The organism is Streptomyces sp. NPDC007346, from assembly GCF_040703535.1.
Classification (GTDB): Bacteria; Actinomycetota; Actinomycetes; order Streptomycetales; family Streptomycetaceae; genus Streptomyces.
Genome location: NZ_JBEYKR010000057.1, coordinates 1 through 41,713, shown reverse-complemented (window position 1 = coordinate 41,713; position 41,713 = coordinate 1). Strand labels below are relative to the sequence as shown.

Below are 41,713 nucleotides of genomic sequence, written 5' to 3'. Positions count from 1 at the left end.
CCGTCCGCGCACATGGACTGGTACGGCGGCCCCACCGTCCTGGAGCACCTGGAAACGGTGCCGGTCAGCCACGACCTCACCGCCTGCCACGCCCGGTTCCCCGTGCAGTACGTGATCCGCCCGCAGACCGCCGAGCACCCCGACTACCGGGGGTACGCCGGTCAGATCGCCGCCGGGGTCTTCCGGGTCGGCGAGGCCGTCTCCGTACTGCCCTCGGGCCGCACCTCCACCATCGTGGGCATCGACGCGCTCGGCGAGAGCGTCGACATCGCCTGGGCGCCGCAGTCGGTGACGCTCCGGCTGGCCGACGACATCGACATCTCGCGCGGCGACCTGATCGCCCCCGCCGACGACGCCCCGCCGGCCACCCAGGACGTCGAGGCGACCGTCTGCCATGTGGCGGACCAGCCGCTCTCGGTGGGCCAGCGGGTGCTGCTCAAGCACACCACCCGTACGGTCAAGGCGATCGTCAAGGACATCCCGTCCCGGCTCACCCTGGACGACCTCTCCCAGCACCCGGCCCCCGGACAGCTCGTCGCCAACGACATCGGCCGGGTCGTCGTCCGCACCGCCGAGCCGCTCGCGCTGGACGCGTACGCCGACTCCCGGCGCACCGGCTCGTTCCTCCTGATCGACCCGGCGGACGGTACGACGCTGAGCGCCGGCATGGCGGGCGCCGCGTTCGCCGCGGCCCCGGAACCGGTCGTGGCCGACGACGACGCCGAATGGGACTTCTGACCGTGACCGACTTCTTCTCCACCTTCGCGAAGGAGGGCGGCCGGGTGGGCAGCGGCGTCCTCGGCAGCGGCCAGGGCGGGGTCGGGCGATGTGCGTGATGACGTACGCGCACCGCTTGCGCGCCCACCTGCACCACCCGCACCGTCCGAACCGCCGAAGACCTGCCGATCTCCCGGCCGCGCCCCCCTGACCACCAGCGGGACGCGAGCACCGGGCCAACGAGAGGAAAGCCTCCCGTGCCTGCCCCCCGTTCCGCCCTTCGCCGCTCCCTGGCCGCTGTCGCCGCGCTGCCGCTGCTGGCCCTGGCCGCCACCGCCTGCGGTTACGGCTCCGACGCCCAGGAGGACGACGCGAAGAAGGCGAACGTCTCCAGCGGGGAGAAGAAGCTCTCCGCCGACACCGTGAAGATCGGCTACTTCCCGAACCTCACGCACGCCACCGCCCTGGTCGGTATCCAGGAAGGCACCATCCAGAAGGAGCTGGGCGGCACCAAGGTCGAGTCCACGACCTTCAACGCCGGCCCCTCCGAGATCGAGGCGCTGAACGCCGGCTCGATCGACATCGGCTTCATCGGCCCCTCCCCCGCCATCAACGCCTACGTCAAGTCCCAGGGCAAGGGCCTGCGGATCGTGGCGGGTTCGGCCTCCGGCGGGGTGAAGCTGGTCGTCAACCCGGAGAAGATCAAGACTCTGGACGACCTCAAGGGCAAGCGGATCGCGACCCCGCAGATCGGCAACACGCAGGACGTGGCCTTCCTCAACTGGATCTCCGAGAAGGGCTGGAAGGTCGACCCGCAGAGCGGCAAGGGCGACGTCTCCGTGGTCCGCTCGGACAACAAGGTGACGCCCGACGCCTACAAGTCCGGTTCGCTGGACGGGGCGTGGGTTCCTGAGCCGACCGCTTCCAAGCTGGTCTCCGACGGCGCGAAGGTGCTCCTGGACGAGACGGACCTGTGGCCGGACAAGAAGTTCGTGATCACGCACATCATCGTGTCGCAGAAGTTCCTCGACAAGCACCCCGATGTCGTCGAGGCCGTGATCAAGGGCTCGGTCTCCACCAACAAGTGGATCAACGAGAACCCGGAAGAGGCCAAGGCGTCCGCCAACAAGGCGCTGGAGAAGCTGAGCGGCAAGCCGCTGCCGCAGGAGATCCTCGACCCGGCGTGGGAGTCCATCGAGATCACCGACGACCCGCTGGCCACCACGCTCAAGACGCAGTCGGAGTTCTCGGTGAAGGCCGGCCTGCTGGAGAACCCGCAGCTCGACGGGATCTACGACCTGGGCCCGCTCAACAAGATCCTGAAGGCCGACGGTCAGCCTGAGGTCGACGACGCCGGTCTCGGCGTCAAGTAGCCCGCTCATCCGCACCGGGATCCATCGGATTCCCAGGATTCCCAGGAGGTGACGACCATGGCGACCACCACCCTCACCAAGGCCGAGGACCGTACGACGGTCGAGCACGCCGCCCGTCTCGCGCACGTCTCGAAGTCCTTCGCCGGACCCACGGGGCAGCAGCTCGTCCTGGACGACATCACCCTCGATGTCGCTCCGGGTGAGTTCGTCACCCTCCTGGGAGCCTCCGGGTGCGGTAAGTCGACGCTGCTCAATCTGGTGGCCGGACTCGACCGCCCCTCCGCGGGGTCCATCGAGACCCCCGGCGGGCGGCCGGCCCTGATGTTCCAGGAGCACGCCCTCTTCCCGTGGCTGACCGCGGGCAAGAACATCGAACTGGCCCTGCGGCTGCGCGGGGTCCCCAAGTCGCAGCGCCGCGACGAGGCCGAGCGGCTGCTCGAACTCGTCCGTCTCGGCGGCGCGTACGGCAAGCGGGTGCACGAGCTGTCCGGTGGTATGCGCCAGCGGGTCGCGATGGCCCGCGCCCTGGCCCAGGACAGCCAACTGCTGCTGATGGACGAGCCGTTCGCGGCTCTGGACGCCATCACCCGCGATGTGCTGCACGACGAGCTGACCCGGATCTGGCGCGAGACGAACGCCTCGGTCCTCTTCGTCACGCACAACGTGCGCGAGGCCGTACGGCTCGCGCAGCGCGTCATCCTGCTCTCGTCCCGGCCGGGCCGGATCGCCCGGGAGTGGACGGTCGACATCGAGCAGCCGCGCCGCATCGAGGACACCGCCGTGGCGGAGCTGTCCGTCGAGATCACCGAAGAACTGCGTGGGGAGATCCGCCGACATGGCCAGCACTGACATCACGTCCGACCGGAAGCGGCCGGACGGACCGGCCGGTCCCGTCGACGCGAAGCCCGACGATCTGGCCGGCCTGGAGGCCGGGCTCGACGCCCTGGACGCGGTCCAGATCCGCCGCACCCCGGTCCGTGAGGTCCTGCAGAGCAAGGTGCTGCCGCCCGTCGTGGCGGTGGCGCTGGTGCTGATCGTCTGGGAGCTGCTGGTCCGCGCCGAGGTCACCGAGGTCTACAAGCTGCCGCCGCCGTCCGCGGTGTGGGACAGCGCCAAGGACATGTGGCTCAAGGGCACTCTGCTGGAGGTCGTCTGGACCAGCGTCTCGCGCGGTCTGCTCGGCTTCCTCCTGGCGGTGGCCATCGGTACGCCGCTGGGGCTGCTGGTCGCCCGGGTGAAGCTGGTCCGGGCCGCGATCGGGCCGATCCTGTCCGGGCTCCAGTCGCTGCCGTCGGTCGCGTGGGTGGCCCCGGCGGTCATCTGGCTCGGGCTGAACGACAGCATGATGTTCGCGGTGATCCTGCTGGGCGCGGTGCCCTCGATCGCCAACGGGCTGGTCTCGGGCGTGGACCAGGTGCCGCCGCTGTTCCTGCGGGCGGGCCGCACGCTGGGCGCGACCGGCGTCCGGGGGACCTGGCACATCGTGCTCCCGGCCGCGCTGCCCGGCTATCTGGCGGGGCTCAAGCAGGGCTGGGCGTTCTCCTGGCGCTCGCTGATGGCCGCCGAGATCATCGCCTCCTCCCCCGAACTGGGTCTGGGGCTCGGGCAGTTGCTGGAGAACGGCCGCAGCAACTTCGACATGCCCGGGGTCTTCCTCTCGATCCTGCTCATCCTGTTCGTCGGCATCGCGATCGACCTGCTGATCTTCAGTCCGCTGGAGCGGTGGGTACTGCGCAGCCGCGGCCTCCTCGTCAAGAACTGAGTCACGCCATGTCCCGTCCCGTCCTCCTCGTCATCGCCCACGGCAGCCGCGACCCACGGCACGCCGCGACCGTGCACGCCCTCACCGAACGGGTGCGGGCGCAGCGGCCGGGGCTGCGCGTGGAGACCGGGTTCCTGGAGTTCAACGCCCCTTCCGTGCCCCGGGTGCTGGAGCGCCTGGCCACGGAGGGGGCGGACGAGGTCATCGCCCTGCCGCTCCTGCTCACCCGGGCGTTCCACGCCAAGACCGACATCCCCTCGGTCCTGCGCGAGGCCCGCGCCCGGCTGCCACGGCTGCACATCCGCCAGGCCGACGTGCTCGGCCCGTCCCCGCTGCTCAACGCCACACTGGGGCGGCGGCTGCGGGAGGCCGGGGTCCGCTCCGGCGACCTCCCCCGGACCGGGCTCGTCCTGGCCTCGGCGGGATCCACAGACCCGGAGGCGATCGCAGTGATCGCTGAAATCGCGCGGGAGCTGCGGCACACCGGTTGGTGCGCCGTGCGGCCTGCGTTCGCCTCCGCTGCCCTTCCCCGCACCGAGGACGCGGTACGGGCCCTGCGCGCCGACGGGGTGCGCCGGGTGGCGGTCGCGCCGTACGTCATCGCCCCCGGCCGGCTCCCCGACCGCATCGCGGCGGGCGCCGAGGCCGCCGGGGCCGACGTACTGGCCGATGTCCTGGGCCCGGCCCCGGAGTTGGCCCGGCTGCTGCTGGACCGGTACGACGAGGCGCGGGCGCCGGTGGGGGCCTCGCTTTCGGCGTGAGGGCCCGGCAATCCGGACGGTCCGGGCAGCCCCGGCCGACCGGCCCTCAGTCGTAGGACAGGCCGCCCGTGCGGGCGCGCTTCAGTTCGAAGAAGCCCTGGTGGTTGGCGAGCACCCGGAAGCTGTCGAAGAGTTCGGCGGCCTCCTCGCCGCGCGGGATCGCGTTGAGAACCGGGCCGAACCAGACCGTGCCGTCGACGTGGATCGTCGGCGTGCCCACGTACGCGTCCTGCTCCGGGTCCTTGCCCGCGTCGTGGCCGCGGGTCACCTCGTCGTCGTACGCCGTGGAGTGCGCGGCCTCCGCCAGCTCGGCGGGCAGGCCCACTTCGGCCAGGGAGGCGGCGATCACGGCGTCGAAGTCCTCCTCCTTGCGCTGGTGGATGCGGGTGCCCAGCGCGGTGTAGAGGTCCCGCAGGACCCCGTCGCCGTGGGCGGCGGCCGCGGCGACGGCGACCCGGACCGGGCCGATCGACTTGTCGACCAACTCGCGGTACCAGGGGGCCAGTTCATTGCCCTGGTTGTGCAGGTACAGGCTCATGGGGCGGAAGCGCAGCTCGATGTCGCGCCGCTGCTCCACCTCCAGTATCCAGCGGGAGGCTATCCAGGCGAACGGGCAGGCCGGGTCGAAGAAGAAGTCGACGGCGGTGCGGGCGGGGACGGTGGTGGGGTGCTGCGTGGTCATGGATCTCACCCTAGGCAGCGATTGGCGTGTGCTCCTGGGCCAATCACGCACCGGTGCGGTGGGCCACTCGCCGCCGGCCGCCGGGCTCCCGGCCCCTTCAGGGGCGGGGTGCGGCGGCGCGGCTGCCGGACCAGGCGCGCCAGAGCGCCGCGTACGGGCCGTCGGCGGTGCGCAGTTCGTCGTGGGTGCCGCTCTCGACGACCCGGCCGGCCTCCAGCACCACGATCCGGTCGGCGGCGACGGCCTGGGTGAGCCGGTGGGCGACGATCAGGGCGGTGCGGCCGAAGAGGGCGGCCTCGGCGGAGCGTTCCAGGGTCCGGGCGCCCGCGCTGCCCGCCTCGGCGGTCGCCTCGTCGAGGACGGCGACCGGGGGGTCGGCCAGGACGAGCCGGGCGAGGGCGAGTTGCTGCGCGCGGGCGGGGTCGAGGCGGTGCCCGCCCTCCCCGACGACGGTGGCGAGCCCCTCGGGCAGTCCCTGGGCCCACTCCAGGGCGTGCACGGCGGCCAGGGCCGTGCGCAGGTCGGCGTCGGTGGCGTCGGGGCGGGCGAGGCGGAGGTCCTCGGCGAGGGTCCCGGTGAAGACGTGGACCTCCTGGGTGACCAGGACGACCGGGGGGCCTGCCGCGCTCGCCGCGACGGAGACCGTGCCGCCGGTGGGCTGCTGGACTCCGGCGACGAGCCGGGCGAGGGTGGACTTCCCGGCCCCGCTGGTCCCGACGAGGGCCACGTGTTCGCCCGCGCGGAGGGTGAGGGAGACCTCGTGGAGGACGGTGCGGCCGGGCCCGTAGGCGTGGCTGACCGCGTCGACGGTGACGGCCGCCTCGGGGCCGGTCCTCTGGTGCGGCAGGTCTACGACGCTCGCCTTGTGGCCTTCAACCGCCCCTGGGCCCGCGCTCCCCTCGGTGTCGGTCACCCCGACCAGCCGCGCCAGTCCGGCCGCCGCGGACTGGGCCTCGTCGAGCAGGACGAGGGCGGCGTTGACGGGTCCGAAGAGGCTGTGGAAGTAGAGGGCCGCGGCCGTCGCCGTACCGATCGAGACGGCCCCGTCGCCGACCAGGAGGAACCCGGTGATCAGTACGGCGGCCAGGCCGATGTACTCGGCGATGTGCAGCCGCGCGTAGAAGCCGAGCACCAGGTGGACGCTGCGCATGGTCAGCTCGACGGCCCTGTGCGAGCGCCGCGCGCTCTTCACGGTGTGCTGCTCCTCCAGCCGGTGGCCGCGTACGGTCGCCGCTCCGCCGATGGTCTCCAGGAGCTGTTGCTGCTGGGCCCCGTTGGCGACCCGCTGGTCGGCGTAGACCGTGACGGCCCGGCGTACGTACCAGCGGGCGGTGAGCGCCTGGACGGGTACGGCGAGCAGCGCGGCGAGGAGGAACCGTACGTCCAGCAGGGCCAGCGCGCCGAGGGTCAGCACGATCGCGAGGATGGAGCGGGCCATCTCGGGCAGGGCGGAGCGGACGGCCTCCGCGACCCGGGCGACGTCTCCGGTGACCCGGGCGGTGAGGTCGCCGGCCCCGGCGCGCTCCAGGCGGTCGGCGGGCAGGTGCAGGGCGCGTTCGACGAACTGTTCGCGCAGCCGGGCCAGTACGGTCTCGCCGAGCCGGGCGACCTGGGTCAGGCCGAGCGTGGTGGTGAGGCCCTGGACGACGGCGACCACCAGCAGGAGGACGACGGGCAGGGTGAGGGCGTCGGCGGGGCGGCCGTCGGCGACGATGTCGACGACGCGGCCGAGCAGCGGCTGCACGAGGAGCCCTACGGCGGTCGCGCAGACGAGGACGCCGAGGCCCAGGATCGCGCGGCCCCGGTCGGGGCGGATCAGGGTGCGCAGGGCGGCCCGGGTGCGGGCGCCGGTGGCGATGGGCAGCAGTTCGGCGCTGTCGTCCGCCGGGCCGGTGGGGGTGGTCATGTGAGTACCGCCGTGCGGTAGACGGGATGGTCGCGTACGAGGTCCTCGTGCGGGCCCTGGGCGGTGACGGTCCCGCCGTCGATGAGGACGACGCGGTCGGTGGCGGCGAGCAGGGCGGGGCTGCTGGTGACCAGGACCGTGGTGCGGCCGGTGCGGGCGCGGCGGATACCGGCGGCGATGCGGGCCTCGGTGGCGGCGTCGACGGCGGTGGTCGGGTCGTGCACGACGAGGACGGCGCGGTCGGCGGCGAGCGCGCGGGCCAGGGCGACGCGCTGGCGCTGGCCGCCGGAGAGGGAACTGCCGCGCTCGCCGATCCGCCCGGCGGTGCCGCCCGGCAGGGTGGCGGCGACCTCGTCGACGGCGGCGGCGTCCATGGCCGGGCGCGGGTCGGCTCCGGCGGGGGCGGCGGCCGTGACGTTGTCGAGGAGGGTGCCGTCGAAGAGCTGGGCGTCGTGCTCGGCCACCAGGAGCGCGGAGCGCAGGGCGGCGGGGGCCAGCTCGGTGACGGGGGTGCCGTCGAGTTCGACGCGTCCCCGGTCCGGGTCGCAGCGGCGGGCCAGGCAGTGCAGCAGGGTGGCCGCGTCGGCGGTGTCGGTGACGACGATGCCGAGGTGTTCGCCGGGCCGCACGGTGAGGTCGATCCCGTCGAGCCCGGCGTGGCCGAGGCCGCGCAGGCGCAGTTCGCCGGGGGTGGGGGCGGCGGGTTCCGCGGTGCCGCCGGTGGTCTCGCCGGGGGCGGCCAGTACGTCGGCGATGCGGGCGGCGGAGGCGCGGGCCCTGGCGAGTTCGACGCCGACCCAGGCCAGTACGGCGATCGGGCCGGGGAGGAAGAGGGCGAGGCCGACGGCGGAGACGAGGGCGCCGAGGCCGATGGAGCCGCTGAGCACCAGGCGCCCGCCGACGAGGGCGACCAGGGCGATGAAGGCGCCGGTGAGGGTGAGCATCAGGCCGGTCTGGAGGGCGGCGGCGCGGGCGGCGCGCACGTTGGCCTCGCGGGAGGCCTGGCTGGTGGCCCGGTAGCGGGTGACGGCGGCGCGCTCGGCCCGCAGGCCCTTGAGCACGCGGACCCCGGCGACCAGGTCGGCGGCGACCCCGGAGGCGTGGGCGGCGCGCTCCTGCTCGGCCCCGCTGCGGTGTTCCAGGGGGCGGGCGAGGAAGTGGCCGAGCGCCATCAGGAGCGGGGCGCCGATCAGGACGAGGAGGCCCAGGGGGACGGAGGCGCGGAGCAGGAGGACCGCGCCCGCGACGACGCCGACGACGGCGGCGATGCCGAGGGTGAGGGCCATATTGAAGGCGCCGACGCGCCGGGCGTCCTCGGTGGCCACGTTGACCAGGGCCCCGGGGGGCCGCCCGGCCTCGGCGCCGCCGTGCGGGGCGAGGACCCGGCCTACGACGTCGAGCCGCAGCCGGTGCGCGGCCTGCTCGGCGGCTCGCTCACCGGCCCGCGCGCCGAAGCGGAAGCCGTAGGAGAGCATGGCGTAGACGGCGGCGAGGACGACCAGCCAGGCGGCGAGCGCTCCCCCGTCGGGGCGGACCACGGCCCGGTCGACGATCAGGCCGATGAGTACGGGGACGAGCGCCTCGCCGGTCTGGTGGGCGGCGCCCAGCAGCGAACCGACGACGACGTCCCGGCGCTGCCCTGTGACGGCGCGGCGGATGACACCGCGCCCGGACGTGTCAGCCCCCACTCACCTGCTCCTCAGCGTGTACCGGACCGGAGCGGTGCGGCGACTTCCGGCCACCCGTCTCCAGCCAAACGGAGGCAAGGCTAGCCTGCGCTCCTCGCGGCCGACCCTCCGGCCCCCCACACGCTCCCCGGCCCCCGCACGTCGACCCGCCGCCCGCCGGAACGCCCCCGCCGCCCGCCCGCCGGAACGGATCAGGCCTCCCCGGCCGGGTCGTCGGTGAACGGGGTCGCCTGGTGGAAGTAGAGCCGCCATCCCTCCCCGGTCAGCCGCCACAGGGAGCTGCGGTGCGAGCGCAGCCCCCTGGACTCCGTGTCGAAGGTGAGGTGCACCAGGTCCGGGCAGAGCTCCGCGCCCCGCATCCGGGACGCGGTCAGGGGGCCGGGGCTGGGGGCGCCGTCGGCGGTGAGCGCCTCGATGACCGACTCCCGGTCCCGGAGCCGTCCGCCGGTGCCGATCTCCCGGAACTCGGGGTGCAGCAGGGAAGCGAGGAGATCCGCGGAGGCGCGTACCACCGGGTCCAGCAGGCGCAGTTCGCCTTCGATGGCCGCGGCCACGGCAGGCGACGGCTCAGACACGGGTCATCTCCACGAGTTTCGCCACGGTGTTCCAGTTGCGGGTGGTGGCGGTGAGGCCCGTGGTCAGCCGGGGGCGCGCCAGCGCTTCGGCCAGCTTGGAGCGGCCGAGTCCCTCGGGGGCGTACAGATAGAGGCAGCGGTCACCGAGCTCGTAGGCCTCGGGCAGGTAGGCCTGCGCGTCGAGCGCGGCGAAGCGTCCGCTCTCCACGGGCCGGTCGAAGTAGGTGACGTGGAGCTGCTTGCCCTCCAACTCGGCGGCGGGGTAGGGGCAGGCGTCGGCGACGGCCGCGAGGTAGGCCCCGCTGCGGACCACGCAGCTGACGGAGAACCCGAACCGCTCGTGGAGCGCCTTCTCCAGGGCGGCGGCGAGCGCCCCCTCGTCCTCGTCGGCGCTGCGGAAGACGGCGTTGCCGCTCTGCAGGTGGGTGGCGATGTCGGTGTGCCCCAGTTCCCCCAGCACGGTGCGCAGTTCCGGCATCGGAACCCTCTTGTGGCCACTCACGTTGATCCCGCGCAACAGCGCCGCGTACGTCGTCGTCATGGCCCCCCACACTAGAGCGATCCTTCCTCCCGCGCGCAGCCGCCGCGCCCCGTGGGGGAGGGCGCGGCGGCGGCTGTGCGCGAGGTGTTCCGGGCGGTGGCGGAGGTGGGGCGCCACCGCCCGGGACCGGGGTGCTACTCGACGATCTTGAGGAGCTTGTTCGGCGTGCCCGGCGTCGCATTGGAGATGGCGTCCGGGGTGGCTCCCTCGGTCAGCGCCGTGGCGACGTCCTCCGGGGTGGCGTCCTGGTTGCCCGCCAGGTAGACGGCGGCCGCGCCGACGACGTGCGGGGTGGCCATGGACGTACCGGAGATGGTGTTGGTGCCGGTGTCACTGTCGTTCCAGGTGGACGTGATGTCCGAGCCCGGGGCGTAGATGTCCACGAGGGAACCGTAGTTGGAGAACGAGGACTGCTGGTCGTCCACCGTGGACGAGGCCACGGTGATCGCCTCGGGGACACGGGCGGGCGAGCCCTGGCCGGCGTCCCGGGACTCGTTGCCGGCGGCCACACCGAAGGTGATACCGGCGGCGATGGCCTTCTGGACGGCCGCGTCGAGGGCCGGGTCGGCTCCGCCGCCGAGGCTCATGTTGGCGACGGACGGGCCGGAGGCGTTGGCGGCGACCCAGTCGATGCCGGCGATGACCTGCTCGGTGGTGCCCGAACCGCTGTCGTCCAGGACGCGGACGGCGACGATCTTGGCCTTCTTGGCGACTCCGTGCGAGGCGCCGGCGATGGTGCCCGCCACGTGGGTGCCGTGCCCGTTGCCGTCGTCGGCGTCGTCGTCGTTGTCCACGGCGTCGAAGCCCGAGGTGGCGCGGCCCTCGAAGTCCTCGTGGGTGACGCGGACCCCGGTGTCGATGACGTACGCCGTGACGCCCTCACCGGCGGTGTCGGGGTAGATGTACGCGTTGTCGCCCGCGGTCTCGCTCTGGTCGACGCGGTCCAGACCCCACGACGGGGGGTTGTCCTGGGTGGCGTCGATGCTGAACTTCTTGTTCTGCACCACCTTGGCGACGGACGGGTCGGCGGCCAGGCGCTTGGCCTCCGTCTCCGAAAGGCCGCTGGCGGAGAAGCCGTTGATGCTGGAGGAATAGTTGCGCTGGAGCTTGCCGCCGTACTGCTCGGCGAGCTTGGACTTGTCCGCCTTCTCGCCCAGCATGACGATGTAGCTGCCGGCGACGGCGGTCTCGGCGTCCGCGCCGTAGACCGTGCCCATGGGAGCCGGCGAGGCTCCGGCGAACGAGGTTCCGAAGAGGGTTACTCCGGCTGCGGCTGCCACGGCGGTGATCGCGGCAGTCAGCTTGGTCCGGCGGGTGGTGCGCTGGTGCTTGGTCATGAAGAGGGGTCTCCTCGTCAATCTCTGTGGGGGGATTGACCTCCGGCCGGAAGTGCTCCGGGGGTTGGCTCGAAACCCTGACCGATTGACGGGCACAGATCAAGACCCCCTTGCAGCTGTGACTTACTCAACAAGGTTTCGTAACAAGGAATCAGCCATGGCGCCTCACGGCGGGCGACCGGCGTCGACGCGCGGAGACAGCCCCGGACCGGCGGGCCCGGCGGAAGATACGCGTACGGCAAAACACCAGCTCACAGGCGTTGTTGGGCTTCTCGCGCCACCGCACACAGCCCCCGCGCGCACCCGGTGTCGACGCCGTAGGCCACACGCGCGTAGGCGTGAAGACATGTGAACGGGCGTGAAGAAGTGCGCAAGATGGGTGAAGTCCCCTGCCGGAGGCGTGGAGTCACCCAGGGGTGCGTGCAGATGCAACGACCACCGGCACCGCACGGACGGGCGCCCCGCCCCGCACGACCGCGCTGTACGGAGGTGCGGGACGGAGCGCAGAACGTCCGGATACCAGTCCGGCCGATCCGCTCAGAGCGACAGTTCGGCCTCGATGAGATCGGCCGCCCGGGGCGTGCCGCCCTCCCTCGCCATCTGTTCCCGCAGCCGGGCGGACCGCTCGGCCACCTCCGGGTCGTCGACCAGGGCGAGCACGGCTTCGCGCAGCGTCGCGGCGTCGGCCTCCTCCATCGGGACGTGCCGGGCCACGCCGAGCCCCTGGAGCATGTCGGCGTTGCCGAACTGGTCGACGGCCTGCGGCACGGCCACCATCGGCGTCCCCGTGGCGAGCCCCTCCTGACTGCCGCCCGCCCCGGCGTGGGTGATGAACGCGTCGGCCTGCTTCAGCACCGACAACTGCGGGACCCACGCGTGCACTTCCACGTTCGCCGGTACGTCACCGAGCTCGGCCGGATCGACATGCGCGCCGATCTGGAGCACCACGTGCCAGCCGGGAAGCCCTCCGAAGGCCGCGACGCACTCCCGGTAGAAGGCGGGCTGCTTGGTGTACGAGGAGCCGAGCGAGACCAGGAGCACCTTCTCGGCCCCGGCCGGGCGCTGCCACTCCCCCTGGTCGGCGCGGTCCCCGTGGCAGGCGCCGACGAAGGTGTACATCCCGTGGTCGACCCGGTCCGCGTTGGGCTGGAGCGCCTGCGGGATCAGGACGAGGCCGCGGCGCGGGCGCGCCACGAAGTCGTCGCTGGGGACATGGCCGAGGCCGTTGTCGGCGAGCCAGCTCGCGAAGCGGGCGTAGTACGCCTTGCCGCGCTCGGTCTGCTTCAGCTCGGCGGTCGCCGGCTCGCCGACCTCCTCCTCGTACCCCTCCCAGGGCACCAGGTTGGGCCAGAGGGAGACGGCGGGGACGCCCCAGCGGTGGGCGAGGACACGGGCGGGATAGGAGGTGATGTCGTGCAGGACGAGGTCGGGCTCGTCGCCCTCGAAGGCGGCGGCGAGCTGCGGGAGCGCCTGGATGGCGTCGTCGAGGAAGGGTTCGATGTTGTCGATCAGCTCGGTGCCCCAGGCCTCGGGGTCGTCGTCCGTCGGCAGGGTCGAGGTGTAGAGCACCGGCTCGGCGCCGGTGGCCGCGACCTTGTCGGCGAGCGGGGCGGGGATGGCGTAGCTGACACGGTGCCCACGGTTGACGAGCTCCCGGATGACCTCCAGGCTCGGGTTCACATGTCCGTGGGCGGCGATGGAGAACATGGCGATGTGGGCACGCGGTGATTCCGTCATGACCCCCACCGTAGGCGAGACGATACGTATCGTCGACCTATTTACCGGCCTCCGGCGCCTGACGTTTCGCACTCCCCTCAGCGCTGGTAGCGGGCCAGCACCCGGTTGCCGTCGTCGACCAGCCGTCTGCGCAGCTCATCGGTGCCGATCGCGCCGCGGTAGTGCTCCTGGAGCGCGGGGGTCGCGACCTTGTCCTTCCACTCCGGATAGCCGCGCACGGTCTGCGCGGGCGCCGGGCGCAGATGCCCGGCGAGCGCGGTCCCGGTGGCCCAGCCGTGCTCGGCGGTGTGGAGGGAGGGGTGGGCGAGGGCGGTGGTGCCGGTGGGGAGCATCCAGTCGCCCCGGGCCAGGCGGACCATGTTCGGCGGCCGCAGCAGGAAGTCGATGAAGGCGACGGCCTCCCTCTTGTGCGGGCTGTCCTCGGCGACGGAGAGGGTCTGCGGGCTCACCCCCTGAGCCAGCCCTCCGCTGCCCGCCGGAGCGGGCAGGACCGTCCACTCGAACCCTTCGGGGGCCTGCTCGACGACCTGCTGGCGGTAGGCGAAGCCGAGCGGAAGCATGGCGTACCGGCCGCCGAAGAAGCCGGGCAGGGCGTCCGAGCCGCCCATCCCGAGCGCCGTACGGGGAGCGCTGCGATCGGTGTTGACCTGGTCGTGGATGGTGCCGGTCACCACCGTGTCGCCCTCCTCGAAGCGCAGCTCCGCCTTGCCGTCCGCATCGCGGTGGAAGAGCCGGCCGCCCCCGGAGAGGCCCAGGTTGAGGGTGACGGAGACGGGTTCCTTGAGCGGCCAGGCGACCCCGTAACGGCCCTCGCCGGTGAGCTTCTTCGTCACCTGCCGGAACTCCGTCCAGCTCCAGGGGCGCTCCGGCGTCGGGATCCGCACGCCCGACGCCTCCAGGATCTCGGCGTTGGCGATCAGGACCCGGGGTTCCTGGAGGAAGGGGACTCCGTGGATGCCGCCGTCGAAGGTGGTGGTGCGCCAGGACCGCTCGGGGATGTCGGCCTTCAGCCGGCCGGGAAGGAAGGGGCGCAGGTCGGCGAGGTAGCCGCCGTACGCGAAGTCGGCGAGGTCGTCGGAGGCGTCGTGGATGATGTCGGGCGCCTCGCCGCCCTCGAAGGAGGTGAGCAGCTGGTCGTGGACGTTGTCCCAGCTGCCCTGGACGTACTCCACCTGTACGCCGGGGTGGGCGGCGTTCCACTCCTTCACCAGCTGCTTGTTGACGTCGACGGACTCCTTCTGCCAGGCCAGCGACTGGAACCGGAGCCGGATGGTGCCGTCGGCGTCCCGCCCACCGCCGCCACCACCGGAGCAGCCGGTGAGCAGCAGGGCCAGGACGGTGGCGGCGGCCGCGGCCCGCCGGGCCAGGGTGCGCATCAGCCCCTCACCGCCCCGGCCGTCATGGAACCGGTGATGCGGCGCTGGATGAAGGCGAAGAGGACGAGGGAGGGCAGTGTGGCGAGGAACGCGGCGGCGGCCAGCGGCCCGAGGTCGGCCACGCCCTCCGCGCCGAGGAAGTGGGTGAGGACGACCGGCAGGGTCTGCTTCTCCGGGGTATTGAGCAGGACGAGCGCGAAGAAGAACTCGTTCCACGCGGTGATGAACGCGAAGAGCGCGGTGGCGACGATCCCAGGGGCGAGCAGTGGGGCGACGACCGAGACGAGGGTCCGTACGCGGCCCGCGCCGTCGACGGCGGCGGCCTCCTCCAGCTCGGTGGGCACGGCCCGGACGTACCCGGCGAGCATCCACAGCGCGAAGGGCAGCGACCAGACGACGTACACCAGGATCAGCCCCCACAGCGTGTTGATCAGATGCAGGTTCTTCAGCACCAGGAAGAGCGGAATGATCACCAGGACGAACGGGAACGCCTGGCTGACCACGACCCAGCCGGTCGCGGCGGTGGCGAGCCGGCCCCGGTGGCGGGCCATCACATAGGCCATCGGGGTCGCGACGACGACGGCGATCAGGGCGGCGGAGACGGCGGCGGTCAGCGAGTTGGCCGCCGCCTGGAACAGCGGCTGCTCGTCGAAGGCCTGGCGGAAGTTGTCCAGGGTGGGCTGCTCGGGGATCCAGGTGGGGTGCAGCGAGCCCAGTTCGCGGGCGGGCTTGAAGGCGGTGGAGAGCAGCCAGAGGAACGGAAAGGCCAGAAAGACGAGGTACGCCAGGAGCGCGAGGTACTGGCCGGCCCGCGCGGCCCTGCCGGTGGGCAGGCTCATCGCTCGCCGCCTCCCCTGATCCGGCCGACGAGGTAGCAGGCGAGGATCACGGAGATCACCGCGACCATCACGCACCCCATCGCGGCGGCGTAGCCGAACTGTCCGTAGCGGAACGCCTCCTCGTACGCGAAGAGCATCGGCAGCCGGGTCCGGCCGCCGGGTCCGCCGCTGGTCAGGACGTAGACCAGGGCGAAGGAGTTGAAGTTCCAGATCAGATTGAGGGCGCTGATGGCGAGCGCGATGGGCTTGATCGCGGGCCAGGTGACGGTACGGAACCGGCGCCAGGCGCCCGCCCCGTCCAGGGCCGCCGCCTCGTGGAGTTCGTGCGGGGTGTTCTGGAGTCCGGCGAGCAGGGCGACGGTGGTCTGGGGCATGCCCGCCCAGATGCCGACCAGGATCACGGCCGGGAGCGCGGTGGCGAGGCCGGTGAGCCAGTCCCGGCCGTCGCCGAGGCCGAGGTCGCGGACGGTCTCGTTGAGGATGCCCGCGTCGGGGTTGTAGACCAGGCGCCACATGATGCCGACGACGACCTCGGGCATCGCCCAGGGGATGATCGCCAGCGCGCGGGCCAGCCAGCGCATCCGCAGCCGCTGATCGAGCAGCAGGGCGAGGCCGAGGGCCAGGAGGAACTGCGGGACGGTGACACCGAAGGCCCAGAGCAGGCCGATCCGGAACGAGTCCCAGAACAGGGTGTCGTGCAGGAGGTCCTGGAAGTTGAGGGTGCCGATCCACTGGGTGGAGCGGGTGCGGCCGGACTGGGCGTCGGTGAAGGCGAGCGCGATGCCGTAGAGGAGCGGTCCGACACTGAGGACCAGGATCGGGAGGAGGGCGGGCAGGACGAGGAACCAGGCCGCCCGGCCCTGGGCCGCCGCGCCGGGGCCGCCGCCCCGCCCGTCGCGTGCACCGCCCGGCCCGTTACGTGCACCCCGCTGCCCGTCAGGTGTGCCGCCCGGACCGGACCGCTTCCTCGCGGTCGCTGATGTCACGAATGTGCCCCCTGCACTCTCTTGGGGTGCTTCATCCCGTTCTGGCCGTTCCGAAGGCCTACGCCATCGTGCTGACGGGCCGTCGGTTCGTCAAGGCGGCCTGCGCGGATGCAAAATCGCACCCATGGACGAGATGCGTGCGCGCGAGGTGCTGACGACCGCCGGTTTCCCCGGCTCACCGGAGCTGCTGGCACTGGGCGAGAACGCGGTCTTCGCGGCCGACGGGCTGGTGGTGAAGGTCGGCCGGGACGCCACCGGCCACCCGGAGCTGGTGGCTCGGGCGGAGCGGGAGGTGGCCGTCGCCGACTGGCTCGCCGCGTCGGGCGTCCCGGCCGTCCGGGCCGCCGAGCACGAGGTACGCCTGGTCGGGGGCCACCCGGTGACGGTGTGGCACCGGCTGCCCGACCCCGTACGCCCCGCCGAACCGCGCGACCTGGCGCCCCTGCTCTCCCGGGTGCACGCCCTGCCGGCCCCGGCGGACTTCGCCCTCCCGCGCCGCGAGCTGCTCGGCGGGGTGGAGCGCTGGCTGACCCTGGCGGGCGACACGATCGACCCGGCCGACGCCGACTACCTGCGCGAACGCCGCGACGGCTTCGCGGCCGCGGCCGCCGCCCTGGTCCCCCATCTGCCCCCGGGCCCGATCCACGGCGACGCGCTCCCCCGCAACGTGCACATCGGCCCCGACGGTCCGGTCCTGGTCGACCTGGAGACCTTCTCCACGGACCTGCGGGAACACGACCTGGTCGTCCTCGCCCTCTCCCGCGACCGCTACGGGCTGCCCGCCGCGGCCTACGACGCCTTCACCTCCGCGTACGGCTGGGACGTACGGGAGTGGGACGGCTGCGCGGTCCTGCGCGGGGCCCGCGAAACGGCCAGCTGCGCCTGGGTCGCCCAGCACGCCCCCGCCAACCCGAAGGCGCTCGCCGAATTCCGCCGCAGGGTGGCCTCGCTGCGCGAGGGGGACGCGGAGGTGCGGTGGTATCCGTTCTGAACCCTCCGCCGGACTCGGGGACAGGGGGCAGAGCGGCCTCGCGTATGCTTCCGGCGACTTCACCACCCGATCGACCGAGATGGAGCCCGACCATGACCAAAGCCCGCCCGTCCGTGGCGATCTGGAGCCTTTCGGCCGTAGCCGCCGGGGTGTTGCTCGTGGGCTGCTCGGGCTCGGTCACCCTGGGCAACTCCGCACCGAAGCTGTCCTCGGACCAGCTGGCCACCACGGTCGCCGAGAAGCTCGCCGAGACGACGGGTCAGCCGACGCCCGACATCACCTGCCCCGAGGACCTCGTCGGGAAGGTCGACACCACCACCCGCTGCACGCTCACGGCGAAGGACGGCAGCACCCTGGGTGTGACGGTCACCGTCACCTCGGTGGAGGACGAGAAGATCAACTTCGACATCAAGGCCGACGACACGCCTTCCCCCGCCGCGAGCTGACCCGAGGGCTTCCCCGCCCGCACCCTGCCCCCGGAGGCTTCCCCCCTCCGGCCCGGCTCACCGCGCCCGCGGGATCACCGGCCAGGCCTGCTCCACCACCGCGGCCGGGTTCGCCGTGCGGCGGAGGTAGGCCTGGAGCGAGGCGGACTGTTCGGCGGCGGCACGGACCTGGAGGGCGTGCAGCTCGCCGGGGGGCAGGGTGCTGACGGGGCGGTGACGCTCGCCCATGCGCCGCACCACACGGACCGCCGCCACCGCGTCGGCGCTCGCGTCGTGGGCGTCGTCCAGGGTCACGCCGTAGTGCTCGCACAGGGCCTGGAGGGCCCGCTTGCCCTTGCGGTACTTGTCGACGTGCTTGTCGATCACGAGCGGGTCGATGACGGGCGAGGGCACGCCGCCGATCCGCTCGTCGACCGACTCCACTCCGTACCGGTGGCATTCACGGTCCAGGAGCGAGAGGTCGTAGCGCGCGTTCATCACCACCAGCGGCACCCCCGAGCGCAGCACCTCGGCGACCGCCTGGGTGATCTCCTCCACGGCCGACTCCGCCCGCGCACCGTGGGTACGGGCGTGGTCGGTGCCGATCCCGTGGATCGCGGAGGCCTGCTCGGGTATGGCCACCCCCGGGTCCAGCAGCCAGGTGCGCTGCTCGGAGACCCTCCCGTCCGGCTCCAGCCGGACCAGCGCGGCGGTGACGATCCGGTCGGTCTCGACGTCGGTCCCCGTCGTCTCCAGGTCGAAGCCGACCAGTGTTCCCTGATGCCAGCTCATCCCGATACCTCCTTCGTGATGCTCCCCCGTGGTGCTCCCCCCGAGTGATGACCACCTTCGCACGCACCACTGACATTGATGCTGATACTCAGGTCCCGGTGGTCGTGGCTCTACCACTGACTGACGCCAACAACAGGAAGGGGTGTCAGGAGGAAGCCTCACGGCACCGCGCACGAGGGGGCGTCACGACGCCGGGCGCGAGGGGGGTCTCTCACGACGCCGGACACGAGGGGCCTCACGACACCGACACCGGGCACCACGGGGCCTCACGACACCGACACCGGGCACCACAGGGCCTCACGACACCGGGCGCGAATCCGTCCAGACCGACTCGAACTCCTCCCGGTACGTCTCGAAGAGGCCGTGCTCGCTGTCCTGCCCCGCCCGCACCACCGTCCGCCGCCCACCGCCGCGCAGCACCAGCACCGGCGCCTCCATGCCCCGGGCCCGCCGCAGGTAGGGCTGGACGACGCCCACCGCGTCCGACCCGTCGCCGTCCACCAGGTACGCGGTGAAGCGCGGGGTCTCGTCGAAGACCTGGATCTCGAAGGCGCCCGGGTCGCGGAGCTTGGAGCGGACCCGGCGCATGTGGAGGATGTTCATCTCCACCGAGCGGCTCAGCTCGCCCTTCTTGATGCCCAGTTCCCGCTCCCGCCGCTTCACCGCGCTGCTGGCCGGGTTGATGAAGAGCAGCCGGACCCGGCAGCCCGACTCGGCGAGCCGGACGAGACGCCGGCCGGAGAAGTTCTGCACGAGCAGGTTGAGGCCTATGCCGATGGCGTCCAGCCGCCGCGCCCCGCCGAACAGGTCCTCGGCGGGCAGCTGGCGCTGGAGCCGGACCCGGTCGGGGTGGACGGAGACCACGTCCGCGTACCGGTCGCCGACCAGCTCCTCGACCGCGTCCACCGGCAGCCGGTCGGCCGAGGGCACGCCCGCCCCGCTGCCGAGGATGTCCAGGAGGCGGGCGGAGGCGCGCTCCGCCTGCGCGAGGACCGCCTCGTTCAGCGCGCGGTTGCGGGAGACGACGTTGCGGGCCACCTCCAGCTCGTCGAGGGCCAGCTCGACGTCCCGCCGGTCGTCGAAGTACGGCTCGAAGCACGGCCAGTGCTGGACCATCAGCTCCCGCAGCTGCGGCAGGGTGAGGAAGCTGAGGACGTTGTCGTCGGCCGGGTCCAGCAGATAGCCCTTGCGGCGCGAGACCTCGCGTACGGCGACGGCCCGCTGCACCCACTCCTGCCCGGCCGGTCCGGCCGCGGCCACCACCCAGTCCTCGCCGTGCACCGGCTCGTAGATCGGCCGGAGCACCGCGGCGACGACCGCGCGCAGTCTCTGTTCGACCAGATTCAGCCAGATATAGGCACGTCCGGCCCGCTGGGCGCGGGTGCGCACCTCGTTCCAGGCCTCGGCGCCCCAGTCCAGCTCGGCGCCGATCTCCATGGGCTGCGCAAGGGACACCGCCCCGGGCGGCGCATCGGTCGATTCCCCCTCGTGACCTGCGTCACCTGGGGGTAGCTCGAACCCTCCCGAGCTCACCCGCGTACCGCCTTCCACTGCCCCACCCAACGATCAAGGAAGGGTACTCCGCGAGCGGGATCCGGTGCAGCCCGATGGTCAGGCCGGTTTCTCAACTCGCCTGACGTGAGGACCTGTTCCTTGCGGAAAGTTCGGGTGGAGTGAGCTGATTCATAGCGATTGGGGACCCTGGCGAAGGCCGTGTTCCGGACACCCGCCGGCCGGGCGCGTCCGTCATCGCGTCCGGGGCGGCACCCGGGTGTCCGAAGTTGACCGCTGTGGCCGGAGACGGGCGACGGGACCCGGCCGCACCGCGTGACGTACTAGGTGCACGCCCCACTTTCGGGGAGTATTCGGGGGGTAACGGGCCGAGGAAAGCCACCGCACCCGGATCAGAAGTGGAAGAGTCCTATCTATGCAGGTCTGGCCGGGACACGCTTATCCCCTCGGCGCCACCTATGACGGCGCCGGCACCAACTTCGCGGTCTTCTCCGAGGCCGCCCACCGGATCGAGTTGTGCCTGTTGCACGACGACGGTTCAGAGACGGCGGTGGAGCTCCGCGAGACCGACGCCTTCGTGCGCCACGCCTACCTGCCCGGGGTGATGCCGGGTCAACGGTACGGCTTCCGGGCGCACGGGCCCTACGAGCCCCAGCACGGGCAGCGGTGCAACTCCGCGAAGCTGCTGCTCGACCCGTACGCCCGTGCGGTCGCCGGGCAGATCGCGTGGGGGGAGGCGGTGTACGGCTACCCGTTCGGCAAGCCGGACGCCCGCAACGACCTGGACTCGGCGCCGCACACCATGAGCTCGGTCGTGGTCAACCCGTACTTCGACTGGGGCGACGACCGCCGCCCCCGGACGGACTACCACCGCACGGTGATCTACGAGGCCCACGTGAAGGGGCTGACGATGCTCCATCCGGGGCTGCCGCCCGAGCTGCGCGGTACGTACGCGGGGCTCGCGCACCCGGAGGTCATCGCCCACCTGACCGAACTGGGCGTCACGGCGATCGAGCTGATGCCCGTCCACCAGTTCGTCCAGGACCACCGGCTGGTGGACATGGGGCTCGCCAACTACTGGGGCTACAACACCATCGGCTTCTTCGCCCCGCACAACGCGTACGCCTCCTGGGGCGAGCGCGGGGAGCAGGTGCTGGAGTTCAAGCAGGCGGTGAAGGCCCTGCACCAGGCGGGCATCGAGGTCATCCTCGACGTCGTCTACAACCACACGGCCGAGGGCAACCACCTGGGTCCCACGCTCTCCTTCCGCGGCCTCGACAACGCCTCCTACTACCGGCTGACCGACGACCAGCGGTACTACATGGACACCACGGGCACCGGGAACTCCCTGCTCATGCGGTCCCCGCACGTCCTCCAGATGATCATGGACTCGCTGCGGTACTGGGTGACCGAGATGCACGTGGACGGCTTCCGCTTCGACCTGGCGGCCACCCTGGCCCGCCAGTTCCACGAGGTGGACCGGCTCTCCTCCTTCTTCGACCTGGTCCAGCAGGACCCGGTGGTCAGCCAGGTGAAGCTGATCGCGGAGCCGTGGGACGTGGGCGAGGGCGGCTACCAGGTGGGCAACTTCCCGCCGCTGTGGACCGAGTGGAACGGCAAGTACCGCGACACGGTCCGCGACCTGTGGCGGGGCGAGCCGCGCACCCTGGCGGAGTTCGCCGGGCGGCTGACGGGCTCGTCCGACCTCTACCAGGACGACGGGCGCCGCCCGCTCGCCTCGATCAACTTCACCACCTGCCACGACGGCTTCACGCTGCACGACATGGTGTCGTACAACGACAAGCGCAACGACGCCAACGGCGAGGGCAACCGGGACGGCGAGAGCCACAACCGGTCCTGGAACTGCGGCGCCGAGGGTGAGAGCGACGATCCCGAGGTCCTGGAGCTGCGGGGCCGGCAGATGCGGAACTTCATCGCCACGCTGATGCTGTCGCAGGGCGTGCCGATGCTGAGCCACGGGGACGAGTTCGCCCGTACGCAGAAGGGCAACAACAACGCCTACTGCCAGGACAACGAGCTGTCCTGGATCCACTGGCCCGACCCGGACGCCCCGGACGACGCGTTCCGCCGGAACCTGCTGGAGTTCACCCGGGCCATGGTGTGGCTCCGCCGCGACCACCCGGTCTTCCGGCGCCGCCGCTTCTTCCACGGGCGGCCGGTGGAGGGCACGCACGACGAGCTCTCCGACATCGCCTGGTTCACCCCTGAGGGTGAGGAGATGACCCAGCAGGACTGGCAGGCGGCGCACGCCAAGGCGATGACGGTGTTCCTCAACGGCCAGGCGATCTCCGAGCCGGGGCCGCGCGGGGAGCGGATCCGTGACGACTCGTTCCTGCTGATGTTCAACGCGAGCGCCGAGACGCTGGAGTTCGCCGTCCCGGTGGACCACGGGGAGCAGTGGCAGGTCGTCGTGGACACCGCCCGGCCGGAAGGGGTGCCTCCGGGGACAGGGCCGAAGGTGGCCGAGGGCGAACAGGTGACGCTGATCGGACGCAGCCTGACCGTGCTGAAGCGCCCCGCCTGAACCCGTGCCGTGACGGCCCGCCCGGAGGGGCGGCGGGGGTGAGCGTCCCGCCCGGGGTGACACGGATCGCCCCGGGATGGGTACGTAGGTGTGCATGACGCCCACCGCCACGTACCGGCTTCAGCTCCAGCCCGACTTCCCCTTCCCGGCGGCCGAGAAGGCGGTGCCCTACCTGGCCGCGCTCGGCGTCTCCCATCTGCACCTCTCCCCCGTCCTGGAGGCCGTCCCCGGCTCCCGGCACGGCTACGACGTGGTCGACCACAGCCGCGTACGGCAGGAGCTGGGCGGTGAGGAGGGGCTGCGGAGCCTCGCCGCCACCGCCCGGGAGCACGGGCTCGGACTGGTCCTGGACATCGTGCCGAACCACATGGCCGCCGTGCCCCGGTACAACCGGCAGTTCCGGGAGGTGCTGCGCGAGGGGCGGTCCTCCCCGTACGCCCGCTGGTTCGACATCGACTGGACGGCGGGCGGCGACAAGGTGCTGCTCCCGGTCCTCGCGGGGCCGCTCGGCGGGGAGCTGGACGCCCTCTTCGTGGACCTCGACGGGGAGGTGCTGCGCTACGGCGAGCAGGAGTTCCCCCTGCGTACGGGCACGGCCGGGCTGCCGCTGCCCGAGCTGCTGGACGCCCAGCACTACCGGCTCGCCTGGTGGCGGCTGGCCCGTACCGAGCTGAACTACCGCCGGTTCTTCACCGTCTCCGAGCTGATCGGGGTCCGCGTCGAGCACCCGGAGGTCTTCGACGCCACCCACGGGAAGGTCCTGGAACTCCTCCGGGACGGGGTGCTGGACGGGCTGCGGATCGACCACCCGGACGGCCTCGCCGACCCGGCCGCCTACCTGCGGCGGCTCGACGAGGCCACCGGCGGCCGGTGGACGGTCGTGGAGAAGATCCTCACCGGCGACGAACACCTCCCGGCCGGCTGGGCGGTCGCCGGGACCACCGGCTACGACGCGCTGCACCGGATCGACGGGCTGTTCACCGACCCGTCGGGGGCGGCGGAGCTGCTCGGCCGCTACCGGGAGTTCGCGGGCCCGCCCGGCGACCGGGGCGGCTACTGGAAGGCGACCGTGCGCCGGGCCGCGTACGGGGTGGTCACCCACGAACTGGCCTCCGAGACCGCCTGGCTGACCCGGCAGGCGGCCTCCGTCTGCGCCGGGGACCCCGCCCTGCGCGACCACGCGCCCTGGGCGCTGCGGACGGCGATCCGGGAGCTGCTGGTACGGGTTCCGGTCTACCGCCCGTACGTCACGGCGGGCGACCCGCCGACCCGCGTCGCGGAGGAAGCCCTTCCGGAGGACGCCGTGCGGGACGCCAAGGCGGTGTTCTCCGTACCGGAGGAGGCCGCCGCCGTCGACGTCGTACGGGATCTGGCGCTCGGGCGGCTGGGCGGCGGGCAGGAGCAGGCGTCCTTCTGCGCCCGGTTCGCCCAGACGGCGTCCGCGCTGCACGCCAAGTCGGTGGAGGACACCGCGTTCTACCGGTACGTGCCGCTGATCTCGGCGACGGAGGTGGGCGGGGACCCCGGCCGGCCCGCGGTGACGGTGGACGGGTTCCACGCCTTCGCCGCCCGGATCGCCCGGAACTGGCCCGCCACGGGGACGGTCCTGACCACGCACGACACCAAGCGCAGCGCCGATGTCCGGGCCCGGATCGCGGTCCTGTCGGAGTGTCCGCGGCGGTGGGCGGAGCTGGTGGCCGAGCTGACGGAGGCCACCCCCGTCGCGGCGCCGGACCCGCAGCTGGCCTGGCAGGCGTGGCAGTCCGGTTACGGCTGCGCGCCGCTGCCCGCCGAGGAGCTGGGCCCCCGGCTGGAGCCCGCCCTGCTCAAGGCGGTGCGCGAGGCGGGGCTCTTCACCAGCTGGACGGAGCCGGACGCGGCGTACGAGAGGGCGGTGACGGACTTCGTCGCGGCAGGACCGGGGAGCGGGTCCGGTACGGCCCGCAGGCTGGTGACCGGCTTCGCGGAGTCGCTGGCTCCGCATGTGCGGGCCAATGTGCTGGGGGCGGCGCTGGTGCAGCTGACGATGCCGGGGGTGCCGGACCTGTACCAGGGCACGGAGAGCGAGTACCTGGCCCTGGTCGACCCGGACAACCGGCGCCCGTTCCGGCGGCCGGAGGCGGCGGAGGAGAAGCAGGTGGTGACGGCGGCGGCGCTGGGGCTGCGGCGGGAGCTGCCGGAGGTGTTCGGGGAGTCGGGGACGTACGTACCGCTCGCGGCGCGGGGTGCGGCGGCCGGGCACGTGGTGGCGTTCGGCCGGTCGGGCGAGGTGGCGGTGGCGGTGACCCGGCTGTCGCTGCGGCTCGCGGAGGGCGGCGGCTGGCGGGACACGGTGGTGGAGCTGCCGGACGCGGGCCCGTGGCGGGACGTGCTGGCGCCCGCGCCGGGGCGGGAGTTCACGGGGGGCGCGGTGGCGGCGGGCGAGCTGTTCGGGCAGTGGCCGGTGGCGCTGTTGCGGCGGGTGCGGGGGTGATGGCTCTGTCCTCGGGGGCGGGGACGGCCCTGCCCTCGGGGGCGGACTGCCTCACCTGGGTGCGCCTGCCCTCGGGGGCGGAGGATGTCCCTGCCCTCGGGGGCGGGCTGCCGCACCCGAGGGCAGGGGCACGTGCCCAGGTGCCGGGGGCCCGTGCCCGAGAGGCCGGTCAGGAGGGCCGTACGAGGAGGGTCCGCGGTCCCCGGGTGAGCAGCCCGCTGGACGCCGGGCGGAAGCCTTCGGCCCAGCGGATGCGCGGCATCGCCGTCAGCAGGGCGCGCAGTCCGTGCTCGGCCTCCAGCCGGCCGAGCAGAGCGGCGGGGCAGCCGGCCGGGCCGGTGAGCAGCGGGTCGGCGTCGGCGCGCAGCGGGTCGAACCGGTCGGGGGCGGCGAACCGGGCCGGGTCGCGGCCCGCCGCGCCGATGAGGCAGGCGACGGGCGCTCCGCCGGGCAGCGTGCCGCCGCTGACGCGGACCTCGGTGCGGGTGCGGCGCAGCACGATCTGGACGGGCGGGTCCCGGCGCAGCGTCTCCGTCCAGGCCCGGCGGAGCAGCATCCCGGACCCGGCGCCGCCCGCCACGGCGGCCAGCAGGTCGGGGTCGTCCAGCATGTTCGCGAGGAACGAGGCGAGGGCCCGCTCGCGCAGCCCGGTGTGCCGGGCGCAGTCGCCGGCTCCCTGGCCGGGCCGGTGGTGGGCGGCGGCGCGGGGCAGGGTCTTCAGGTCCGGGAGGGAGAGCCCGGCGGCCACGGCGTCGGCCCCGGCCGGGAGCCACCGGCAGAACTCGCCGACCAGGTCCGCCCGCTCGCGCCCGGCTATCCGGCGGGCCAGGACGTACGCGGTGCGCTCGACGGCGGTGGGGGGCACGGGGGCGCTCCCCGGGCCCCGGGGCGTCTCGCTCCCGGGCAGCGGCGTACAGACCAGGCTGCCCCGGCAGAGCCCGAGCGGGGCGGGGACCGGGCCGCGCGGAGCCCCGTCGTGCGGGTAGCCGGTGAAGCGGGGGTCGGTGAGGGCCAGGGCCACGTCCGCGTACCGGCTCAGCAGCCAGGCGCCGAGGCCGGGGTCGTATCCGAGCGGGAAGTCGGTGCGCAGGACGCGGTAGAGGCGCAGCCGGTACGGGTCGGTCGAGGCGCCCGGCTCCAGCAGTCCCGGCTGCCCGCCCGCGAGCCGGTGCGGGCGGCGGGCGGTGGGCAGGGCCTCGGAGCGGTCGGCCGACATCCCTCGTCCCCCCTGCGGTCGTGGCGTCGCCTGTCGACGCACCTGCCTCTCAGCGGACCACCGCCGGGGGCTCGGCGCAGTCGGCGTACGCCCGTTCGGGTGAGGGTGTTCCGGGGCGGAACGGCTTCAGCGGCCGGATTCCGGTGTCGGGCAGCGTGGTGAGCAGTTCGGTGAAGGCCGCCGCCGCACCGGTCGGGGGGACCCGGGAGAAGACGGCGAGTGCGCGCAGCCAGGGCGGGTCGACGCTCAGCACCGCGCAGTCCTCGCCGAGCGCGCCGCGGACGGTGTGGGAGGGGGCGGTGGAGATGCCCACCCCGGCCGCCGCCATCCGGATCGCCGTCGACGTGTGCTCGGTCCACACCGCCGTACGGGGCTCGAAGCCCGCCGCGCCGCAGACGCCTTCGAGGAACGGGCGGCCCTGGACGACCGGTTCCATGGCGCACCGGACCCAGGCCCGGTCGGCGAGCTCGTGGAGGCCGACCGAGGGGCGTCCGGCCAGCGGGTCGTCGAACGGGACGACGAGCACGATCTCCTCCTCCCCCACCGGGACGAGGCTCCCGCTCCACCGCTCGGGGACCGGCCCGAGGGCGAGGTCGGCGACGCCCCGGTCCACCTGGTCCTCCAGCGCGTCCGTGCTGGCGTACTCGTGGAGGACCAGGCAGACGCCCGGATGGGCCCGGCGCCAGTGGGCGAAGACCTCGGGGAGGATGCCGACGGCCACCGAGTGCACGGTGGCGATGTGCAGTTCGCCGCCCTCGGCACCGGCGGCGGCGCGGGCCGCGCGGCGGGCCTGGGCGGCGCTGCGGACCGAGCGCTCGGCGTGTGGGAGGAAGGCGCGGCCCATCGGGGTGAGCAGGACGCCGCGCGGCAGCCGCTCCAGCAGCTCGCCGCCGACGGCCCGTTCCAGCGCCTTGATCTGGTGGGAGAGGGCGGGCTGGGTGACGTGGAGCCGTTCGGCGGCCCGGGTGAAGGAGGACTCCTCGGCCACCGTGACGAAATACTCCATCTGACGCAGGCTCATCGACCGCTCCCCTCAAGGCCCTGGGCCATGAACGTTGTGCATGGGATCCACTCGCATTCTGCCTTGGACGTATGGCAGGAGGCGGGCGGAGGGTGGAGCCATGACGCGGACGAGGAGTACGGAGCAGCGGATGAGCACGCGGAACACGACGGACGTCCTGGTGATCGGCGGTGGCACGGGCGGCTACTCCGCGGCGCTGCGGGCCGCCGCCCTGGGCCTCGAAGTGACCCTGGTCGAACGGGACTTGGTCGGCGGCACCTGTCTGCACCGCGGCTGCGTCCCGAGCAAGGCGATGCTGCACGCCGCCGAACTCGTGGACGGCATCGCGGAGGCCCGGGAGCGGTGGGGCGTGCGGGCGACGCTCGACTCGGTGGACTGGCCCGCCCTGGTGGCGACCCGGGACGACATCGTCTCCCGCAACCACCGGGGGGTCGAGGGCCATCTCGCGCACGCCGGCGTGGAGGTGGTACGCGGCAGCGCCGAGCTGACGGGCCCGCGCTCCGCCCGGATCGGCGGGTACGGGGAGGTCGTCGCCCGGCGGGGTGTGGTGCTGGCGACCGGGTCGCGGCCCCGGATGCTGCCGGGCCCGGCGGCGGACGGGTGGCGGGTGGTCACGAGCGACGACGCACTGCACGCGCCGGGGCTGCCCGGCTCCGTCCTGGTGGTCGGCGGCGGGGCGATCGGTGTGGAGTACGCCTCGTTCCACCGGTCGATGGGCGCCGACGTCACGCTGGTGGAGGCCGCCGACCGGCTCGTCCCCCTGGAGGACGCGGAGGTGTCGCGCCATCTGACCCGGGGGCTGAAGAAGCGGGGCATCCGGGTGGAGGCAGGGGCCCGGCTGCTGGAGTGGGCGGTGGTGGACGACGGGGTGCGGGCCGTCGTGCGGAGCGCGCGGGGCGGGACGGTCACGGTGGCGGCCGAGCGGCTGCTGGTGGCGGTCGGCCGGGAGCCGGTGACGGACGGGCTGGGGCTCGCGGCGGCGGGGCTGACCACGGACGGGCGGGGCCATGTGGTGCCCGCCGACTGGGCGCGGCTGGAGACGGCGGTGCCGGGCATCCACGTGGTGGGCGACCTGCTGCCGCCGCCCTCGTTGGGGCTGGCCCACGCGTCCTTCGCCGAGGGCCTGTTGGTGGCGGAGACACTGGCCGGGCTGCGGACGGCCCCGGTCGACTACGCCGCCGTCCCCCGGGTCACGTACTCCTCACCCCAGACCGCGGCGGTGGGGCTGACCGAGCCGCAGGCCCGGGACGCGGGGCACGACGTGGTGGTGAACACCTTGCCGCTGACGGCCGTCGCCAAGGGGATGGTGCACGGCCGGGGCGGCCTGGTGAAGGTGGTGGCGGAGCGGGCGGGCCGGGTGCTGGGCGTCCACCTGGTCGGCCCGCACGTCTCGGAGATGATCGCGGAGGGCCAGCTCGTGGTGGGCTGGGACGCGGAACCGGCCGATGTGGCCCACCATGTCCACGCCCACCCGACGCTCTCGGAGGCGGTCGGCGAGGCGTTCCTGACACTGGCCGGACGCGGCCTGCACCAGCAGCACTGATCCGGAGGGGACGGGCTCGGACGGGTTCGGACGGGCTCGGACGGGTTCCTGCGGGCGGGCACGGGGAGGGAGCGGTCAGGCGGGCGGGTAGGCACAGGGAGGCAGCGGTCGGGCGGGCGAACACAGGGAGGGAGCAGTCAGCCGGGCGGGCGCCGTGGCGGAGTGGCCAGGCGGGTGGTCGCACTCAAGCAGCGGTCAGGCCGGCGGGCGCAGGGAGGGAGCGGTCAGGCGGAAGCTCATCCGGCCGAAGCTCACCTGGTCCCCGTCGCGCACCGGGATCGCGCCGACGAGCCGCTGCCCGTTGACGCAGGTGCCGTTGGTGGAGCCGAGGTCGCGCAGCACCCAGCGGCCGTGCTGCACGGTGAGTTCGGCGTGCAGCCGGGAGACCGTCTCGTGGTTGAGCCGCAGTCCGTTGCCCGGGTCGCGGCCGATGAGCAGCGGGTACGGACTCGGGGCGGGGAGCAGCAGCTTGGGGAGCCGCTCGGTCTGCCAGGCCCGGCGCAGCCGGCCGGGGAAGGCGGATATCCCGCCGACCGCGCGCACCAGCCCCTGCGAGAGGCGGCTGCCGGTGTCCAGGTCCGAGGTGAGGGCCGCGAGTTCCTCGGGACGGCGGGCGACGAGGGCGAGCTCCATGCGCCGCATGAAGGTGTCGTGCGACAGCTTGCCCTGTGCCGCACCCTCTCTGAGCACGCCGAGGACACGGTCGCGCTGGGCGTCCGAAAGCCGCGCGGGATACGTGTGGAACTCGGAGGAGGACGTCACGTCGACGATTGTCGGTCCGAGGGGGCCGGGGTGTCCAGACGAACCCCGCTTCCCGCCCGCGCTGACCTGCACCGGGGCTCGACGCGGACGCCGTCACGGGCGGGCGCGTTAATCGGTGGACACACCGTCGGGGCCCCGGCTACGGTCGTCACCGGCATCGGCCCAGGTCGTGAAAGGAGGTGGGACCGTGCGTGAGGACACCACCGGTATCACCGGCATCCGCAGCTTCTCACCCCCGCGTTCCCGCCCCGTCCACCGGGCGGTGTCGGACTCCGTCTGACCGGGAGCGCTGCTTTTCTTCCCCGGAGGACCTCTCCATGACCGATCTGGTCATTCGCGCGCTCACCCCGAGCGACGCAGATCTTTTCCACTCGCTCCAGGACGCCGCTCTCGTCGGCCGTGGAGCTTTCGGCCACCGTTATGCCGCCCTGGCGGACGGCGGCGAGTACCGCCCCGACTGGACGTGGGTCGCCCTGCGCGACGACACCGTGGTGGCCAGGGCCGCCTGGTGGGCCGCCCCCGACGACAGCGCGCCCATCGCGCTGGACTGGTTCGACTTCGCGCCGGGCGAGGAGGCGGCGGGCACCGAACTCCTGCGCCGGGCCCCCTTCCGTACCGAATACTGCCTGCTCGTGCCGCCGGGCTGGCGGGAGGTGCCCGAGGTCCGGGCCGCCGCCGAGAGCAGGATCGCCGCGGCTCGGGGGGCCGGTATGGAGGTCCTCGTCGAGCGTTACCGCTATGTGTGGACCCCCGACTGCCCGCTGCCCGAGCGGCCGGGCCGGCTCACCTTCCGCCCCGAGCCGGACGACGCCGTGATCCTCGACGTCCTGCGCCGGGTCCACTCGGTCACGCTGGACGCCCACGCCCGGCGGGCGATCGAGGGCCCCGGCGGTCTGGAGGCGGCGGCCCAGGAGGAGTTGGACTTCTTCCACTGGTGCCCCTCGCCCCGTGCGTGGTGGCAGCTCGCGTACACGCCGGACGGCGAGGTGGCGGGCATCCAGGTGCCCGCGCACAACCCGTCCGGGCCGTGCGTCGGCTTCATCGGGGTCGTCCCCGAGGCGCGCGGGCACGGGTACGGCTACGACCTGCTGGTGGAGTGCACCCGCTTCCTGGTCGAGCGGGGCGCCGAGTCCATCGCGGGCGCGACGGACCGCGCGAACGCGCCGATGGCCGCCGCGTTCGCCCGCGCCGGTCACCCCGTCACTCAGGAACGCATCGACCTGGTGTTCGCTCAGGGGTGAGTGACCCGCTCGCCGTCTCCTCGGCGAGCCAGTCCAGCCGGAGCTGCTGCTCGGCGGGGATCGTCGCGTCCTCGCCGCGCGGCCCCACGTCGAGCAGCAGGTTCCCGCCGTCGGCCGCCGTGTCGCGGACCAGTGAGGTCAGCGCGCGGCGGTCGATGAAGGCGTCCGGGGCGGAGTTGCGGTTGTAGCCGAAGCTGTGGTCGATGCCCCGGGTGATCTCGTACGGGTCGGAGCCGGTGTACCGGGCGTACTCCGGCGTACGGAAGTCGAACTCCGGCGGGGTGCGCGGCACGAAGCCCTCGCCCCGCGCCACCGTGCGCCGGTCCCACCAGTTGAAGAGGGACTTGGCGCCCGGCAGGTTCAGCGCCCGCCAGTGCGGGGCGTACGGCAGCAGGCGGTCGTTGACGACGCCGTGGGGGACGGTGAAGCGGTAGAAGTCGGTGAGGGAGCGGATCTCGGTGGCGGAGGCCGGCCAGGCGATGTCGTTCCAGAGGATGTCGGGGCGGTAGCGCCGGATCAGCTCCCTCAGCTGCGCGTCGGCGTAGGCGGGGTAGCGGCCGCGCGGGACGGCGGAGAACATGTCGGCGGCGGTGCCGATGGGCCGGTCGTCGAAGGTCCAGTCGAGCCCGCCGGAGTAGTAGACGCCGAAGCGCAGGCCCTCGGCCCGTACGGCCTCGGCGAACTCGCCGACCACGTCCCGGGTGGTGTGCCAGCCGGTGCGGTGGGGGTTGGCGGTCCGGGAGGGCCACAGGCAGAAGCCGTCGTGGTGCTTGGTGACCAGCACCGCGTACCCGGCGCCCGCCGCACGGAAGGAGCGGGCCCAGGCGGCCGGGTCCCAGGTGGCGAGCCCGTCCTCGAAGTCGCGGCCGAAGTCGGTGTAGGGGCGGGTGCCGTAGGTGGCGCGGTGGTGGGCGGCGGCCGGGGAGCCGGGGAAGCGGAGGGAGTTCTCGTACCACTCCGCGTACGGGGTCCAGCCGAGCGGCGCACGCCGGCCCGCCGCCGGGAGCCTGTCCGGCGGGACGTGGGGCGGGGCCCAGCCGGGGACGGAGGCGGGCGTCCAGTGAACGAAGATCCCCAGCCGGGCCCGGGACCACCATGAAGCGACCATGGCGGGAGTATTGATCATTCGGGGGGAGCTGCGTAAGCCCCCTCGGCCACCGGGTTCCGGTCCGACTGCTTCGGCTGCCTCGCCTGCTTCGGCTCCTTCGGTTGCTTCTGCGTCTTCTGCGCCCTCTGCTGCTCCGGCTGCTTCTGTGTGCGGATCAGGTCGCGGTACCAGGCGTACGAGGCCTTCGGCGTACGGGCAAGGGTCTCGTAGTCGATGTGGACCAGGCCGAACCGCTGCGAGGCCCCCTCCGTCCACTCCACGTTGTCGGTGAGCGACCAGGTGAAGTAGCCGCGCACGTCGACCCCGGCGTCCATCGCCGCGCGCAGGGCGGTGAGGTGGCTCTCCAGGTAGGCGATGCGGCGGTCGTCGGCGAGCGGCTCGTCCAGGGCGCAGCCGTTCTCGGTGATGTGGAGGGGCGGGAGGCGGTCGCCGTAGCGGCGGTGGAGCAGGGTGAGGATCTCGGTGAGCCCCTCGGGGACGACGGGCCAGCCGAAGCCGGTCCTCTCGTACCCCTCGATCTCCCTGATGCCGAAGGGGAGTTCGGCAGGGATCGTGAAGCCGGAGAAGGTCTCCAGGGCCTCCGGCCGGGGGGCGCCGACGAGGGTGGGGTTGTAGTAGTTGACGCCGTACCAGTCGAGCGGGGTGGAGATGACCTTGAGGTCGTCGGTGACCGGTCCCGGCATCAGGGCGGCGAGCCCCTCGTCCGGGTAGCGGCCGGTGAGGACGGGGTCGGCGAAGAGCCAGTTGGTGAGCGTGTCGTACAGCTCCGCGCCGAAGCGGTCCTCGTCGGAGTCGCCGGCCGTCCACACCGGGGCGTGGGAGAGCGCGATGCCGACGTTGTCGGCGCCCGCCGCGCGCAGGGCGCGGACGGCGAGGCCGTGGGCGAGGAGCTGGTGGTGGGCGGCGGGCAGGGCGTCGAAGAGGAGGGTGCGGCCGGGGGCGTGCTCGCCCAGCGCGTAGCCGAGCAGGGTGACCTCGGCGGGTTCGTTGATGGTGATCCACATCGGGACCCGGTCGGCGAGGCGTTCGGCGACGATGCCCGCGTACTCGGCGAAGCGGTAGGCGGTGTCCCGGTCGAGCCAGCCGCCCGCCTCCTCCAGCGGGAGCGGGGTGTCCCAGTGGTAGAGGGTGGGGGCGGGGGTGATGCCGTGGGCGCAGAGTTCGTCGACGAGCCGGTCGTAGAAGTCGAGCCCGTCGGCGTTGACGGCCCCGCTGCCGCCCGGGACCACGCGGGGCCAGCTGATGGAGAACCGGAAGGCGTCGGCGCCGAGCCCGGAGAGCAGGGCCACGTCCTCGCGGTAGCGGGTGTGGAAGCCGGTGGCCCGGGTGGTGTCGGTGCCGTCCTTGATCCGGCCGGGCAGGGCGGCGAAGGCGTCCCAGCCCGAGGGGCCCTTGCCGTCGGCGTCCACCGACCCCTCGGTCTGGAAGGCGGAGGCGGAGGCTCCCCAGAGGAAGCCGGGCGGGAACTGCGGTACGGGCATCTCGGCCTCCATGAGCCGTACGGATGAACGGAACCTGTATGAGCGCGAGCCGGCCGGGCAATGATCAGGACCAGACCTTAATGGCGGGTGACCGGCCGGTTCCAGAGGCGGGCGGTCATGGGTGGTGGTGAGCCGGGCGCGAGGCTGCCTCGGGTCGTCGGGCCGGCCCGGCGCCCCGGCGCCCCGAAGACCTCACGTCCTGACGACCTGACGACCTGATGACCTACTACGGACGAGGAGTGGTGGATGCGGTTCGAGGTGTGGGCCCCCGAGGCGGACACGGTCGTGCTGGAGGCGGCGGAGGTCCGCTGCCCCATGGAGCGCGATCCGCTGCGGGAGGGCTGGTGGAGCGCCGAGGCGGAGGCGGCGGACGGAGACCGCTACGGGTTCCGGGTGGACGACGGGCCGCTGCTGCCGGACCCGCGTTCGCGGCGCCAGCCGGACGGGCCCGACGGGCCGAGCGCGGTCGTCGACCAGGGGGCGTACGCCTGGCGCAACGCCTGGGCGGGGCGGCGGCTGACCCGGGCGGTCCTGTACGAGCTGCACGTGGGGACGTACACCCGGGAGGGCACGTTCGACGCGGCGGCGGCGCGGCTGGGCCATCTGGCGGAGCTGGGCGTCACCCATGTGTCGCTGATGCCGGTCTGTCCGTTTCCCGGCACCAACGGCTGGGGGTACGAGGGCGTCTCGCTCTGGGCGGTGCACGAGCCGTACGGCGGCCCCGAGGGGCTGAAACGCTTTGTCGACACCGCGCACGGGCTGGGGCTCGGGGTGGTCCTGGACGTGGTCCACAACCACCTGGGCCCCTCCGGCAACCACCTGCCCGCCTTCGGCCCGTACTTCACCGACACCCACCACACCCCGTGGGGCGCGGCGGTCAACCTGGACGCCCCGGGCTCCGACGAGGTACGGGCGTTCCTGCTGGGCAGCGCGCTGGCCTGGCTGCGGGAGTACCGGCTCGACGGGCTGCGGCTGGACGCGGTGCACGCGCTCGCCGACACCCGGGCTCTCACCTTCCTGGAGGAGCTGTCGACGGCGGTCGACGCGCTGGCGGTGGAGCTGGGGCGGCCGCTGGGCCTGATCGCGGAGTCGGATCTCTGCGACCCGCGCACCACCACCCCGCGCCCGGCGGGCGGCCTCGGGCTGCACGCCCAGTGGAACGACGACTTCCACCACGCCCTGCACACCGCGCTCACCGGCGAGTCCCAGGGCTACTACGCGGACTTCGCCCGTGCCCCGCTGGCCGCCCTGGCCAAGACGGTGACGTCCGTGTTCTTCCACAACGGGACCTTCTCCACCTTCCGGGGCCGCACCCACGGCCGCCCGGTCGACGTGTCACGCTCCCCCGCCCACCGGTTCGTCGGTTACGCGCAGACCCACGACCAGATCGGCAACCGGGCCCTCGGCGACCGGCTCGCCGCCTCCCTGCCCCCCGGACTCCAGGCGTGCGCCGCCGCCCTCGTGCTGACCGGACCGTTCACCCCGATGCTCTTCATGGGCGAGGAGTGGGGGGCGCGCACCCCGTGGCAGTTCTTCACCGACCACACGGACCCGGAGCTGGCCCAGGCCGTACGCGAGGGCAGGCGGCGGGAGTTCGGCGCGCACGGCTGGGCCCAGGAGGAGATCCCCGACCCGCAGGACCCGGCGACCCGCGACCGCTCCTGTCTGGACTGGTCCGAGCCGGAGCGTGAACCCCATGCACGGCTGCTGGCCTGGTACCGCCAACTCATCGCGCTGCGCCGGGCGTTGCCCGATCTCCACGATCCCGACCTCGCCTCGGTGCGGACCGCGTTCGACGAGGACGCCCGCTGGCTGGCGTACCGCAGGGGCGATCTGCGGATCGCGGTCAACCTGGCGGACGGGCCGGCCGCGATCCCGCTCGGCTCCGGCCGCCACCGCCGGGGCGGGGGGCGGGTGCTGGCGGCCTGGGAGCCGGTCGAGGCGCCGGGGGCGGACGGGGTGCTGCGTCTGCCGCCTCAGTCGTGCGTGGTGCTGGCGGACGACTGAACTCCCCCGCGTCCACCGGCTACTCGACGATCGCCAGTTCGCGCGCGGTGGCGTTGAGGCGTCGGCCGCCGTCCTCGGTGACGGTCACGATGTCCTCGATCCGGACCCCGAAGCGGCCGGGAAGATAGACGCCCGGCTCGACGGAGAAGCACATGCCGGGGACGAGCGGCTGCTCCTCGCCCTCGATCAGGTAGGGGGGTTCGTGGGTGGTGACACCGATGCCGTGGCCGGTGCGGTGGATGAACCGCTCGCCGTAGCCGAACTCGGTGATCACCGCGCGGGCGGCGCGGTCGATCTCCTGGCAGGCCACGCCCGGCGCGACGGCGGCGCAGCCCGCCTGCTGGGCCTCGCGGACGATGTCGTGGACGCGCTGCTCCTCGGCGGTGGGCTCGCCGACGTGGACCGTACGGGAGGTGTCGGAGCCGTAACCGTGCTTCAGGCCACCGAAGTCCAGGACGACCATGTCGCCGCGCTCGATGGTGCGTTCACCCGCCTCGTGGTGCGGGTTGGCGCCGTTGGGCCCGGAGCCGACGACGGTGAAGTCGACCTGGGAGTGGCCGAAGTGCTTGAGCAGCGCGGCGAGATCGGCGGCCACGTCGCTCTCCCGGCGGCCGGAGAAGCGCACCTTGAGGATCTCCTCGTACGTGGCGTCCGCCGCCGCCCCCGCCGCCGCCAGGCGCTCCAGCTCGGCTCCGTCCTTCACCGCCCGGAGCATCGGGAGCGCCTCGGTGAGGGAGGTGTACGTGGTGTCGGGCAGGGCCCGTTGGAGGCCGAGGAGATGCATCGCCCACGCGTTGTCGCTGACGGCGAAGCGGCCCTGGGCGGCGAGCAGCGGGGAGGCCACCGCGTACGGGTCCTTGCCGTCGGTCCAGTCCCGCAGGGCGAGGACGGGCGCCCCGGCGGCCGCCGCCGCGTCGGGCGCCTCCAGCGTCGGGACGACCAGGACCGGCTCCTGACCGGCCCGCAGGACGAGGAGGGTGAGGCGTTCGGTGGAGACGGGCTGGTAGCCGGTGAGGTGGACGAGGTCGGGACCGGGCGCGACGATCACCCCGGCCAGTCCGGCCCCGTCGGCGGCCTCGGCCGCCTTCGCCATCCGGGCCCGGTAGACCTCGGCGGTGAAGGGTTCGGGGTGCGGCGCGGGCGGGTTCGGGCTGGACATCGGGGCCTCCTGGCGGTGAGAGGGTGCGGCAGGGCATGGCTCCCTGCATCCTGCCCGCCGGGCGGGGTGTCCGCGAGCGGGTTCGCAGGACGTACGGGACAGGGGGGCGGCTGCCGGGGGCGGAGGGGGCGACGGCCCCCGCTGGGTGGTGGTGCGCCCGCGCGGGGCCGCGACCGGTACGGGGCTGCTGCTGGGGCGCGCGAAGGATCAGGCGCAGACGGTCGGGCGGGTCGGCTTCTTCCTGTACACCGAGGACTTCGCGGGCGACCATGCCCGGATGAGCGCGGCGGGCGGGCGCTTCCTGGAGGAGCCCGGCACGAGACGTACGGCTCGGTCGCGGTCTTCGAGGACCTGTACGGCAACCGCTGGGACCTGCTCCAGCCGGCGTGACGCCCCGCCTGCGCGAGCCCCGCTCACGCCCGCGCCAGCCCCGCCTCCCGTACCGCCACCGCCTCCATCGCGTCCAGCACCGGCCGGATCAGCGGATGGCCCTCGGCCCCCTGCCGTACGGCCGCGAAGACGCGGCGGGTGGGGGCGCTGCCCTCCACCGGGCGCACGACCACCCCGGTCAGCTCCGTCCCGCGCAGGGCCGAGCGCGGCACCAGGGCCACCCCCGCGTCCGCCCCGGCCAGCGCGACCACCGCCCGGAAGTCGTCCGAGGAGTGCTCCAGGCGGGGTTCGAACCCGGCGGACTCGCAGGCCAGGACCACCACCTCATGGCAGGGGTTGCCCGGGTACGGCCCGATCCACGGGTCCTTGGCGAGGTCCGCGACCGCCACGTGGTCCTGGTCCGCGAGGCGGTGGCCGACCGGGAGCACCGCGTCGAACGGCTCCGAGTAGAGGGGGACGCGGGTGAGGCGCCGGGCGTCCTCGGCGGACGCGCCCCGGTACTCGACGGCCACCGCCACATCCACCTGCCGGTCCAGCACCATCGGGACGCTCGCGTCGCCCTCCGCGTCCTGGACCTTGACCCGGATGCCGGGGGCGGTGCGGGCCAGCTCGGTGAGGGCGGGGGCGAGCACCAGGCCGATGCCGGTGGCGAACGCGGCGACCGTGACCGTACCGGCGACGCCCGCGCCGTAGTCCGCCAGCTCCGCCTCGGCCCGCTCCAGCTGGGCCAGGACCACGTTGGCGTGGCTGAGCAGGATCTCCCCGGCAGCGGTGAGCCGGGTGCCGCGCGCGCCGCGTTCGACGAGGCGGTGGCCGGTCTCCTGCTCCAGGGCGGCGAGCTGCTGGGAGACGGCGGACGGCGTCAGGTACAACGCGGCGGCGGCCGCGGTCACCGTGCGGTGGTCGGCCACCGCACGGAGGATTCGCAGCCGCCGCGCATCGATCATGTGCCCATTGTCCCAGGTCGCGGCCGAGGCCCCGACCGGGCGACGGGCTACGCCTCCAGGGCCGCCCGCGCGTCGACGAAGGCGTCCACGGCGCGGTTCACGTCGGCGGTGGAGTGCGCCGCGGAGAGCTGGACGCGGATGCGCGCGGCCCCCTGCGGGACGACCGGGTACGAGAACCCGATCACGTACACACCGCGCTCCAGGAGCAGCTCCGCCATCCGGCCTGCCTTCGCCGCGTCCCCGATCATGACGGGGGCGATGGCGTGGTCGCCGGGCAGGATGTCGAAGCCCTCCTCGGTCATCCGGGTACGGAAGAGCGCGGTGTTGGCGTTGAGCTGGTCCCGCAGGTCGCCGGCGGATTCCAGCAGGTCGATGACCTTGAGGGAGGCGGCGGCGATGACCGGGGCGAGCGAGTTGGAGAAGAGGTACGGGCGCGAGCGCTGGCGCAGCAGGGCCACGATCTCGGCGCGGGCCGCGACGTAGCCGCCGGAGGCGCCGCCGAGCGCCTTGCCCAGGGTGCCGGTGATGATGTCGACCCGGTCCATGACGCCGTGCAGCTCGGGGGTGCCGCGCCCGCCGGGGCCGACGAAGCCGACGGCGTGCGAGTCGTCGACCATGACCATGGCGTCGTACCGGTCGGCCAGGTCGCAGATCTCCTGGAGCGGGGCCACGTACCCGTCCATCGAGAAGACGCCGTCGGTGACGATCAGCCGGCGCCGGGCCCCGGACGCCTCCTTGAGCTGCTTCTCCAGGTCGGCCATGTCGCGGTTGGCGTAGCGGAAGCGCTGGGCCTTGGAGAGCCGGATGCCGTCGATGATGGAGGCGTGGTTGAGGGCGTCGGAGATGACCGCGTCCTCGGCGCCGAGGATCGTCTCGAAGACGCCGCCGTTGGCGTCGAAGCAGGAGGAGTAGAGGATCGTGTCCTCCTGGCCGAGGAAGGCCGACAGGCGCTGCTCCAGCTCCTTGTGGACCTCCTGGGTGCCGCAGATGAAGCGGACCGAGGCGAGCCCGTAGCCCCAGCGGTCCAGCGCCTCGTGGGCGGCGGCGACGACCTCGGGGTGGTCGGCGAGGCCCAGGTAGTTGTTGGCGCAGAAGTTGAGGACCTCGCCGGCCCGGCCGCCGGAGGTGACGGCCACGGTCGCGGACTGCGGGGTGCCGATCACGCGCTCGGGCTTGTGCAGCCCGGCGGCGCGGATCTCGTCGAGGGTGGTGCGCAGGTCGTCGCGTACGGATGCGAACATGCTGGATTCCTTAAGAGGTTCGAGCCTACGAGGTTCGAGAAGAAGTTCGAAGGGTCAGGCGGTCCAGTCGAGGATGACCTTGCCGCCGAGGCCGCTCGCGGCGTCGTCGAAGGCCGCTTCGAAGTCGCGGTAGCCGTACCGGCCGGTGATCACGGGGGCGAGGTCGAGACCGCCCTCCAGCAGGACGGACATGGCGTACCAGGTCTCGTACATCTCGCGGCCGTAGATCCCCTTGACGGTGATCATCGAGGTGACGATCCGGGACCAGTCGACGGCGAACTCCTCGGCGGGCAGGCCGAGCATCGCAATCCGGCCGCCGTGCGTCATGTTCGCGACCATGTCGCGCATCGCCTCGGGGCGGCCGGACATCTCCAGGCCGATGTCGAAGCCCTCGCGCAGGCCCAGCTCGCGCTGCCCGTCCGCGATGGTCCGGTCCGCGACGTTGAGGGCGAGGCTGACGCCGACCTTGCGGGCGAGGGCGAGGCGGGCCTCGCTGACGTCGGTGATGACGACGTTGCGGGCACCCGCGTGCCTGGCGACGGCGGCGGCCATGATGCCGATCGGCCCGGCGCCGGTGATCAGGACGTCCTCGCCCACCAGCGGGAAGGAGAGCGCGGTGTGCACGGCGTTGCCGAACGGGTCGAAGATCGCCGCGATGTCGAGGTCGACGGGGACCCGGTGCACCCACACGTTCGAGGCGGGCAGGACCACGTACTCGGCGAACGCCCCGTCCCGGCCGACGCCGAGGCCGACGGTGGAGCGGCACAGGTGGCGGCGGCCGGCCAGGCAGTTGCGGCACTTGCCGCAGACCAGGTGGCCCTCGCCGCTGACGAGGTCGCCCACCGCGATGTCGGGGACGTCCGAGCCGAGGGCGGCGACCTCGCCGACGAACTCGTGGCCGAGGACCAGCGGGGTGGTGACCGCCTGCTGGGCCCAGCCGTCATAGGCGCGGATGTGCAGGTCGGTGCCGCAGATCCCGGTACGCAGGACCTTGATCAGGACGTCCCCGGGGCCGTACTCCGGCTCCGGCACGTCCATCAGCCACAGTCCCGGTTCGGCCTTCTGCTTGACGAGTGCCTTCACGGCTGCGGCTCCCTGCACGTGGTACGCGGGTGGTGGATACCCCGGGCCTCGGGGCCTGTCGGAGGAGCCCAGCGGCCCGGGGTGGTCTTGGGGGGCGCCCCCGTGGCGGGGGCGGGTACGGCGGGACGGGACGGAGCACGCCCGTGCGGCTCCACGCACCGTTCCCGGCCGTCACCGAGAAGGCTGCCGTACGGCGGGGCCTGGGTCCATCGAGGATTTCTTAAGCGCGGTCGCAGGAGATCTTCACACCTGGCCCAGGCTTCACAGCTTGCTCGTGGCCCGCAGCTTGCTCATGGCCCGCAGCTCGCTCGTGGCCGCAGCTCGCCGGACGGGCGGCTCTTCCTCGCCGTACGGAGCTACGGGGCTCGCCGTACGGAGCTACACGGGGCTACACCTCGCTGTACGGGCCCAGGAAGCGGGGGCGGCCCTTCTCGACCCGGTAGAGGAAGATCCCGTCCCGCTGCCGGACCTGGAGCGTGGAGGTCTGGAACGCCAGGGCGCGGACGATTCCCCGGTGCTCGGTCCGCAGCAGCCGCTGCGCCAGCCCGCCGCGCTCCTCGCCGTCGGCGCTCGTCGCCGCCACGGCCCGTGCGAGCAGACCGACCGCGTCGTACGCCTCGGCGGCCCAGGTGGCGGGCGGTGCGCCGAAGCGGCGGCGGTGGGCGGCGGTGAACCGCGCGGCCGACGGGAGCGCCGAGGCGTCGGCGTACGCCTCGGCGAAGACCCAGCCGTCGGCGGCCTTCCCGGCCCCCTCGAGGAAGGCGGGCCCGAGGGCGGGTCCGGCGCCGGCCCGGGTGCCGGTGAAGCCCTCGGCCGCGAGCGCGGTGGCCAGGCGGGCGGCCCGGGGCGCGGAGCGGCCTGCGTAGACGACGGCGTCGGCCCGGGTGGCGATGGCGCGGCGGGCCGCGGGGCGGAACCCCGAACCACCGCCGGGGAGGGGGTGCTCGGTGAGGGTGGCGCCGATGCGGGCCGAATCCCGGAAGGCGGAGCCGATCTTCCAGCCGTGGTCGGGGTCCGCCGCGTCCGGGACGAGGAGGACGCGCTCGGCGGGACGCGTGCGGGCCAGGTAGCTGACGAGGCCGGGGGCGAGGCTGCCGTCGTAGGGCCGGGTCACGAAGAGCTGGAGGCTCGCGTTCCAGGCGCCGGTGAAGGACCCCGCCGCGACGACGACCGTGGCGAGCCGCGCCTTTCCGTACCGCAGGACGACGTCCTCGGCCAGCGCCTCGCCGGTCGGCCCGAGGACGGCGACGACATCGGGGTCCGCCGCCAGCCGGTCGGCCACGCGCAGGGCCCGCGCCTTCTCCCCGGCGTCGTCCTCGGTACGGAGAGTGAGGCGGAAGGCCTTGTCGGTACGGGAGTTGTGGTCGGCGACGGCGAGCTGGGCGCCGCGCTGGTGGGCCAGGCCGGTGGCGCGGCCCGGTCCGGTGAGGTCGGCGTGGAGGCCGATGGCGCGGGTCGGGAGCCCGTCCGGCCGCGCCTGCGATCCGGTGTCCCCG

Annotated in this window: 33 protein-coding genes and 2 pseudogenes; 13 read left to right on the top strand and 22 right to left on the bottom strand. The window is 73.4% G+C overall.

The features are described 5' to 3' along the window. The 5 genes and pseudogenes from AB0917_RS17255 to AB0917_RS17235 all read left to right on the top strand — a co-directional run. Positions 1-738, top strand: a pseudogene (locus AB0917_RS17255) (hypothetical protein); the annotation flags it as partial. Between the two features lie 236 nt (positions 739-974). Beyond that, on the top strand, positions 975-2,090 hold the full coding sequence (locus AB0917_RS17250; protein ID WP_366820378.1) for an aliphatic sulfonate ABC transporter substrate-binding protein: 1,116 nt from the start codon (positions 975-977) through the stop codon (positions 2,088-2,090). A 57-nt stretch (positions 2,091-2,147) separates the two neighbouring features. Then, positions 2,148-2,939: an ABC transporter ATP-binding protein gene (locus AB0917_RS17245; RefSeq protein ID WP_366820377.1), complete on the top strand. Its 792-nt coding sequence runs from the start codon at positions 2,148-2,150 to the stop codon at positions 2,937-2,939. Continuing rightward, positions 2,926-3,852 carry an ABC transporter permease gene (locus AB0917_RS17240; RefSeq protein ID WP_366820376.1) on the top strand — a complete coding sequence of 309 codons (927 nt, stop codon included), beginning with the start codon at positions 2,926-2,928 and terminating at the stop codon, positions 3,850-3,852. The genes AB0917_RS17245 and AB0917_RS17240 overlap by 14 nt, the downstream gene beginning before the upstream one ends. Before the next feature lie 8 nt (positions 3,853-3,860). Then, positions 3,861-4,613 (top strand): sirohydrochlorin chelatase, encoded by a 753-nt coding sequence (locus AB0917_RS17235; RefSeq protein WP_366820375.1) that lies wholly within the window; start codon positions 3,861-3,863, stop codon positions 4,611-4,613. A 46-nt stretch (positions 4,614-4,659) separates the two neighbouring features. Here the strand turns inward: AB0917_RS17235 and AB0917_RS17230 are convergent, their stop codons facing one another. The 10 genes from AB0917_RS17230 to AB0917_RS17185 all read right to left on the bottom strand — a co-directional run bounded on the left by AB0917_RS17230 (position 4,660) and on the right by AB0917_RS17185 (position 16,280). Then, positions 4,660-5,295, bottom strand: coding sequence for a DsbA family protein (locus tag AB0917_RS17230; protein WP_366820374.1), 636 nt, complete (start codon positions 5,293-5,295; stop codon positions 4,660-4,662). 97 nt (positions 5,296-5,392) lie between these two features. Then, on the bottom strand, positions 5,393-7,201 hold the full coding sequence (locus tag AB0917_RS17225; protein WP_366820373.1) for an ABC transporter ATP-binding protein: 1,809 nt from the start codon (positions 7,199-7,201) through the stop codon (positions 5,393-5,395). Then, positions 7,198-8,889, bottom strand: a complete 1,692-nt coding sequence (locus AB0917_RS17220; RefSeq protein WP_366820372.1) for an ABC transporter ATP-binding protein — start codon at positions 8,887-8,889, stop codon at positions 7,198-7,200. The genes AB0917_RS17225 and AB0917_RS17220 overlap by 4 nt, the downstream gene beginning before the upstream one ends. A 191-nt stretch (positions 8,890-9,080) precedes the next feature. Continuing rightward, the gene (locus tag AB0917_RS17215) at positions 9,081-9,464 is read right to left on the bottom strand and encodes a nuclear transport factor 2 family protein (protein WP_366820371.1); all 384 of its coding nucleotides are present in this window, start codon (positions 9,462-9,464) and stop codon (positions 9,081-9,083) included. Then, positions 9,457-10,005 (bottom strand): DUF1697 domain-containing protein, encoded by a 549-nt coding sequence (locus AB0917_RS17210; protein WP_366820370.1) that lies wholly within the window; start codon positions 10,003-10,005, stop codon positions 9,457-9,459. The genes AB0917_RS17215 and AB0917_RS17210 overlap by 8 nt, the downstream gene beginning before the upstream one ends. Positions 10,006-10,139: 134 nt before the next feature. Next, complete coding sequence (locus tag AB0917_RS17205) at positions 10,140-11,342, bottom strand: S8 family peptidase (protein ID WP_366820369.1); 1,203 nt, start codon at positions 11,340-11,342, stop codon at positions 10,140-10,142. Between the two features lie 537 nt (positions 11,343-11,879). Then, positions 11,880-13,079, bottom strand: coding sequence for a macrolide-inactivating glycosyltransferase (gene mgt / locus AB0917_RS17200; RefSeq protein ID WP_366820367.1), 1,200 nt, complete (start codon positions 13,077-13,079; stop codon positions 11,880-11,882). 77 nt (positions 13,080-13,156) lie between these two features. Beyond that, on the bottom strand, positions 13,157-14,455 hold the full coding sequence (locus tag AB0917_RS17195) for an extracellular solute-binding protein (protein ID WP_366820366.1): 1,299 nt from the start codon (positions 14,453-14,455) through the stop codon (positions 13,157-13,159). Continuing rightward, positions 14,455-15,294: a carbohydrate ABC transporter permease gene (locus AB0917_RS17190; RefSeq protein ID WP_366820365.1), complete on the bottom strand. Its 840-nt coding sequence runs from the start codon at positions 15,292-15,294 to the stop codon at positions 14,455-14,457. Before AB0917_RS17190 ends, AB0917_RS17195 begins: the two co-directional genes overlap by 1 nt. Further along, a complete protein-coding gene (locus AB0917_RS17185; protein WP_366820364.1) occupies positions 15,291-16,280 on the bottom strand; it encodes a sugar ABC transporter permease in 990 nt (329 codons plus the stop codon). Before AB0917_RS17185 ends, AB0917_RS17190 begins: the two co-directional genes overlap by 4 nt. 124 nt (positions 16,281-16,404) lie before the next feature. Here AB0917_RS17185 and AB0917_RS17180 point away from each other — a divergent pair, with 124 nt between their 5' ends. Both AB0917_RS17180 and AB0917_RS17175 read left to right on the top strand, forming a co-directional pair. Beyond that, positions 16,405-17,271: an aminoglycoside phosphotransferase family protein gene (locus AB0917_RS17180; protein WP_366820363.1), complete on the top strand. Its 867-nt coding sequence runs from the start codon at positions 16,405-16,407 to the stop codon at positions 17,269-17,271. A 92-nt stretch (positions 17,272-17,363) separates the two neighbouring features. Then, positions 17,364-17,717 (top strand): DUF4333 domain-containing protein, encoded by a 354-nt coding sequence (locus tag AB0917_RS17175; RefSeq protein WP_366820362.1) that lies wholly within the window; start codon positions 17,364-17,366, stop codon positions 17,715-17,717. Positions 17,718-17,774: 57 nt separating this feature from the next. Here the strand turns inward: AB0917_RS17175 and AB0917_RS17170 are convergent, their stop codons facing one another. After that, positions 17,775-18,488 (bottom strand): 3'-5' exonuclease, encoded by a 714-nt coding sequence (locus AB0917_RS17170; protein ID WP_366820361.1) that lies wholly within the window; start codon positions 18,486-18,488, stop codon positions 17,775-17,777. 297 nt (positions 18,489-18,785) lie between these two features. Continuing rightward, positions 18,786-20,021 carry an SAV2148 family HEPN domain-containing protein gene (locus tag AB0917_RS17165; RefSeq protein WP_366820360.1) on the bottom strand — a complete coding sequence of 412 codons (1,236 nt, stop codon included), beginning with the start codon at positions 20,019-20,021 and terminating at the stop codon, positions 18,786-18,788. A gap of 394 nt (positions 20,022-20,415) precedes the next feature. On the opposite strand from AB0917_RS17165, the gene glgX reads away from it, so the two are divergent. Further along, positions 20,416-22,545: a glycogen debranching protein GlgX gene (gene glgX, locus AB0917_RS17160; protein ID WP_366820359.1), complete on the top strand. Its 2,130-nt coding sequence runs from the start codon at positions 20,416-20,418 to the stop codon at positions 22,543-22,545. Between the two features lie 94 nt (positions 22,546-22,639). Then, a complete protein-coding gene (treY, locus tag AB0917_RS17155) occupies positions 22,640-25,018 on the top strand; it encodes a malto-oligosyltrehalose synthase (protein ID WP_366820358.1) in 2,379 nt (792 codons plus the stop codon). A gap of 169 nt (positions 25,019-25,187) precedes the next feature. Here the strand turns inward: treY and AB0917_RS17150 are convergent, their stop codons facing one another. Both AB0917_RS17150 and AB0917_RS17145 read right to left on the bottom strand, forming a co-directional pair. Beyond that, a complete protein-coding gene (locus AB0917_RS17150; protein WP_366820357.1) occupies positions 25,188-26,234 on the bottom strand; it encodes a cytochrome P450 in 1,047 nt (348 codons plus the stop codon). Between the two features lie 49 nt (positions 26,235-26,283). Further along, positions 26,284-27,255, bottom strand: coding sequence for a LysR family transcriptional regulator (locus AB0917_RS17145; RefSeq protein WP_366820356.1), 972 nt, complete (start codon positions 27,253-27,255; stop codon positions 26,284-26,286). A 100-nt stretch (positions 27,256-27,355) separates the two neighbouring features. On the opposite strand from AB0917_RS17145, the gene lpdA reads away from it, so the two are divergent. Further along, the gene (gene lpdA / locus AB0917_RS17140) at positions 27,356-28,798 is read left to right on the top strand and encodes a dihydrolipoyl dehydrogenase (protein WP_366820355.1); all 1,443 of its coding nucleotides are present in this window, start codon (positions 27,356-27,358) and stop codon (positions 28,796-28,798) included. A 195-nt stretch (positions 28,799-28,993) separates the two neighbouring features. On the opposite strand, the gene AB0917_RS17135 is transcribed toward lpdA, so the two are convergent. Continuing rightward, on the bottom strand, positions 28,994-29,560 hold the full coding sequence (locus AB0917_RS17135) for a DUF1707 and FHA domain-containing protein (protein ID WP_366820354.1): 567 nt from the start codon (positions 29,558-29,560) through the stop codon (positions 28,994-28,996). A 317-nt stretch (positions 29,561-29,877) separates the two neighbouring features. Between AB0917_RS17135 and AB0917_RS17130 the strand changes: the two genes are divergently transcribed. After that, entirely contained in the window at positions 29,878-30,801 is a 924-nt protein-coding gene (locus tag AB0917_RS17130; RefSeq protein WP_366820353.1) for a GNAT family N-acetyltransferase, read from the top strand. Here AB0917_RS17130 and AB0917_RS17125 read toward each other — a convergent pair. Further along, positions 30,761-31,909, bottom strand: a complete 1,149-nt coding sequence (locus tag AB0917_RS17125; protein ID WP_366820352.1) for an alpha-L-fucosidase — start codon at positions 31,907-31,909, stop codon at positions 30,761-30,763. The genes AB0917_RS17130 and AB0917_RS17125 overlap by 41 nt on opposite strands. Before the next feature lie 14 nt (positions 31,910-31,923). Further along, the gene (locus AB0917_RS17120; RefSeq protein WP_366820351.1) at positions 31,924-33,390 is read right to left on the bottom strand and encodes a GH1 family beta-glucosidase; all 1,467 of its coding nucleotides are present in this window, start codon (positions 33,388-33,390) and stop codon (positions 31,924-31,926) included. 246 nt (positions 33,391-33,636) lie between these two features. Here AB0917_RS17120 and treZ point away from each other — a divergent pair, with 246 nt between their 5' ends. After that, positions 33,637-35,397, top strand: a complete 1,761-nt coding sequence (gene treZ / locus AB0917_RS17115) for a malto-oligosyltrehalose trehalohydrolase (protein ID WP_366820350.1) — start codon at positions 33,637-33,639, stop codon at positions 35,395-35,397. A 19-nt stretch (positions 35,398-35,416) separates the two neighbouring features. Here the strand turns inward: treZ and AB0917_RS17110 are convergent, their stop codons facing one another. After that, positions 35,417-36,556, bottom strand: a complete 1,140-nt coding sequence (locus tag AB0917_RS17110; RefSeq protein WP_366820349.1) for an aminopeptidase P family protein — start codon at positions 36,554-36,556, stop codon at positions 35,417-35,419. A gap of 127 nt (positions 36,557-36,683) precedes the next feature. On the opposite strand from AB0917_RS17110, the pseudogene AB0917_RS17105 reads away from it, so the two are divergent. Continuing rightward, positions 36,684-36,946, top strand: a pseudogene (locus AB0917_RS17105) (VOC family protein); the annotation flags it as partial. 23 nt (positions 36,947-36,969) lie between these two features. Here the strand turns inward: AB0917_RS17105 and AB0917_RS17100 are convergent. The 4 genes from AB0917_RS17100 to AB0917_RS17085 form a co-directional block, all read right to left on the bottom strand. After that, on the bottom strand, positions 36,970-37,893 hold the full coding sequence (locus AB0917_RS17100) for a LysR family transcriptional regulator (protein ID WP_366820348.1): 924 nt from the start codon (positions 37,891-37,893) through the stop codon (positions 36,970-36,972). A 47-nt stretch (positions 37,894-37,940) separates the two neighbouring features. Continuing rightward, positions 37,941-39,134, bottom strand: a complete 1,194-nt coding sequence (locus tag AB0917_RS17095; RefSeq protein ID WP_366820347.1) for a glycine C-acetyltransferase — start codon at positions 39,132-39,134, stop codon at positions 37,941-37,943. A gap of 54 nt (positions 39,135-39,188) precedes the next feature. Then, on the bottom strand, positions 39,189-40,217 hold the full coding sequence (tdh, locus tag AB0917_RS17090) for an L-threonine 3-dehydrogenase (RefSeq protein ID WP_366820346.1): 1,029 nt from the start codon (positions 40,215-40,217) through the stop codon (positions 39,189-39,191). A 388-nt stretch (positions 40,218-40,605) separates the two neighbouring features. Continuing rightward, a partial coding sequence (locus AB0917_RS17085) for an ABC transporter substrate-binding protein (protein ID WP_366820345.1) occupies positions 40,606-41,713 on the bottom strand: 1,108 nt, incomplete at its 5' end.

Bases quoted from the DNA above. Each gene is read 5' to 3' on its own strand.
- AB0917_RS17210 (WP_366820370.1), bottom strand. From the start codon at position 10,005: ATGACGACGACGTACGCGGCGCTGTTGCGCGGGATCAACGTGAGTGGC.
- AB0917_RS17125 (WP_366820352.1), bottom strand. From the start codon at position 31,909: ATGGTCGCTTCATGGTGGTCCCGGGCCCGGCTGGGGATCTTCGTTCAC.
- lpdA (WP_366820355.1), top strand. From the start codon at position 27,356: ATGACGCGGACGAGGAGTACGGAGCAGCGGATGAGCACGCGGAACACG.
- AB0917_RS17190 (WP_366820365.1), bottom strand. From the start codon at position 15,294: ATGAGCCTGCCCACCGGCAGGGCCGCGCGGGCCGGCCAGTACCTCGCG.
- AB0917_RS17205 (WP_366820369.1), bottom strand. From the start codon at position 11,342: ATGACCAAGCACCAGCGCACCACCCGCCGGACCAAGCTGACTGCCGCG.
- AB0917_RS17100 (WP_366820348.1), bottom strand. From the start codon at position 37,893: ATGATCGATGCGCGGCGGCTGCGAATCCTCCGTGCGGTGGCCGACCAC.
- AB0917_RS17130 (WP_366820353.1), top strand. From the start codon at position 29,878: ATGACCGATCTGGTCATTCGCGCGCTCACCCCGAGCGACGCAGATCTT.
- AB0917_RS17230 (WP_366820374.1), bottom strand. From the start codon at position 5,295: ATGACCACGCAGCACCCCACCACCGTCCCCGCCCGCACCGCCGTCGAC.
- glgX (WP_366820359.1), top strand. From the start codon at position 20,416: ATGCAGGTCTGGCCGGGACACGCTTATCCCCTCGGCGCCACCTATGAC.
- AB0917_RS17175 (WP_366820362.1), top strand. From the start codon at position 17,364: ATGACCAAAGCCCGCCCGTCCGTGGCGATCTGGAGCCTTTCGGCCGTA.
- AB0917_RS17240 (WP_366820376.1), top strand. From the start codon at position 2,926: ATGGCCAGCACTGACATCACGTCCGACCGGAAGCGGCCGGACGGACCG.
- AB0917_RS17195 (WP_366820366.1), bottom strand. From the start codon at position 14,455: ATGCGCACCCTGGCCCGGCGGGCCGCGGCCGCCGCCACCGTCCTGGCC.
- AB0917_RS17170 (WP_366820361.1), bottom strand. From the start codon at position 18,488: ATGAGCTGGCATCAGGGAACACTGGTCGGCTTCGACCTGGAGACGACG.
- AB0917_RS17150 (WP_366820357.1), bottom strand. From the start codon at position 26,234: ATGTCGGCCGACCGCTCCGAGGCCCTGCCCACCGCCCGCCGCCCGCAC.
- AB0917_RS17095 (WP_366820347.1), bottom strand. From the start codon at position 39,134: ATGTTCGCATCCGTACGCGACGACCTGCGCACCACCCTCGACGAGATC.
- AB0917_RS17225 (WP_366820373.1), bottom strand. From the start codon at position 7,201: ATGACCACCCCCACCGGCCCGGCGGACGACAGCGCCGAACTGCTGCCC.
- AB0917_RS17180 (WP_366820363.1), top strand. From the start codon at position 16,405: ATGGACGAGATGCGTGCGCGCGAGGTGCTGACGACCGCCGGTTTCCCC.
- AB0917_RS17110 (WP_366820349.1), bottom strand. From the start codon at position 36,556: ATGTCCAGCCCGAACCCGCCCGCGCCGCACCCCGAACCCTTCACCGCC.
- AB0917_RS17245 (WP_366820377.1), top strand. From the start codon at position 2,148: ATGGCGACCACCACCCTCACCAAGGCCGAGGACCGTACGACGGTCGAG.
- treZ (WP_366820350.1), top strand. From the start codon at position 33,637: ATGCGGTTCGAGGTGTGGGCCCCCGAGGCGGACACGGTCGTGCTGGAG.
- treY (WP_366820358.1), top strand. From the start codon at position 22,640: ATGACGCCCACCGCCACGTACCGGCTTCAGCTCCAGCCCGACTTCCCC.
- mgt (WP_366820367.1), bottom strand. From the start codon at position 13,079: ATGACGGAATCACCGCGTGCCCACATCGCCATGTTCTCCATCGCCGCC.
- AB0917_RS17235 (WP_366820375.1), top strand. From the start codon at position 3,861: ATGTCCCGTCCCGTCCTCCTCGTCATCGCCCACGGCAGCCGCGACCCA.
- AB0917_RS17145 (WP_366820356.1), bottom strand. From the start codon at position 27,255: ATGAGCCTGCGTCAGATGGAGTATTTCGTCACGGTGGCCGAGGAGTCC.
- AB0917_RS17120 (WP_366820351.1), bottom strand. From the start codon at position 33,390: ATGCCCGTACCGCAGTTCCCGCCCGGCTTCCTCTGGGGAGCCTCCGCC.